Genomic DNA, 57,671 nt, shown 5'->3' with positions numbered 1-57,671 from the left:
GCCGATGACGGTTGAGAAAATGCCGTTTGTACCGCAGCGTTACTACCGCGGCTGATTGACGGTTGGAAATGCGACTGGCTTGAAATGTAAAAAGGAGCGCAATGCGCTCCTTTTTATCTGCATAAGACTGAACATCTGACAGACCCGGGGGAAAGGGTACTCAGTTTCAGCTGTTCAGCATGTTATATGCAGAAGTGAACATCAGACTGAAACCGTCCTGAGAAATTTCCTGAGGTGTCATTTCTGCTGCTTCCAGACGGCGGTAACATTCATTCAGTGCCGCAATGACACGCTCTTGCTCTTGCTTATTCAGTAAATCTGCGTTCATCGTTTTCTCTCTTTATGCTTTTATTGTCGAGTATGCTCTGTACCGGTCATGTCGATACGAAGCACCGGGCAGAAATTGCTGTGATGATTTGTTCCTGGATTGGGCGACAAAGTTCGTTCCAGCTTTTCTGCAAAAGACTTGATGATTACAACTGAAATACAGGATAGTCAGCAAAATTGGTGTAATTGTCATGACAAGGTAAAACCTGTTTACCAGCCACTTCAAGGCGATAGGCAGCGAAAGCAGGGGATGCTTGCTGACAAAGTACTGTTTCGGACACAGTCCGTATGGCGGGAGATGCAGTCAAACGTCAGACACAACAAGTGAGCGCGTAAGGCGCTGTTTTTGCTCTGCGAGTCTGGCGTTTGCTGAGTATCAGTAGCGGTTGTTTAATTCGTTCAGCTTATTCATAAAACGTTGAATCTGTGACTCATTGTTGTTGTGAAACTCGGCTGTGGTCTGATTGATCACGGTGTCGGGATCTTCGTTGAGCGTGTGGAAGTGATAGGTATTATGAAAGTTCACATCCACACTGACGTTCCCGTCGGTGAGGCTGACACTGTAGCCATCATAACTTTCGCTACAGATGATATCTTCCAGCTGTTTGCCGTTTTCGACAGCTTTACCCTGAGTTTTTACTTTTTCATAGACATTCAGCAAGGTACGAATATCAACGCTGTTTTTCATGTTCGCCTCCGATCAGATAAACCTTTCTGTCTTAAATTTAGGAGTTGGTGAGGCGCTTGCAAGCTTAAGTGCTCACTGCTTAATCTGGATCAATTCCAACTGTAACAATTTCATTACAAATCATTGTTCAGCCGGATAAACACCCGGGATGACGAATTATGAAAAGGGGTAGTGACCTGTCGCTGGACGCGTGATAATTTGACAGTCATCGCAATAACTAAACGGAATTTATACTGATGTTTAAGCAGCTGACAGAAGCACAACTTGACCCCATTCTTTCCTTAACACAAATGTTCCGCGAAGATACCCGTTCCGACAAAATGGATCTGGGAATTGGCGTGTATAAAAACAGTGTGGGTGAGACACCGATTATGCAGGCGGTTTTGCAGGCTGAGCACAGACTGCTGGAAACCCAGAAGACGAAATCTTACGTCGGACTGGCCGGTGATGAAGTGTTCAACCAGTCGATGATGGATCTGCTGCTGCAGGGCACATCGGCACACAGTCGTGCAGCTGCAGTGCAGACGCCGGGTGCCAGTGGTGCACTGCGTATGCTGGCTGATCTGATGTATCTGGCTCAGCCGGATACCACCGTCTGGATTTCAAACCCAAGCTATGTCAATCACAAGCCTGTGATGGAAGCTGCGGGCCTGAAAGTTAAATTTTATCCATATTTCGATCCGGCAACCAAACAGGTGAACAGCGAAGCGATGCTCGCGGAGCTGGCGAAGGCGGGTCCGAAAGATGTTGTTCTGCTGCACGGCTGCTGTCATAACCCGACAGGTGCGGATATTTCTTTTGCAGACTGGCAGGCGATCACTGAACTGGCAAACAAAAATGGTTTCCTGCCTTTCGTCGATATTGCCTATCAGGGCTTTGGGGACGGGCTGGAGGAGGATGTTGCGGGCCTGCGTCATCTGGCAAACAATGTTGAAGAAATGATTATTGCGACTTCCTGTTCAAAGAACTTCGGTTTGTATCGTGAACGAACAGGTGCTGCGGTTGTGATCAGTGATTCCCTGAAAGAAGCACAAAAAGCCAAAGGCCGCATTCTGCAACTGGCTCGTTCTTCTTATACGATGCCGCCTGATCATGGTGCGGCACTGGTTGCGACGATTCTGAACGATGACGCGCTGGCCGCAAACTGGAAAGCCGAGCTGAATGAGATGAACCAGCGCATGCTGCGCCTTCGTGCCGGTCTGACTCAGGCTGTGCGCAATCAGGGTTCTGAGGCATTTGACTTCATCGAACAACACAAAGGGATGTTCTCGGTGACGGGTCTCAGCCCTGAGCAGATTATTCGTATGCGTGAAGAGTTCGGGATTTATGCAGTGGGTGATGGCCGTATTAATATTGCGGGCCTTCAGGAAGACAGACTGGATTATCTGGCCTCAGCGTTACTGGCTGTGAGCCGCTGAGTACACGTTCTTTTTTCCGAACGACCTTAACAGAAGAAGGAGCACTCAGGTGCTCCTTCTTGTTTAAGCCTGCATGTTATTGATCAGGAAAATCAAACTCCGCCTGAACAGGGTAGTGGTCAGACAGATCACTGTAGTAGCCATCATGCCAGTATTCACCCTCAGGTAGTGGCCATTTGCCCTTCAGATAATGCCAGTACCATTGTTCTCTGCTTTGAAGCTTCACGACTTTCATGGCCGCCGGAGCTGTGGGTTGCAGATGGTTTTTGTGCCACAAGACATAGTCCAGCGTATCGTTGTAATTCAGAGAATAACCGTCTCTGTATGCACCGGCTTTGGTGATCCAGTTGTACTTGGCAGAAAATGAGCCGACAGAGGGATCGGGGAAATACACCTTGCTTTGTGTGGTAGAGAGCATGTCCTGAATCTGATCCTGACGGCTCCATTCGACATTCAGGTCACCGGCAATCACGACAGGTTCTGATGCCGGAATATTTTCCGCATCGATGAAGTTTTGCATCTCCGCCAGCTGCGCCATGCGAACCGGATGTTCTTTATCCGGGTTATCGGTGCTGGATTGTAAATGCGTCCCTAACACGTGGAAATGCTGGCCGTTTTTCTCGATTTCAATATAGGCAAAGCCTTTATTGGCGTAGTAGTCCCAGGTGCTTTTGTCACTGGCCTGATAGACGTGGGCTTTCTGACTCAGAATCGGGTAGCGGGACAAAATGGCGACACCACCGCGAACGACCACAATCGAGTTGGAACAGTTGCCGGTCAGTGCATCCCATCCTCTGCCGCTGCAGTCCAGACCGACAACCGGCGTCTGATAAGGGTAGAGCGAAGCGAGTTCATTGAGCATGACTTCTGAATCTGCATTGAGGGCTTCATTGATGATCAGCACATCCGGTCTATTGTCCATGGCCGCAATGGCGTCCGGAATCCGTTGGGCACGGTTGGCCTGATCCCAGTCACCAAATGGCAGGAGCAGGGTGTTGTAGTTCATGACATTCAGTGTTTCTGCATGTGTGAATGCGGACAGCAATAAACACACTGCTCCGAAGGTTTTTTTCATCGCAAGTTTCCTTTTTGAATTTTTTAAAGAGATTCATTCTCGCGATAAATGATAGAAGCCATATTGTTAAGCCGGTGTTACTGATGGATGAAATCAGTCTCTAACTAACAGAAAAATAAACAAAAATGAGAATAAACTCGAAGAAGTAAAATTTTTTGTTACCGAAGCGTTAACAATCAATATGCGTCAGACAGGCACAAAATGGGTGGAAAAGAAGCAGAAAAGAAACAGAAAAAATAAAGATGCGGAGCGGGAAATGACATAAGGCAGCCTGCGTGAATGTTCATCCGCAGGCCAGGAAATCAGCAGATCCACAGTTGTTCAGCTTGTTCTGAAGCCTGCGCAATCAGCCAGGCTGTCATGGCAGATGCCAGCGCGTCCTGATTGGTCAGAGGGAAAGCACAGACATCGCTGATTAAAGTGACGTCCGGACAGTCCGGGTGAGAAAAAATCATGCCGCAGGCCGCTGGTTTACCCTGATAAAAACCGACATATAAGCGAGCCGGGCTGTTGTCATCCAGCATGATTTGGGTCAGGAATTCAACCATGGCTTCAGATTCCTGATCTGCCCACTGACTGGCCGAAACCATCGCGTAACGAATAGTCAGCGGGTGGCAGTCAACCGGATAGAAACTGAGCAGTTCAGTCTGAGCAAGCGACGGTGCGTCCTGAATCTGAGTGGCATTTCGTTCAGCCTGAGCGGCTTCATAGATGGCAAGACCTTGCTGGCTGAGCGGAGTAGGGAATTCCGCATCAAGGATATGACTAGCCATCCAGGCGTTTTTCAGCGTAATTAATTGTGTGACTTGAGGCTGCATATTTATGGCTTCATCTGGACTCAGCCCCCAACCATACAGGAAAGCCGCTGAAGAAGGTATTCCAAATTGCTGAAATGCGTTCAATTCATCGCCGTTAATGTTGTCATGAGGCTGCTGAAAGCGCCGTGTCATCAGTGTTTATCAAAGTAATCTTTGTTTCGGATGTATTTGTGCATGTAATGGTAGGTAATGGGCCGCAACAGCCAGCTGAGCAGTGATTTATACAGCCTGACCGGGGTAGAAATGTTGTCGTAAATCTTTTCATTATGAAGCCAGAGCATTTTGCCAACGTGCCAGTGCAGACAGGGAATTGGCGGCAGAAAGGTCACAATATCCAGATCGCAGCAGATCCGGTAGGTGCAGTGGTGATAACTGTATGCACGTTTGAAGCTCCAGAATCCGGCGGCGGGCTGGCCAAAGGTTACCACGCGTTTCATCGCATCAGGATGCTCAAGACCCAGCCGTTCCGCGGTCAGTACAGCCATCGCGCCTCCGGATGAGTGACCGGTCAACGACACGCGTTTCCCTTCAAGGATTAACGGCAACAGCGTGGCCCGGATTTGCTGATAAATAGATTCCCCCTGAAAATGCCGGGTATCCGCAGCCTGCAGGTAGTCTATGGCTTGTGTTGTCGACATGACCAGATTCGGGTGGCTGTATGGATTGTCTTCAATCTTGCTGTTCTGCTCCAGCAGATAATGGTACCCCCAGTGAACATGATATGGCTTTCTCCGGCCCGGTAATTTCTTCGGAAAGCAGGCAAAATTGAGTAACCAGTCCCACAGGTTCTGGGAGCCTTTGAAAACCACGATGACTTCTTTTTTCTCCTCACTCCAGAGGATACGGATGATGGTGCGTCCCCAGCGATCGGTGATGTCCCGGCGGCCTTCAATGTCGAAACCGTATTGAGTGTGATCAAAGTCAGACGGGTAGGCCAGCCGGCAAAGAATGGCATAGCGCTCATACTGATAGCGTTTAAGTTTCTTCATACAGACCGGAAAGAGGCCCCTGTTAATGCTTTGTCCTCCCTTCAGGGTATCGGGGCAATATCGCAAATTCATGACAGTCTGTCTTTTCACGCGCTGTGAGTTCACTGTGATGCATATGTCCGGCATGTAAAAACACCTGTAAATTCATGTGATAAAGCGTTGTGATGCTTGTTTTTTGTTCAAGATACTGTCATTTTGAGGTGGTAAACTATGCGCATCTGGCATTGTGTGACAGGCGTGCTATGTTGTTTTTGGCATACTCCCCTTTGTGGGGCTCACAAGGACAATTGCGATTGAGAAGCCAATCTTAGGAGAATGACTGATGGAAAACGGTTTGCAAAAGGCTTTGGAACAACAGTGGTCTTCGCCGGTCTTTGACCCGAAAGCTTATTTAAATCCTGTGGGAACCTGGATGCAGGTACACCGGATCTGGGAATCGATAGCGGCGAAACATTATAAAGAAGCGACGCAGGACAGTTACGAAACGACGCTCAAGAAGATAGAAGAAGCCGATAAAGTCCTGAATCAAAAAATACAGCAGACCAAAGAACAAGGACTGGTTTTTCCTTTCGACATGATGCAACTGGCGAGCGACAACCTGGTGGCCGGCTGGAATGCTGTGACCGGGCAACATGATGACAACAGTCTGAGTGAGCAGTATGTCGAGCTGGAAGATGCCTTAGCGAAGAAAGCCGTCGAGTGCGAGAAAGCACTGAAGGCGAAGCAAACGGCGCAGCGTAATCTCCGTAAAACCAAGACCGAACTGGATGCCAGCGATGAAAAAGTGAAGGCATTAAATGAAGAACTCCGTTCAGCCAAAACCGCGCTGGAAACTGAGAAGAAAGCAGTGCAACTGCAACAGGCCGGATGGCAGGCAGAGAAGAAAGAGCTGATTGCTCAGAATGAACTGCTGAAAAAGCAATTGGCTGAATTACAGAAGAAACAGACTGCAGCCTCGAAAATTTCTGATGCGTCCTGATTGAAGGATGTTCAGATGTGACGAAAAGCGCCGAAAGGCGCTTTTCGTGTTTATACGCATAAAAAAGCAACCGAACAGGCACTCAGGAGCAGAAATCGGGGGAAAACTCCATCCTGTCCGGTTGCAGAATGAAACCGGCAACACTTGGCTAAGTCTCTCATTCTAAGCAGAAATGTACTGCGTCAGCCCAATTGTGCTGGTTTCATGACATGATAATTTAGACTAAAATAGGGAAACAAAAAATTGAACAATTCCTATTTAAAGGTTCCTCTTTTTTATGAGTGGTCAGCGCCTCAAAACCCAGTTCCAGCGTCTTTATACCCATTTTTCCGGACAGGACAGTGATACCAATCTTCAGGACATTTCTGAGGTGCTTTTCTGTACCCGCAGGAATGTGCGTATGGTCATCAATAAGATGGTGGAAAAAGGCTGGATAGACTGGGAACCGGCGATAGGGCGGGGCAAGCAGTCACGGCTGGTGTTTCACAGCACAGATACTGAGTTGCAATACAACCATGCCCGAAAACTGGTTGCAGACGGCAAGCTGGAACCCGCACTGGAAGCTTTGGGTCATGATGCCAACCGGCTGGCGCAACTGATTCAGGAACAGCTGGGCCTGACCACTCAGAAAGGCCGCCAGATTGTGCGTGTACCGTATTACCGTGCATTTACCAACCTGAATCCGCTCCGGCCGCTGCGGCGTTCAGAGCAGCATCTGGTGCGGCAGATTTTCAACGGTCTGACACGCATAAATGAGGAAAAAGAGGAAGTCGAAGGGGATCTGGCGCATCACTGGGAAGCTTTCTCCCCGCGTCACTGGCGTTTTTATCTGCGTCCGGCGGTTCGTTTTCATGATGGCAGTCTGCTGGAAAGCAAAGATGTGCTGGTGAGTCTTGAAAGGCTGAAGTCGCATCGGCTGTTTCGTCATCTGGAAAACATCAGCTCACCGTTTCCGAATACCATCGATATCCGCCTCAGTCATGATGACAGGCGATTGCCGGATCTGCTGGCAAATATCATGGCCGTGATTCAGCCGGCTGAGTTGGATACGGCCAAAGAAGCAGAGCTGTTTCCGATCGGGACCGGCGCTTACAAGGTGGTGCAGAACGATAAACAGCGGCTGACGCTGGAAGCGTTTGATCAGTATTTCGGATTCCGAGCGCTGATCGATGTGGTTGAGATTTGGATCCTGACTGGCGTCACAGCCTGTTATCTGCAGCCGAGTACGGACCGGGTTGCCACGCAAATCAAGGAAGTCTCAGAACGTCTGACTTTAGATGAGGGGTGTAACTACCTGCTGCTGAACCGGGTGACCGGTCTTGCCAGTGATCCGCAATGGCAAGCCTATTTCCAGAATCGTCTGGGTCCGGTTCAGCTGCTGTCCCGCATGAATCCGGCTGAAATCGGAGAGATGCGTCTGATTAATGCTTATGGCCTGTTGCCGGGCTGGACGGACACGAATTCGGTTTCAGCCCATGTTGATGTGCCCGCAAAACGGATGGTCACGCTGGCGTTTGCCCAGGATCATCCGGTTTATCATGAAGTTGCCCGGGCGATTGAACGTATTCTTGCAGAAGATGGGATTCGGCTGAAAGTCATGGAAATCAGCAATACGGATGTGCTGACAGGCAAATACGCAGATAAGATTGATATCTGGCTCAATGGCATGAGCATGAGTAACCACAGAGATGATGCGTTTCTTGCCTGGTTCTACAGTTTTGACCACATTGCGCGGGTCATGCCTGAAGCAGAATTTGAAGCGCTGGATCAGCAGGTGATGCATTGGCGGGCATTCGCGGAGCAAAGCTGTCCCAGTCATGATATCGGTTCGGTGCTGGTACGCAGCGGGCAGATTATTCCGCTCTTTCATGCCTGGCTTGGGGTTTACAGTGCGGGGCCGGTACAGGGGATGGAACCCAATTCTATGGGGTGGTTTGATTTTAAATCGGTCTGGTTAAAGCCAGGGCTGGAATCTTAAACCCTGGCTGAGAGATAGGATTACTGCGTGCTTTCGGGGGCGTCTTTGTCGTCGCGGTGATCCCATTCCTGATCATTGAACCAACGGCCAATCGGGCGCCAGACAGTGTCTATCATCGACTTATACCAAGGCGCCTTTTCAGATGCTTCCGCCGCCAGAATAGGCTGAACCGTGATCAGTGAGTCAGACAGATACCATTCAACTTTTCCAACCTGTTGTCCTTTAGCCACCGGTGCTTCCAGGTTGGAATTATAAAACACTTTGTGGTCGAGACTTTTTCGCTGGCGGCGGGGAACGGTGATTACCCCGCCATCGCCTAGTTCCACCTGAACATTGGATGGAGAGCCGTACCAGACTTTGGCTTTTTTCAGCGTATTTTTGTCGAAGTTGGGGGCGAGATCCTGATAGAAGCGGAAACCCCAGGTCAGCAATTTTTTGCTTTCGTTGCGCCGTGCATTGACATCTTTTGTACCGAGTACCACGGCGATTAACCGGAAGCCGTCCTGTGATGCGGATGATACCAGGCTGTATCCCGCTTCTTTGGTATAACCAGTTTTGACACCATCGGCATTGAGGCTGGTATCCCAGAGTAAGGGGTTCCGGTTGCCTTGTTTTATTTTGTTGAATGTAAAAGATTTTTCCTTAAATAATCCATACATCTCCGGTAAATCATGAATGAAAGCGCGGGTCAGCAGCGCCATGTCATAAGCCGTGGTTGCCTGCTCGTCACTGTCCAGTCCGTGTGGGGTTGTGAAGTAAGTTCTTTGCATCCCGAGTCTTTCTGCTTCGCGATTCATCATTTCAATAAATGCAGCGGTATGTCCGGCCACATGCTCGGCCAGCGCGACTGTTGCGTCATTCCCGGATGAAATGATCACGCCGTGGTTTAAATCATCCACGGTGACTTCATCGCCAACATTGAGGAACATTTTGGAGGAACCGGGAAATTTTTGTCCCCAGGCGTTTTCACTGATGACGACTTTATCGTCACCGTGAATATGACCGGCTTTTAACTCTTTACCGACCACATAGCTGGTCATGATCTTCACAAGGCTGGCAGGCGCATGCGCTTGATTCTGATTGCTGCCTGCGATCACCTGACCGGATTGGTAACTCATTAAAACCCATGCATCTGCTGCGATTTCTGGCGGGCTTGGCATGAGCGTGTCTTCAGCCGAGGCAGGGGTAATCAGGGAAAAGTACAGACTGATAGTCCAGTACAACAAAACAGGTCTAAGCAGTGTTTTCATCATAATCCAGTATCCCAGTTCAGATGAGGCCAGGTTACTTTCAGCTTAGTAAAAACTCTGTTCATGAGGATAATTTTTACCCTGAACCTCGTCTTCCTGTGACTAAGTGCATTGTCAATTGCCTGTTTTCATTTTTGTTTCATCCCGGACTGCTAATTTGACTTAGTTATCAAAAAGATGACATCGAATGCGTAAATTTGTTCAAAAACCGGGAGTTGTGTGCAATTTTATCCCTCCCTTTTCAATTAACAATAATTTAACATCGATACAGGGATGACTTATGAAACAAGCGATATTGCCGCTGATTGGTCTGATCACGCTGAGTGTACACAGTGCGGCATTTGCACAGGTTAGCAATGGTGATTTTGAACTCTGGTCCAACGGGAGTCCGGACAGCTGGACAACGACAGACTCAGGGATCCAGGTTACTGAAACCAGCAGTCAGCTTCATTCAGGAAACCTCGCCGCTGCGATTACGGTCAATACCGGCACGCAAAGTGAGACCGATTTTCGGCAGGCTGTCAGTGTGACCAGCGGCGAAAGTTATGACTTCAGTGTGTGGGTTTATCATACGGAAGGTGGCGTTTCCGCCCGGCTGTATGTGGATGGGTATCAGGGATATTCCATACCGTCTAAAACGGGTGCGTGGCAACAACTCAGCTATCGTTACACGGCAACCAGCACAGGCAGCATAGAGGTTGGGTTACGTTTCTACGACCAGTCCGGATTTGATGGATCTGAAGTGGTCTATGTGGATCAGTTTGAGCCGACGGTGAGCAGTGCGCCATCCGAGGGTGGTGATTCGGGTAGCGGTAATAGCGGGGAGGGTGACCCGGACGGGAACGACTCCGGAGATGGGCTGAGTGATCTGTCCAGCTATTATCAAACCGCAGCGGGTCTGACCGGATATTCACTGAAAACTGCGCTTTATCAGATTATCCGGAATCACAGTGCGCAAAGTTACAGTGATCTGTGGTCTTTCTATACGGCTTATGATCTGGATAAAACCTACGAAAAAGACGGCACCATTCTGGATATTTATTCGGAAAATCCTTCCGGGGCCGATGCCTATCATTTTGTACCCGGTAATCATCAGTGCGGCACCTATCGCGGCGAGGGTGAATGTTATAACCGGGAACATGCTTTTCCGCGGAGCTGGTTTGGCGGGGCGATCGCGCCGATGAATACGGATGTTCACCATATCTTCCCGACAGACGGGTACGTGAACTCGAAACGCAGCAGCTACCCTTATGGTGAAGTCGGCAATGCGACTTTTACTTCAGCAAACGGGTCGAAGCTGGGTGTGGCTGCATCCGGTCAGGGGTATTCAGGGACAGTGTTTGAGCCCGTTGATGCCTTTAAAGGTGATGTCGCCCGGGCCTATTTTTATATGGCGACCCGCTATCAGAATGTCATTTCCGGTTGGGAAACGGACAGTTCCTATGGTGATGCGGTACTGGATGGCAGTTCTGATCAGGTTTTTGAAGGCTGGTTTCTGGCCCTGTTACTGAAATGGCATCAGGAGGATCCGGTGAGTCAGGAAGAGCGGGATCGCAACGAATCAGCCTATCTTTTCCAGGGGAACCGTAATCCTTTCGTAGATTACCCTGCATTTGTGACTGAAATCTGGGGAAAATAATGCATATCTCTCAGGGGCCGGAATGGCCCCTTTTTTTGTACTTTTCTGTGCCCGGATGCCTGTCACCGTCGGCGTGCTGCATTCGTCAAATCTGATATCCCGATGGTTCCGGTGCCGGAAAGTCCGGGTGATGGATGGTGAGACATTTCAGATTTTTTCAGGAATTTCATCGCATTATTGCTGAGGTGAGCCACACTGTATGTAAACAATACAGTGCGTTGTATGTTGAGCTTGTTGTCTCAGGGAGTCGAGAATGCGTGTGAAACTGCCTTTTTTTGTCTTCATTTTCTTTGTAATGATTTTGCCATTCACAGCGGAAGCCGGCACAGGTGAGTCCGGGCTGGATTTAACACAGACAACCATAGGTTATCTGGCTGTTCTCATCTTCGTCGTTGCTTATGGCTTAGTCATGGCGGAGGAATATCTTCAGCTTCGCAAGTCAAAGCCTATGTTGCTGGCAGCCGGTGTGATCTGGATTCTGGTCGGCTGGGCCTACAAACAAAATGACATGATAGAAGTGGCGCATGTGGCGCTGGATCATAACCTGCTGGAATATGCAGAACTGATGCTCTTTCTGCTGGTGGCCATGACCTATATTAACGCGATGGATGAGCGGCGATTGTTTGATGGTCTGCAGGCCTGGATGGTGAGCAAGGGCTTTCACTTCAAGTCTTTGTTCTGGATGACCGGGTTGCTGGCTTTTTTCATTTCGCCGGTTGCAGATAACCTGACCACAGCTTTACTGATGTGTGCGGTTGTCATGAAAGTCGGGGGCGACAACACACGTTTTATCAACCTTGCCTGCATTAATATTGTGGTCGCAGCGAACGCCGGTGGCGCTTTCAGTCCTTTCGGGGATATTACAACGCTGATGGTCTGGCAGGCCGGATTGGTCCGATTCTCCCAGTTTTTCGAACTGTTCATCCCAGCACTGGTGAACTTCATGGTTCCGGCTTTGATCATGTCGTTCTTTGTGCCGGGCACCAAACCTGAGACGACCAGTGAGTTTGTTGAACTGAAACGCGGGGCAAAACGGATTGTTTTACTCTTCCTGCTGACAATACTGACGGCAGTCGTCTTTCATACCTATCTGCACTATCCGCCCGTGATGGGAATGATGATGGGGATGGCATATTTGTCTTTGTTCGCTTATTTCCTGCAAAAGACGCTGCCTCGTTCGCTGGAGAAAAAACGGGCGAAAGCCATTGCGAATAATGATCATGCAGCGTTGGACCGTTTAGGTTCTGTGGTGCCCTTTGATGTCTTCCGTCGTATCTCGATGGCAGAGTGGGACACATTGCTGTTTTTCTATGGTGTGGTTATGTGCGTGGGCGGGTTAAGTCTGCTGGGGTATCTCAGCGTTGCATCGCATGTGCTGTATACCCAGTGGGATCCGGTCTGGGCCAATATCATGGTGGGTGTGATGTCTGCCATTGTCGATAATATCCCGGTGATGTTTGCTGTACTGACCATGAATCCGGATATGGCCGTCGGAAACTGGCTGCTGGTGACACTGACTGCCGGTGTCGGCGGGAGTCTGCTCTCGATTGGTTCAGCGGCGGGCGTTGCGCTGATGGGCGCAGCACACGGGAAATACACCTTTTTCGGACACTTGAAGTGGGCACCAGCGGTTGCATTGGGTTACATCTTAAGTATTGCCGTTCATCTGGCGATGAATGCTGCTGAGTTCGGATAAACAAGACTATCAAGACAACTAAGACAACCAATACAACCAGAATAAGCAAGATAAACAAAAAACAGGGCTGATGTGATGTCAGCCCTGTTGGGTTGAGGATCTTTTGAAGTTTCGAAGAAAACCTCAGCTGCTTTTACAGGTTGCCGTAATATCCAGTTCCGGGTTTTTGGCTGTGGTTTCTACGCCGTAAAAACCAATCAGGGTATGGAAGAAATTGTCCTGAGAAAAATGTCTGGACGTTGCCAGTTTAGACAGACAGATCTTATCAATACCTTTTGCTTGTGCATATTGGTCCGGAATCCACATCAGCCAGGGAACGGTTGTTTGCTCTCTTGGCGCGATGGTGTACGGCGTACCGTGCAAATACAAGCCATTTTCACCCAGCGATTCTCCATGGTCAGAAATATACATCAGGGCGACATTGTATTTGTCCTGATAATGCTTCAGCTTTTGAATGAGCTTTGACAGGAAGAAATCAGTATACGCAATGGTGTTGTCGTACGTGTTCCGAATTTCTGCATCTGAACATTTTTCAATATCTTTGCTGTTACAGGCCGGAGTGAAACGTGCCATTGACTCCGGATACCGTTGAAAATAGGTTGGACCATGGCTTCCAATGGTATGAATCGTGATCAGCTTGTTTCCCTGAAGTGCAGTAATTTCTTTATCGAAATGGGTGAGCAGTGCTTCATCGTGGCAGGTTTCACCATTACAGAATGAACTCTCCTCAGTCGGATCAAGACTGATTTTTTCGAAATTCTTGGCAACACCTTTATCACCGCCATCATTATCTTTCCAGAGCAATGTGACACCTGCGCGGCCAATGATATCCATGACGTTATCCTGATTATTGGCTTTGCTTTTTTTGTAGTCGGAACGATTCATGTTGGAAAACATGCAAGGCACTGAAACTGCTGTCGCTGTGCCGCATGAAGAGACCTGTTGAAACGAAATCAGGCCCATATCTGCGGTATAGGGATTTGTATCACGCTTATAACCGTTGTAACTGAAGTTCATTCCGCGGGCCGTTTCACCCAGTACCACAACAACCAGGGTGTCTTTCTTGTTTTTCGCAGGCAGCAGCTTGGCATCTTCACCCAGCGGGCGATATGGTTCCGGGGTCGTAAAATAGTTCCGGTTAATGTACTTAAAGGTATTGTAGGCGTGCGCAGGGTTAATCATTTTATTCAGATACGAATTATTCCTGCCGACTGCGGCGTAATCTTTATAAAAAAACATGGCAATCAAGCCGAGGCCAATGAAGGCTGCCAGCATTAAAACGACTCGTTTCAGGATTTCTTTGAAAATACTTTTCGAGTAAATGATATGTGTCATTAAAACAAGGGTGGCAGGGACAAAACCGAAGAAGATCAGGTAAAACAAAGAGCTGCCATTCAGATAAGAACTGGCTTCACTGGTGTTGGTCTCAAAGACATTTTCGATCATGCCATAGTCAAACATGACCCTGAATTTCATTTCGGCATAGAAAGCTAATGATGAGGTGATTAATAATATAATACTGACAGGTTTAAATATAAAAGGCTGGCACAGCATGGAAAAAATAATGACAAAACTAAAAAAAAGCAGGCAGGGTGAACTGATGATGAAAGGTGTCAGATGATAGCCGGTCACCTGATAAATCTTTGAAATTACAGGCATGTTCAAGATGAAGGCATAATACACTGACATGAGCAGGATAAACCCGTTCATCGTCAGTGTAATTCTTGTTTTGAAAACATTTTTTATTATGTTTGGCATGAATAATTTATTGTGATGCGGACAATGAATGCACTATGACGATTAATTCTTAAGAGATGCTTAAGAATTGTATATGGACTTGTCACATTTCGGTAATAAAAGCTTTCAGTTTTGATCAATACAATTTCTTAAGCGTTTCTTAAGACACAGCATGAATACTGCAGAAATGATTTCGATGAATCCTCAACAGGAGCGAACATGGTTACACAACAGCAGTCCGATATTCTCTGGGATCGCTTTGTCCGATTTATTCATTGGTCCGTCGCAGCACTCTTCTTCACCAATTATGTGTTCACGAAGGAAGGGGGAGCAACCCATGAGTGGGTTGGTTATGTCATGGTGTTGCTGATTCTGTTGCGTTTACTGTGGGGAACCCGGGTGACAGGGGCAGCAAGGTTGAGCAGTTTTGTGCCTTCAGTCAGTAAGGCCCGGGAACATATCAGTACGCTGTGGGAAACCGGAAAAGATGACCATCACGGGCATAACCCTTTAGGTGCCTTCATGGTTTGGTTCTTATGGGGTGCACTGGTGCTTTGTACTTTGAGTGGCTGGGCAGCTCACGAAAAGCTGTTTAATGCAAAGAAACTGTTTAAAGAAGTTCATGAATTTCTGGTCAATCTGACGTTGTTTGCAGTGATCTTCCATGTCTTTGCTGTTGTCATGATGAGCAAGCTGACGGGCAATCAGTATGTGAAAGGGATGCTGACCGGCCGGCGGGGTCAAAAATAAGACGGAACCTGCCGCAATGGAAATCCTTGCGGCAGGTTTCATTTTATAACGCGGCTTTTAATGCCGAAATGAAGTCGTCAATATCATCCCGGCTCACATCGAGATGGGTGACCAGACGCATCGGGTGGCCGGTACTGATCAGGATGCCTTGGTTTTTCAGGGTTTCAGCCAGTGCGGTTTGATTGATATGGCTGTCCACCTTGGCAAATAAAATGTTGGTTTCGACGAATTCAGGTTTGGTGCTGAACCCGGGGACGGTATTGAGCTGTGCTGCAAGATAGCGGGAGTTCTCATGGTCTTCCCGTAACCGGGTTGCATTTTCCTGAATCGCGATTTTAGCAGCAGCTGCCAGAATACCCGCCTGACGCATGCCACCGCCCAGCATTTTTCGCCAGCGTATCGCTTTTTTGATCAGGGCTTGATCACCAAGCAGCAGTGAACCGACGGGTGCGCCGAGTCCTTTGGACAGGCAGATGGTGAAAGAGTCGAAATACTTCACGATTTCAGTGATATCGACGTCCAGCGCTGCGGCAGCATTGTAGACCCGGGCACCATCAAGATGAAGCGCCAGATTGTGCTGGTCTACGAAAGCACGGGCTTCAGCCAGATAGGACAGGGGAAGTACTTTACCGTTGATTGTATTTTCCAGGCTCAGGAGCCGGGTACGGGCAAAGTGGAGATCGTCCGGCTTGATCGCTGCTTCAAGTTTGCTGAACGGAATGGTTCCGTCCGGATCATTTTCGACAGGCTGTGGCTGGATCGAACCCAGAACAGCCGCACCGCCACCTTCGAATCTGTAGTTGTGTGCTTGCTGTCCGCAAAGATATTCGTCGCCGCGCTCACAGTGACACAGGAGTGCCAGCAGGTTGGCTTGTGTGCCTGAACTGCAAAACAAAGCCGCTTCAAACCCGTGTCGTTCGGCTGCCCATTGTTCCAAATCGTTGATGCTTGGATCGTCACCATAAACATCATCACCGACAGGGGCATTTGCCATGGCCTGGCGCATGGCATCAGATGGACGGGTGACGGTATCAGAACGAAAATCAATGTAGGGTTTGGATGTGTCGGTATGGCTGGTGGTCATCATGTTTTTCCAGATCGTTGCACCATTCAAGGTGCGTTTTTCGAGGTTGTTCACTATATATACCACGAAAAATAAACGATGCATGCGAAATCAGGTAATTGACTGATATTGAATTGATTTTCAGGTAATTTGAACTAGTGTTGTGCATATACATGTGAATATTGAGTCAGATAAATACTCATAAGATTTCATATTTAAATCTTCAGAAGTGAGCAGGAACCTTGTCAATGCGTATGGATACGGAACACCAGGGCAATAACTTCCCACCTTACTTTTATCTGGCGGCTTCGATTATTGTCGCCATCCTCATGATAGGCGTCAGCCTGTATTTTCGTCCGCTATTACCCATTGATGAAACCCGGTATGCGTCTGTCGCCTGGGAAATGTGGCATGGCGGCGACTGGCTGGTGCCTCATAAAAATGGTTTACCTTATGCGCATAAACCCCCGGTGTTATTTTGGCTGATCAATCTCAGCTGGATGCTCTTTGGCGTGAACGACTTTGCGACCCGCATGATTGTTCCCTTAGTGGCCTGCGGTAACTTCTTCCTGATTTATCAATTGGGAAAACGACTGTATGGTAAGCACTCACAGGCTGCTGAACTTTCGCCTCTGGTATTGCTGAGTTTCGCAACGCTTGCGTTGTATCTGCCTATGTCCTTTTTCGATATGTTGCTGACTGTCTTTCTGTTAAGCGCTGTGATTTGTCTGCTGAAGTCTGCACAGGAAAACAAGATCAAGTGGGGAGCGGTCGCGGGCTTCTGGGCAGGCATCGGGGTGCTGGTGAAAGGCCCGGTGATCTTGGCTTATTTATTTCCCTTATTCGTTTCCTATCCCTATTGGCGGCAGGATGGCTGGCTGTCGAATCGAAAATGGCTGGTTGGTTGTTTGCTCAGTATCATCATGACAGCTGTGGTCGCTCTGCTTTGGGCAATTCCGGCAGCCATGCAAGGCGGTGAAGAATATGCTCAGGCCATTTTCTGGGGACAGACTGCGGGCAGAGTCTCCGAGTCTTTTGCACATGCCCGGCCATTTTACTGGTATGTATTGTTTCTGCCGGTACTGACATTGCCCTGGTTGTTTTTTCTGGGCTGCTGGCGTAGCCGGATTTTCAGCCAGTTGAGTCAGGCAGATAAATTTTGCTTAAGCTGGCTGGTGCTGACGGTGCTTTTATTCAGTTGTTTCAGTGGTAAGCAACCTCATTATCTGTTGCCGGTTTTCCCTGCAATGGCGGTCTTCCTGGCTGCAAAGCTGAATCTGAAATTGTTCGGCAAAGAGCCTTTGCTGGCTTTGCTGTTGCTGATATTAGCGATTGCGATGTTCAGCGGCCCATGGTGGATTGGCGCGGCATTTAAAGCGGCTCAAAATCCGGAAGTTCATCCGCTCTGGGGACTGGTGCCGCTATTTTTGGCCGTGGTCGCCATCAAACCTGCAGTCTTTCAGAAATTCAGATTGCCCGTTCTCTTACTTGCGATTCCGGTCAGTGTTTATGCGCTGCTGCCGTTTGTATCGCCGGTTTTATTTCAGCTTTATGATCTCAGTGAACTGGCACAACAACTGAATAAAAAACAAACCGAGGGGCATGTGGTTGCCATCTCCGGAAATTATCATGGGCAGTACCAGTATCTGGGTCGTTTAGAAGAACCACTGGTGGTCATTGGCGATAAAAATACAGAAGAGTATCTGTGGTTAGCCCAGCATCCCAATGCCTGGGCTGTGATTGCAACCAGAAATGTCGACACTTACATCGAGCAGCATGCTGTACAGATATGGCCTTATCGAGGCAGAAAAAACGTATTGATTTCAGCGGCAGACTTATTTCAATGGCCCGACTGGAAACTGTATACGCCTGTTATCGATCAAAAGCTGACGGAAAAGAAGGTCGCCGTTAATTCTGATCTCGAATAAGGAAAGAGCACCCTGGAAAAATACAGCGCATAAAAAAATCCGGGTATACACCCGGATTTTTCAACTCAGACAGATTCAGCGATTTTGATTCACGGAATCAAAACCTGAGAGTCAGTCCTGATCGTACTGATCACCAAACACGTCCCGATAAGAACGACGTGACGAGTCAATATTCGGCTCTTTCACGATCCATTCCGGCATGTACAGCGTCTCTATTTGCGGTTCCAATCCCCAGCGGTGATAAGCAAGTGCCGCCAGACCAGTAATGGTCATCGCAAACCAATAGCCTGAATCGTAGGCTTCATCCTCACTTCCGAAATACGTTTTGTGATCTTCCAGTGCAGCCTGAAGCTTTTCTGGATATGCTGTTTCCCGGTTCGGACTGTACATGGCATGTATGAGCGGAATCAGGGGCAAGAATTTGTAATTCACTGCTTCCTGCCTTGCTTCATGGCCGACACATTCAGGCTTGAACACTTTTTCTGCTGCATCGACCAGCAAAGCATTGATATCTGCGTCAGGGTACAGAATGCCTTTCAGCAGGTTGAGCATGGCTTTATCAAACGCCCGGTTTGAAGGGCCATTTTGCCTTGCATCCAGATCAATGTGCGCTTCATTTAGTTCACACAATTCATAGGCGCCCGAATAATCCTGAAGAATCAAACAGCAGGCAAACACCAATACCCAGTCATCCAGATTCAGGCGGTGATCCGTTGGCTTACCGACACCTTCGTATTCATACTGGTTGATGCTGAAGGGGACAAAGTCTCCTTGATTAAATACCAGTCGGTAATAGGCCAGACCAACATCACGGTATGTCTTCAGGCACCATATAATCTGATCTTTAGGGGCACCTTTTACTAAGAGCATTCCAAGTGTGTTCAAACATGGCTCTAATCTTAAACTCAAGATATTTTGATATGCATCTGATGCAGAACCTTCAAGAGTTTCTGGGGGCATCTCTCTGGCTATTAATGGGGTTAGCCAATTATTGAGGCGCTCTTGCATTTGTCCATCATTTGCTTCTTCTTCCAATATATGATGGTTAAGCGAGTTGACCTTATTCAAAAGCATTTTCCTTATAATCCACAGTAGTGCCGTTGGCTTTTAGTGAGCCATCTGAATTCAGTTTTGTCGTGATTTTGATGAAGGAAGCATTTGGCTCATTGCTATTCATATGCTGCTCAATCTTTTTAAGTGTTTCGTTGTGCAATGCCAGTTCATCCGGGTCGACGGTATTAGAATGTCGGTTTGCGTCCTTGTTCCATTTTTTCATCGCCTTAATGGTATCAATTGTGTGCTCTCTGTGCCCCTGAACAAAACAGTCACTGCCAATAACACGACAGTTGTCGGATGGGTTTGAGCCCCCTTTATACTCCGCAAATATGAGCTTTTCGCTGCCATCATCATGCTCAATCAGATAGATGTCGTCAAACTGGTCATTCGCCTTCTTACTGCCAGGGTAGGAAGCCTGAAGTTTACTCACGCGCTTCACACCGTTGTGACCTTCAACGAACAGCTGATTCTGGATCACGGCTTCACCCGTAAGTTTGCCAATCGTGTGACTCAGATTGTTCATTTCAATGCTGGCATCAACAAAGGCTTCCTGCTGGGCCGGCGTTTCCTGAGACTTGTTTGCCTCTTTGGTCGCTTTTGCCTTTTGGCGCAGTTCACCGAGCTGAGAAACTGACATTTCTTTGGGTTGCCCGTCGATGCTATAGGTTGCTTTCAGTTCACCATCACAGTTCGGGAAACGACAGGCATCCACCGCGTTGAGCGGTTTGCTTGTATCAACACCATTGATGATGTCGTTTTTGAAGGTTGGTGGTACTTTGGTTGTATTGCCACTTTCAGGCTTATGCCAGCCTCTGCCGTTTTCATACTCCCAACCATTTCGGACGAAGTATTCGAATTTACTTGGCGAAATCGTGACTTTTCCGACTGAATCAATATGCGCCTGGTAAAGGTCTTTGATATCCGTATCTGTCAGTTGTTCGATGGGCTTATTCGGTTTTTTGTCTCCTCCTGAATGATTTGGATCGCCACCTGAACCAAAGCCAGAGCGAGGCGCATCGTGACTCAGCTTATCCATCAGGTGCTTATCGTTTTTCACCATCCTGAGCAGGTCAGCTAATTGCTCCACGCCAGCGGACATATCCATGTCACTATACTGGCCATTCAACAGCTCGAGAATTTCGAGAGTTGTCATTGCGGCAATTGTTTTTTTCCATCCCATGATGTGTTTGGCTTTATCAAGCACACCCTCTTCAATTGAATTGACGGCATTTTCATACGCAATTCGTTTGAGCTCTTCAGTGGCTTTTTTTCTGTCTTCAGGGTTATCAGATTTCAGTAAGCCATAAACATCAGTTGCTGACTTCAATAAATCGGGTAATTCCATGATAGCCAGATAAGCACTGGCAGCGATTGCAGCTGTATAAAGGGTGTCAGCAAGTAACCAGAGCAGAAACGCAGCATTATTTTCTGCAGCATTTCCGGCAGCTTTCATGCCTGCTTCGACATCACCCTGAGCTGCGAAAATCATGAGACCACTCACCAGCCTGGAAATATCAGCCCCCATTTTTTGGAGTCGAGCAATTTCCTGATCAAATTCAGCTTTGGAGATTTGGCCGTTTTCTTTCTGCATTTGGGTCAGGACTTTTGCAGCGAATGCTTCGGTGCTGCCCTGAATGTTGTCGATCTGTTCCTTGTAGCCAATATCTTCTTTATATTTTTCAGCAATATATTCACCAATGACACCGCCAGCGGCGCCGCTCATGCAACCAGAAAGGATGCCTTTACGGTTTGAGCCATTGATACTGTTTGTCATGGAGCCTAAGCCACAGCCCAACGCAGCATGTGCGATATATTTCGCACCGGCAGAGATCGGGTCGACTCCGGATTCAATGATATCGCCTTGTTCATTCAGACGAATGCCACGGCTTGCGGCACCAATCTGGTTGGCCAGACTCTTACCCAAGACATTGACTGTTGAACTGGCCAGTGCGTGGATGAACGTCTCATCAATATCTTTTAAGCTGCGTAATCCGTCTCCGTTAGCCAGACTTTCTAGCTGAGAGGCAACAATCGTATGGAAGACCTGCTGGGTTGCTTGCTCTGCGATAGAGCCTGCCATCCCATTCCCCAGAGCATCAGAAGCTGCACTGCTGGCATCATTAAACAGAGAGGTATCTAACTTTTCCAGAACACCAGCAGTGACTGCAGAAAGCGCAACTGACCTGACTGTTTCAGAACTGGCCATCTGGTCGAGGGTGGACTTGATGTTGAACCCATTTGCAAGCAGTGACGCAGATGCCTGGAAAGCTAGGCTGTTGACTGCAGCGGCCATGACCGTATTGGTGACGCCCATGAGACCTGCAACACCGGCACCTCCGGTTGCTACAGCAATTGCGACAGCCAGAATCGCCATGGCCGCAGGGGTCAAACCACTTTGGTCGTAGTCCCATTCATCCAGGATGAGTTTCACTTCCTGCCAGTTCACATCTGGTGAGTCTTTGACTTGCTTCAGCCATTCCATACCATCCGTGACTGCCAATTGATCGATGTAGCTGTCTAAATCGACGAATTGCTGGTCTGGTAAAGTGGGGAACTCAACTTTGATACCGTGTCTGGCATCCAGCATGAGACCACCCTGGGTTCTGAACAGGTTGTAATATGCGATTTGTTTTTTAAAGCCATGTCCCTGAAATCTGAAACTGAGCGATCCTTCATAGGATTCCTCATAACTGTAAACATGATTGGCAAGCTCTAAATCAAAATCGATATTGTCAGCAATGATTTTGGTGACGCCCTGGCTGTCGACCTCAACTGCACGTAAAGTCACTGGGCCAATTTGTGTGTTTAACGTAATGTCATTTCCGGCACGGAGCAGTGTACGAACAACTTCTGCACGTTGTTCGCTTTCTGCTGTTTTCTCTTTGGTTCCGAAAACACCCCCAGTTTTACTTTGAAATGATTTGCTCCAGCTGTATTCATTTTGTGCAGCAGTTAAGTAAATCCCTTCACCCGCCAGCAGCTCCAGCATGCCTTCACTTTCGATGATTGCACCTTGCGTGATGATCTTTTCATTGGCAATGATTGAAATAATATCGACTGCTGAAAGTTTGGTTTGTAAGTTCACTAACGACTGACTGGAGTCTGTCCACCTCTTGCCCGACTGTGCATGTTGCTGGCGAACCTCCTGCGTTAGGAGTTGAACGCTGCCACCTGTATTGATGTGAAGTGTCCCTTGTGAGTCAAATTGTCCGCCTTTACTGATCACATCAGCTGCAGTTGTTAAGTTGAGTGAATTTAATCCGGTAATTTTGGCGAGGTTACCCGCTAATTCAGAATATCCGTATTCGTATTCGTGACGGAAGACTAAAGTTTCATTTCTAATTGCATTCGCAATCAGCTTTGTATCACGGCCTTGAATGGTGCCGGAGTAGTTTTCAATGTTATTCCCTGCCTGGATTTTCAGGTTTCCCTGGGATTTGACATTGCCTTGGTTGTTAATGAAATCCTGTTTGGTTTGAATGAAGAGGTTTCGTCTGGCGATAACATCACCACCGTTAACTGTAAAGCTTCCGGCATTGACCATACCATTACCAACACTAAAGGTTGTTTTACTTACTTTATTCGTTGCAATGGTTGTTTTTGATAAATAAACGAAAGGAATGACGACTTTTTTCCCGGTTGGCAATGTTCTGAATTCAGGCCAGATGACATCGCTGGAAATACTATTGATTTGAGCTGAAGTCAGGTTTTGGCCAAATTTGTAGCCTTTTTCTTTTATCAGTATCAGAGCATTGTCATAGAGTGACTTGATCATGTCATTGTAATTGTCATAATCACCTTCACCAACGATATAACTTCGGTTCAGAATTTGGTTGAGCTGCAGGCGGATGATGTCTCTCTCAACATAAGGTGTGCCGATAAATAAAGGCTTTGGAGGTGCGGCAGGAATTATTGTTGTGATCTCACCTACACCGATGGGTACCCATTTCATATCACTAAATTTTTTCGGATATTTTGATGCAGCCAGTTGGTAGAAATAACCGAAGCCATCAAATATATCTGATAAAGGTGACATGAATACTTCTTCATAAAGATGACCCGAGACCCGGCTGGTTAACTGATACCGTGCTGATGAATCCAGCGCTGACTGGAGCTTATTCACATCTCTGGTCAGCTGAATGTTTGCATAAGCTGGAAAAGCCAGTTGCATCGGAATCACCCAGGTTAAAACAGATGCAGTTGCTTTTCTCCAGACCGGTGATTTTTCAGCCTGCATCAGTGTGGAATGGTTTTTTTTGTTCATTTTTATGATCATCCCTGATTATTTTCCGAAAGTGATATTGCCAGTTGTGACTTTACCATTTGCGACATTAATATTAGCTTTGTTGATTTCAAAGAGAGCTGGGAACTGGCCTTTGGTTTCATCTTTGATGAGTTTTTCAGAGGTTGTTGTCCATCGTTCTGTTTTTCGTTTGATACAAGCACCTAATACACGTCTTGAACAATAACGGCGCGAGTGGTGAGTCACTGTAGTTCTGATGATTTTTTCATTTAGTGCTAATCCGAGAGATTTTATTTCATTCAGCTTTCCATTCATTTCACCCCAAATTTCAACGTTACTGGCTTCGTTGTAAAATTTGTTTCCGTTAAAGGTAACATTCCCTGCAACCAGCATACGAGCGACAGGGGACAGTGTTGATACATATTGTGTGTAGACTTTCTCTTTGGTGTTTTTATTTTTGTAGATGGCGTCAATATATTCTTTGCATGGTTTGATATATATTTCTTCGACTCTTTTCACCACATGTATAGCTTGATCAATCGGAAGATTGGAGTTTGAGCCTAAGAAATATCTATAAAACTCATCTAATCTTTGATAGTCCACATGATGATGTTTTTTTAAATCTGCTTCAAGCGCTTTACATTTGCGCACAGTTTCAGCAGGGAAAGTTTTAGATTGATAGTATTCGTGACTTTTTCCTTCAATGTAATAACGTTGGTTATTTATTGATGGAGAGTCAATTGACATGTTTCCATTTAATACTTCGACAACGCCAGAACCATTTTTAAAAGAATTTTTAGCTTGAATGACTAGAGCGTTTTCAGCTGAAATTGATACTGGCGTTGAATCTGTGATCTCCATTTTAATTTCAGGGTTTTTATATTCTTTACGTTGCTTGATATATGGATTCGAATTAATGATTTCTGGAGCGCTTAATGAAAGGTTAAAACCATAAATACTTGATTTTCTTTCTTCTAATGTCCAGTCTTTTTTTATGCTTTTAGTTGTGCATCGATTGATGAAATTTTTGATTAACCCAACACCAGTACCAATTTGAATCGTACTGCTTTTACTCTGTGCACTGTGACCAAAAGTCTCAACACCTACACATTGCCAGGGATCTAGAATGCCATTGATGATGGAGTTGTTACTGCTTAATGCGACATTGCTTCCAACAAATATACCTTGATGGTTGTTCTTTATATAGCTGATGCCATTGACATAGAGCGAATCACGGGCAAATAATTCTCCGCCTAAATTGCTCACCATGTTTGCAGCAACTTTTATATTATCTGCAAAAATTAGTCCTTTCATTATGAGTGAGTTCTCAGCAGAAATTTCAATGTCTCCTGCTTTAATACTGTAATCTTTGTATTCCTCTTTTGGAATGATAGATATATTACTTGCTTCCAGGATCACATTTGATTTCGTCAGCAGTTTATTTTCACTCAGTATTAATGAGCCGAATGACTTAATATGAATGTTCCCACCAGGGAAAACTGTTTTGTCTTGATAGGTATTGACGAGTGAAACGTCTCCTAAGGTTGAAATGTTACTCTTCAATGTAATGTTTGCATTTAAACTGGTTGTCTGAATCAAGACATTTCCGGCTTTAATATCCCCCAGCATTGTCAGAGCAGTACCAGTCTGACTGGCATTTGCGATGTTGATATCACCCTTTTCATATGACAGTTCAGTATTCCCAGTAACTAACTGAAGATTGCCTTGCGATGCAAGCAAATTTCCGCCCTCAGGTGCCACTTCATAATTTCCTGTGGTGTTTTTATTCGCTCTAGTGAAAGTATTAATATCACCCTGGACGTTGATTCTTTGGGCTAATAAATCAACAAAGACAGCATCTTGTGTTCTCAGACCCGAACCAATGATGTCCAGAGCACCTTTCTGTGTTTTGATCTTTGTCAGATTACCTTGGCTGAAAGAAGGAGAGCCTGTCGTCAGCACAACGCGTTTGGTATTTTTGAATTCGCAGGAATCGCAGATAAGTCCGGAAGGACTGGCAATGATGATATCGCTCGGTTGCCCAAGAACTTCAACTTCACCAATGGATAAAGGTGTGGCAGAGGTGTTGTGGATGATCGTAACTTTCGTTGGTTGGTTTTTGACACCTTTATTCAGAATCGGGTTGTTTACTAATAACAGATGCTTGACGGTTTTACCGTCACTGCTGACTTGGACGTTGGCTGTTCCTTCAGGACTGAGCTTTTCCATGAAAACAAGTGTTTCTTCTTTCTGAGGGTCTGAATGTTTTGATGAAATGATTTTGGTATTGGTTGAAGTCAGTGATGCAAACGTAAAAGAGGGCAATAAAAAAATTGAAGTGAGCATCAAGGTTGATGGCCAGAATTTTCGGTATCTTCGTGTCATGATATTTGTATAACCTGAATTGATAAATGCTTATTTAGTATGTGTTGATTAAAGGTTAACCATCTGAAATTAAAACATTACTCCCAGTTTTTGTGAAAATGAGTGAATATTACTCGCTGGAAAACTGATGTGCAAGATGATTCATTTCAAAGGAGATGGAAGTGTTGTTTTTGATTCGTGATTTGTATGTTCAATTGGTTTGAACTGCTCATGGTCATTTTCAGAGAGCTTTTGGGAGTGGCTGGAGAATTGAAAGGGGAAGCTTCAGGTTGATATTGTCGATTGCTTTGTCTGAAAAACAACCAGACGGATTATTTGCTGAAAATAGTAGGGAAATTAAACAGCCTGAAGCGAACACGCCAGGCTGTTGTTATGTACGGTGGTATTTCACCAGGGGTAGGGACGCTGCGTGACAAATTTACGCATGCTTTCTGGTGCATCGCATTGGGGCTCTGCCGTGGTGGCATCAAAAAGGATCCAGTGCCTCCGGTGGGCTTCTCCCATGTCCTGGCCTTTGCTGAGGGTAAAACAGCGGACACTGGCTGAATCGGGAATAAGAATGTATCGGTTCGGGCTGTCATGTAACCAGGCCCAAGCCCTTTCTTCCTGTTCCTGCATGGGAGCCAGATAACTGAAATGAGTGACGGTCACGGGAGAGAATAGGATATGCTGCTCCTTAAAGTTCACTAAACCGAGCTCAGCATCAGTACCAATTGTATGTGCGATGTTAGCCATCAGCGCTTTCGGGGTACGATTTGGGTCAAGCAAATGATATCCCCAGCTGGCAAAAATCAGCCAGGTTACGGCCAGAAGTCCCCCCAGGGTCAGATATGCATTTTTGTTGCGTCTGAACCAGAGTGTCCCCAACCAGATCAATCCGCAGGTGAAAAGCATCAGGCCCGCTTGCAGAGTTTGCTCTTCAAGTTCACGGACTGCTTTTTCAATTTGGGCAATTCCTGCAATCCCGCCGGCAAACATAACAACGCCGATTAATGTCATCAATCCAACCATCAGCCAGTGCAGCCAACGTTTGTGATCCAGCAGATTGACTGCCGGACTCAGTGCGAGTGCAAACATTGGCAGTGCGGGGAGCACATAAACGCCTCGTTTACCGGGACTGAGACTGAAGAAAAGGACCACGAGCACAACCCAGCTGAGGATGACCCAGATAACCGGATACTGTTTCCAGCTTTCACGAAGTGATTTCCAGAATGCGATGACCATAAATGGTAACGGAAACCAGAACACGGGGATTACGGATGAAATGAAATAGTGCCAGGGCTGCACATGACCAAGTGAGTTTGCATAGCGTTCTGCGGTTTGTTTGAACAGGATGTTATCGCGGTAGGCCTGGAACTGAGGATCGTCATTGCCACTGGTGATGAGCAGCAATGGAATCAGCCAGGCAAGAATAACGGCCAGCATGAACAGTGGTCCGAACCAGGCCTTTTTCTGAAAAGCCGGCGGTAGTTCTTTTCGTTGCGGAAAAGCGTAGAGCGCAATAGGAATGAGCATTAACGCGGGTAAAAAGCCAACGCCTTTGGTGATGACGCCCAGTCCCATCATGGCCCAGGCGAGATAATATAAGCGCCAGTTAGGGGCCAGAAAAAAGTGGCGGATCAGGCAATAGCACGACACAGTAATCCAGCAGGCGACCATGGCATCAATCTGGGCATTTTTGGCCTGAATGAAAAACTGAGGCGCCAGCATGAGCAGAAACAACGCCGTACGGGCAGTTTTGTTCCCCCACAGGCGACGTGCTAAATCCCAGACCAGAGTAAGCGTCAGCAGCCCACAGAGCGCATTCGGCAGCAAAAAAGCCAGTTTCAGATTACCGGTCAGCCAGTAAAACAGGGCAATGCTCCACATGAAAACCGGGGGTTTATCCGGATACAGTTCTCCACCCCGCATCGGGAAAAACCAGTGTCCGGTCGCCACCATTTCTCTGGCGACTTCGGCAAAACGGGGTTCGTCCGCTGGCCAGGGAGAGCGCCAGCCAATGCCCCAGAAAAGCAGAAGGATGGCGATTGCAAACAGCAGGATAGTCAGACTATCCCACGATTTATCTTGTTCTGTTGTCGTAATGTTTTGAGCCGGATTTGATAGCATTCGTCGCATCCTTGGTCGTTTTTTCCCGGTGGAAATAGAGATAAATGCCCAGCGCACTGGAAATGGCAAACAGCAAAATGCTGACTGTCATTTGGTTATGGTCGGAGAGTCGTACCCCTGAGCCAGCCATAGCGAATACCGCTGTCTGCGGTAAGAAGCCGATAACAGAACCCAACACAAATGCACTGATCCGAAGGTTACAGGCACCTGAAAACAGATTCGTAAATAAGTTACTGCCGACGGGGAGCAGTCGAATCACCATGATCTTTAACGTGGCATTACGTTGCAGTGACTTCTCAAAGACTTGCAGATACTTGGAGAAACGTCGCTCCAGCATGGGGTGGAGGACTGAACGCGCCATATAGAAGCAGCACAGTGAACCGATTAAGCTGACCATCAGGGCTGCGATGACACCCACAGGTCCGCCCAGCAGAAAGCCAAACAGAAAAGCAATTGCCTGACGGGGGCCGCCGATGCCAATGAACAGGGTCGCAGAAAGATAGAGTGACAGCCATTTCAGGAGGCCTGCATGGTCCAGCCATTGCGCGATGACGTGGTGATCACTCAGCGGCGGAATCCAGTCATTGCGAATGATGAGATAGAGCAACAACAGGCCACAGAGGGTGATCACTGCTTTGACATACAATTTATTCATTTGCGCCTGACTGACTGATTTTTTCGATAAGCGGATTTCTGGCACGTCGGCTGAGCCAGACCACGCCCAGCATATCGACCAGTCCAACCCACGCACGGTTGAGCGCATTGTACTTGGATGTACCGCCCCAACGGCCACGATGATTGACTGGGACAACAGCTACTTCACCGCCCAGACGACGGATCAGTGCCGGAAGAAAACGGTGCATGTGGTCAAAGTATGGTAAGGCCAGATAGGTTTCTCTGGGGATGAGTTTCAGGCCGCATCCGGTGTCTTTCACGCCATCTTTCAGCACCGCCTGACGAATGGCGTTGGCGAAACGGGACTGAAAGCGTTTCCATTCAGTATCTTGCCGATTATGTCGGTATCCGGCGATACAGAAATGAGATTGCTGTTGTTGTGCTGCAGCTTCCAGCAAAGCGGGGATATCAGCGGGATCGTTTTGCCCGTCGCCATCCATGGTGACGATCCATTTGCCCTGTGCCTGATTCACAGCGGACAATAATGCAGTACTTTGACCGACAGAACGCTGATGCTTCACGATAGTGAGCAGGATATCCGAATGAGATTTTCCCCAATCTTCACAGGTTGAATAGGTATTGTCTGAACTGCCGTCATCAACGACAACAATCTCAAAATGGCAGAGACCGGTTAACGAGGCGACGACTTCATCCAAAAGTTTCGGCAGGTTCATTGCTTCATCTTTGGCGGGTATTACTGCAGAAATAAACGGGTAGGGCACAGCATTTTACTCCATGTAATGCATAAAACAGCGTTCCATACTTGGCTATCAGCATGATTCACAACAAGTCGGGTCAAGCACCAGCATATCAGCGGTGTTTGAATGTTTTATTATCCTTCTCGGGAATGAATTATTTATATCTATAGCAGACAAATCAAACGGATGGCTGAGAGGTACGTCGGTTTTTTGGTGTTTGAATGATGCAACGTAATATTTGGTGTTTTATGAAATAAGAATAATTCTTTTTACAAGTCTTTATATTTACTAGGTGAATCAATCAGGCAGCTTATTTACTGCCTGATTGTGATATGAATTGAATGTCTGTTATTCGGCGTATAACAGCTGATCGCTTTCAATAAATGATTTGAATAAGGGTAATTCAGTCATCTGTTTCAGGTAGGATGCCAGGTTTGGCCATTTTGTCGCATCGACTTCTATCTTTGAATAGCTCAGATTGATGAAATGAGTCGTGGTTGCAATGTCTGCGATCGTCAATTCATTGCCGTGCAGGAACTTTTTCTTCCCGTGTAACTGGTTATCCAAATAGTCAAAAATACCCGGAATCGATTGAGACATAATGTTGCTGATTTTCTCTTCATCTGGCATTTGCTGTAAGACTAAAGGCTTCAGTACGCGCTCAAAGAAAATCGGGCCAAGTGCAGAAACCACCTCGGTATCCGCATATTTTTCCAGCCATTTGACCCTCGCACGTTCGACCAAATCACTGGGGCAGAGAGGGTTCTCCGGATACCGCTGTTCGAGGTAATCACAAATGACAGCAGAATCAGCAAGCAGGACTTTGTCATCTTCAAAAGCGGGAATCTTGCCCAGCGGACTGACCCGCTCAAAGTCTTTTGGCGGATCCATCGGGTTCACCTGAGGATTTGAGTAGGGAACTCCTTTTACTTGCAAAACCAGAAGCACCTTTCTGACGAAAGGAGAAAATTGCACTCCATAGACAGTGGTCATAGCCAGCTCCTTCATTCTTTATCAGGTCAATTTTTATTGCGACCGACAGAGGTTCAGACACGAAAAATAAATCGATTCATTGAACGTTTGTGTGTCTGGTTTTATATCCACTGTAGTCGAGCCTTTTAGTGACATGAGCAAAGAAACAGGCGTTGTGTCACAAAAGCTGAGATTAAAACGGCTTGCAGTGTTTTCTGCTGGCTTGCGATTCATTTATCTCTGTGATGTCTGATGCAAGTTGTAACCGACATGCAAAGATCAGGTCCGTCTATGTGGTTGTCGTCTGCCTTTTTGGGGATGGATGCCAGAGAAGATTTACCCGTCTGTCTCAGGATTGAATCATGTGTTTTGTGAAAGACAGACTTCACTGATATGAAGAATTGATGACAACGGATCATCAGTAAGTCGTGTATGTATGGTGTGCAATCTGATTGATTGCTGGTGTGGCAGCTGAGATTTGCCTGAAGCCAAAGTATTGAGTACCCATGTGATGACCTAGAATAACTTGACAGTTTCAGCCGATTATCGTTTTTGATAAGGTTTGAATATTTTCTGGAATGCTGCAGAAAAACCTTATTTTTCCTGATGTTAGCCAATGCTTGCGACGGGAAGAATTTACTCGCGCTTCAGAATCTTTGACTACACTATTAGTTGCGAGTCAACAGAGTGGAGGAAAGGAGGATGTTAGCTGAACACCGGCAATACCTGATGCCAGGCGGTAAGGGTTATCATTTGGATGTCAGAGTTATCCCGACTGGCTTTCTAGAAGTAGAAATCATGGAAGAACATGATAAGTTTGAGGCAGAGTTCGAGGAACTTTCCTTTTTATCGAACGGCAAAAGAACTGAGTTAGTTTGCCGCAATCATGCCGGTGGTGAATGTGTACGCTGGCAAGTTGATATGACCAGTGATGATGCCCGGGAACTGGCCAAATTAATCGAACTTGCAGAAGATGAATTTGAGTTGCTAATGCGTGATCTGTGACGGATTATCAGCATCAAAATCAGAAATGCAAACCCTGCTTCGGCAGGGTTTTTATTTGTGTCGCATCCTGGAAGTGTTTCAATCTGAAGCGCAATCGGTTAGGCAATCGTTTGATTGTCCATTTCTATCAACTCTCTGTTTCTGTCAGGCTCTGACTTGTGGGTTGTTCACGTTAGGGTGAACGTCTAGAATTCCCTCCACATGATGCGAAAAAGGCATCAAGAAAATCTACGCCCTACCGTATAAAAGAAGAACACAATGAAATTAGAAGCTATTGATTTTACCGCACCCGACGCACAGGAACGTTTTGTTGAATCTCTGCGCGAGACCGGTTTCGGTGTCCTGAAAAATCACCCGCTGCAACAGGAACTGGTCAGTTCAATTTACGAAAACTGGCAACGTTTTTTTGATTCTGAAGAAAAGTATGACTACCGCTTCAACGTTGAAACACAGGATGGATTGTTCCCGTCTGAAGTTTCTGAAACGGCAAAAGGTCACACTCAGAAAGATATCAAAGAGTTTTTCCACTATTACCCTTGGGGTCAGTGTCCTGAAGAACTGAAAGCAGAGCTGCAGAATTATTATGACCAGGCTAATGCGCTGGCTTCTACGCTGTTATCCTGGGTTGAAAAACACTCGCCTGCTGAAGTTTCTGCCCTGTATTCGCAGTCGCTGTCGAGCATGATTGAAAACAGTGACAGTACGTTGCTGCGTGTGCTGCATTATCCGCCGCTGAAAGGGGATGAAGAGTTGGGTGCAGTTCGTGCCGGTGCGCATGAAGATATCAACCTGCTTACCGTACTCCCATCAGCAAATGAGCCGGGTTTACAGGTACAAGCGAAAAACGGTGATTGGCTGGATGTTCCATGTGAGTTCGGCAACCTGATTATTAATATCGGCGATATGCTTCAGGAAGCTTCCGGGGGTTACTTCCCGTCAACCACACACCGTGTGATTAACCCGGAAGGCACAGATAAAACGAAATCACGTATTTCTCTGCCTTTGTTCCTGCATCCGAAACCTGAGGTTGTTCTTTCTGAAAAGTACACCGCTCATAGTTATCTGATGGAGCGCCTGAAAGAACTGGGCCTGATCTGATTTTGACGATAAAAAACGCCAGCTTTTCGAGCTGGCGTTTTTTATTGGAATTCATATAGCGACGGGAAGTGCTGCGCCTCAGGAATGACATATATGGGATTGCATGGTGCTGTTATGCGGCTGTGGTACTGAAACATTGGGTGGATGTCGTGCGAATGAAATCGGTCTATGACATGGATACGGACATGGATACGCGGGTAAAATAGGCGGTCATCACTGCATAACGGTGCAAAGTTTGCTGACTGTGCAGTCTTTTCAAAGGATGCAGCATGCAGGTATCGCCTTCAGACAGACCAAACTGACTTTCAAGCTGTTCGCCCAGAGTCTGCTCACTGGGAATCAGTTTGATGCCGTCCTGAAGATACCCCTGAATATTGGCCGGCATTTGTCCCAACCACCAGGAAGCGAGCTGTTTGCTGGCTTTGCTGCGGTCAAACCAGTGGTCAGCAAGCAGCAACAGTTGATTATTCTCATTGTGATTCAAGTGGCTGAGCGTCAGTTCGATCGCCTGGAAGAGTGCAGAGCGTCGTGCCGTGTTCGCACTCTGTAAACGATGTGCGATGACCCACAGGGTGTTTTCGGGCGTCTGTATCCGAAAAATAGGCGGCATCATCACGTCGTCGTTTTGCAGTTGTTCAAGGCTGGCTTCAATGCCTTCGTTTTTGAGTGTTGCCAGAATACGGCGGCACATGAGCCGTCCTAAATGGCGATCACGCATGCCACGGTTGTGGACCGTGGGATAGTGTTGTGTACAAAGCTGTAAGCAGTCAGTCTGGAATTGCTCGATACTGACGCTGATAAACTTGTTGATCAAAAACGTAAACCTTATGCAGGGCTGGATCAAAGACGGCCTTCATTGTGTCACTATCATATTGCCAGACTGGGTGGCAGAAAAGTGTTATGTGGCTGAATAACCTGAAGCTGTATCAAATTTATGCATCTGACCAGCCATTTTCGCGCTTTGCCCCTGATAAGAGCAGTATATCCGTGTGATGTTCATACAAACACCGATGAAGAAAAAGCGGGAGATGACTTCATCTTCCCGCTTTCTTAGCGTTTTGCCTGCCATTGCTGATTCGGTGATCAGGTTTCAGTTGATGTCTGAGTGAAAAATCTGGGGAGCCAGCGTCTGAACGTTTTCTGGCGGAAGCTCAGTAAAATCAAAGCTCCAACCAGATAAAGAGCTGGCTCTGTAATATTGGATTTTACCGACCAGTAATAATGAATCGGAGCCAGCAGGACCGCCAGATACACCCAGTAATGTAGTTGTTGCCAGCGTTTACCCAAACGCCTTTGCATGCCCTGGGTTGAAGTGATCGCCAGAGCAAACAGGATCAGCCAGCAGACTGCTCCGATTGTCAGATAAGGTCGCTCCGCAATTTCACTGGCCAGAAGGGACCAGTTCAGATTCAGGTCAAGCAGGACGTAAACCAGTAAATGCAAGAGCGCCCAGAAAAAGCTGTAGAGGCCCAAAACCCGGCGAACTTTCACCAGTGCCCCCTGTTTCCACCATTTTGCAATCGGTGAGATCAGCAGTGTGATGAATAGTGTGTTCAATGCAGCCTTGCCGGTAAAGTGACTCAATCCCTGTACCGGATCGGCGCCCAGTTGTTCGCTGAGCGCCCTGAAGATCAATAAGGCGAGAAAACTCAGCGAAACCAAATGAATCACGGTCTTGATGGCGGTGATATGGCCGGGTTTGAGCCTGATGCTTTTGAGGCTGAATGTAGGTTTTTGCATTAATAAAATTTCCTCAGATCCATCCCTTTGTACAGACTGGCGACTTCACTCGCGTAACCGTTGAACATTTGAGTGAGCTGACGACGGGTGCTGAACAGATTCCCTTCGCCGATGAATCGTTCACTGGCCTGACTCCACCGGGGGTGATCCACCTTCGGATTCACATTGGCATAGAAGCCATACTCATTCGGAGCTATCTGATTCCAGGTTGTGGGTGGCTGTTTGTCGGTCAGCGTAATTTTGACAATCGATTTAATACTCTTAAAGCCGTATTTCCAGGGCACAACCAGGCGCAGCGGCGCGCCATTTTGCGGTGCCAGCGTTTTGCCATACAGACCAACCGCGATCAGGGTCAGCGGGTGCATGGCTTCATCCAGACGTAAACCTTCGACATAAGGGTAGTTGATACCACCCCCGATCCTTCTGGACGCCTGTCCCGGCATACGTTTCGGATCATAGAGTGTCTGAAAGGCCACGTATTTTGCGTTGCTGGTCGGCTGGGCCTGTCTGAGTAATGATGCCAGCGGAAAGCCAATCCAGGGAACGTTCATCGACCAGGCTTCCACACAACGTAACCGATAGATTCGCTCTTCAATCGGATAGCGTTTGAAAATATCATCGTAATCCAGCGTAACAGGGCGGGAGACCATGCCGCCGATCTCAACTTGCCATGGGTCAGTGATAAAGTTGGCCGCCCGCTCAGCAGGATCGGATTTATCAGTGCCGAATTCATAAAAATTATTGTATTTCAGGATTTTGTCTTCAGGTGTTAAAGACAAATTCGGGTGAAACTGCGCCGATTGACGGGCTTGTAATGCCCGGCGACGATCCGGGATTTTGTCATCACTGCTGAAAACATCGAACAGACCGGCCTGCGCCTGAGTGGCCAGAGGCAGCGTCGCAAGTGTAATGCCCAGTTTTTTCAGAATGTCACGTCGTTGTTGGTAGACAGATTCTGGTGTGACATCACTTTCCCTGATAGCCCATGACGGCTTGGACTTGATAATCATTGGATTTCCTTTGACAGCAGTTAAAGACAGGTGTGTTAGACATGACCCGGACGTCGCGGATAAATTTCATGAGTTTGGAAAAAAGCAGACCTTTGATCAGGTCTGCTCGTGCGGGAAGTGGCCGGTTTTGACCAGCAGAAGGCATCCTTCCTGCGTTGCCGGGTGGTGATAACTGCCTGGTGGTGTTCGAAGCCAGTAGCCTTGCCGGTATTCACCCCATTCGTCCTGAAAACTGCCGGCCAGAATGAAAAGTTCCAGGCCGCTTTCGTAAATCTGTTTCGGCAGGCTGGCACCGGCCTGCCATTGAATCATGATGGTTTTATCTGAACCGAAACCATGCAGGGGCAGAACGGATTGTCCGGTGTAATGGCCGGGCTGCCATCGTGCATTATGTGTATCGATTCTCAGCGTTTCCTGATCACCCTCGGGAAACATGTTCAGTTTGACATAGAGCATGCAGCCACTTTGGCTGGCCGGCGCATGACGGGTTCGGGCAGGGTTTCGCAGATAAGTCCCTGCAGGATAGGTGCCGAATTCATCTTCGAAGATGCCGTTGACGACGAATATTTCTTCACCGTTCGGATGGTAATGGGATGAAAAGTGTGTGTCGGGTTCATAGCGGACAATGCTGGTGACTTGCCCTGCTTCTGCTGCCTCCCGCTCCAGCGGGATACGCCAGACACCGGAGGCCGGCGAAGGTGTCCAGTCCTGTGCCAGGGTATTGATGACCACACGCTGATTTCTGTCCATATTGATGGGTTGGAAGGGGGCGTCTGATCGCGGTTCCATGGTGATTTCTCCGGATTGTCTGTGTTTCCCCTAAAGTGTAGTCAAGCACTGGCCAGGCTGAGGCAGTCTCTTGGATTGACTGTTTTTGGCGCACACAGAATGCAAGCATGTGATACGGAGCAGCAAATCGCAGAGTTTTACGATTGACCTGAGCGGGAACACTGGTATTCTGGCGCACAGTTGTACGCTGAATGACTGAGAATGACATGGCACATCCCAAACCGCCGATTATCTGGCTGAATGTAATGATCTTTACCGTCACGTTTGCAATTGCTGCGGTCGGTGCTCCCTTATACGCATATTTCGTTGGTTTTGACTGGCAACAGGGGCTGATGCTGCTTGCTGCATTCAGTTACTGTGGCATGTCTATCACTGCCGGTTATCACAGACTCTGGTCACACAAAGCTTATGAAGCGAATGCTGTGGTGCGTTTTATTTATGCGATTGGCGGCGCTTTTGCGTTGCAGAACAGTATCCTGCACTGGTCGTCTGATCATCGGATTCACCACAAGCATGTTGATAACAACGATGTTGACCCGTATTCCGCGAAACTGGGTTTCTTTTACAGCCATATCGGATGGATGCTGCGGGAATATCAGGCACACCGGTATACGGATTACAAGAACTGCCGTGATCTGCAAAAAGATAAGATTGTCATGTGGCAGCACAAATATTATGTACCGCTAGCAATCGCGACGAACTTTGGTATTCCGCTGCTTTTCGGTTTACTGCATGGTGATGTCTGGGGAGCACTGCTTCTTGTGGGAGTTGTGCGTCTGGTATTGAGTCACCATACAACCTTTTTTATCAATTCACTGGCCCATATCTGGGGTGCACAGCCTTATACAGATAAAAACACCGCCCGGGATAATGGTTTCCTGGCCTTCCTGACCTTTGGTGAGGGATATCATAATTACCACCATATCTTCGAGAATGACTACCGGAACGGTATTCGCTGGTGGCAGTTTGATCCGACCAAATGGCTGATCCGCACTTTAGCGTGGCTGGGCATGGCGCGAAACCTGCGGACCTGCCCGGAGGATAAAATAGAAAAAGCCAAAGCGACCATGATGCTGAAACGGATGCAGACGCGTTTGAATGAACGTTCAGACAGTCTGGCTGTGCTGCAGAAAGTTGAATCTGAATACGAAATATTAATGCAGAAGATTTCTGACTACTACGCTACGAAAAAGCAGGTGCTGGAAGCGAAAAAACAGACATTGCGAGCGCAGTATGAAAGTCTGGAGATTGTTCAGCAATATCAGGAGATGAAAGCCCGGCTGGAACAGCAGCGACGCTCCTGGAAATCACTGACGGCACAGTATGCCTGAGCCAGTCTGAAAACTTTAATCGTTGTACAGTAAAGCGGGCATTGCCCGCTTTTTTTGTTATCTGCTTCCTCTATTTCATAAAAATATTCTTTATTAGCGCCACTTTTTTGACGTGAATCTGACTCGATGGATACCGGACAGAAGTACACTGGCATTAAATTTGTAATCTTGCGATTGAGTGATGGTCATCTCAGTTTGTGTCATAAATGAGAAAAGTCGTGTCACTGACTGAGTAAAGATCAAACTTTGCCATAATAATTAAGAGTCTGTTTCCAGCTTTTTGGGTGAAAAATCAAGTGAATCGTGACTGATCCCCTAACAGACACCATCGATTTGGAGGCGCATCCGTGTATCGTACATTGCTTTGTACTTTGATTGGCTTAGCTTCAATGGGAGCAAATGCTATTGAATACCCACTGCCAGCCAACGGCAGCAAGCTGGTTGGTTCCGTGGAGTATTATCAGGTCCCTGAAAATGAAAAAGAGAGTATCGCTGATATCGCGAACTACTTTGATGTTGGCTTCCTGGCCGTAATGGAAGCGAACAAAGGTGTGGATCCGTTTTTGCCGGAACCTGGCACGATGCTGACGATTCCGACCCAGCTCATTTTGCCGGATGTTCCCCATGAAGGGATCGTGATTAACCTGGCTGAGCTGCGTCTTTACTATTTCCCGCCGAACAAAGACTCCGTCTATGTATTCCCTATTGGTATCGGCCGGATTGGGCGTGAAACACCGGTGATGACGACGTCGATCAGTCAGAAGATTGTTGGCCCGACCTGGACACCAACGGCGAATATCCGCAAAGAGTACAGAGAAGAACGCGGTATTGAATTACCTGCGGTCATCCCGGCTGGTCCGGATAACCCGCTGGGTGAGTATGCGATGCGTCTGGCACACAGCCGGGGTGAGTATCTGATTCACGGAACCAATAAAGATTTTGGGATTGGCATGCGGGTGAGTTCAGGCTGTATCCGTATGAATCCCTGGGATATTGAATGGCTTTTCCCCCGGGTGAATCAGGGGACAAAGGTCAGGGTGATCAATCAGCCTTTGAAAGAAACCCGTGAGCCAGACGGCAGTTTGTATGTTGAAGTGCATCAGCCTCTGTCTAAGAGCGAAGCTGAAGCCGGAACTGCGAAGGTTGTGAACCCGCCGCGTTCACTGGTCAATGCAGTGGAGAGTGATCATCAGGCTGTTTCAAAGCTGTCGCAGGCTTTGGAATCGCAGGAAGGCATCCCGGTCGCATTGGACTGAATCTGATGATGAAAGGATGACGAAAAAAGGCCGCAATTGCGGCCTTCTTTTTTAACAGGCATAAAAAAAGAGTGGAGCGCAGGCCCCACTCTTTTTGTCGGTTGACTTACTTACGATACGAGCTAGCCATATTGTCGATACGTTGGTTAGCACGCATTGCTTCCTGATAAGCAGCATCAGCAGATGCACGAGCGTCATTGACTGCGCCGGCCATCTGATCTTGCTGACTTTGCAGAGCGCCTACTTGGTCAGAAAGCATATCTACTTTGTTGGTTAGTTGTTGCATTTGGTCTACTTCATCTGAGCTGGAACAGCCAATCAAAGTTGCACTCAGAATGATACCAGTAAGGATAGATAATGAACGGTTCATTTTTCTTTCTTCTCCTTTGTTTTGCCACTACAGACCGAGTGTAAAATTTTTCAGTCGGCAGAGTTAGTATGGCATATGTTATTCAAATTGCTCATCCAAGAAGCTTTTTTCCCAAAAAAAATTCTCTCAAAGACGAGAAAAAGCCCGTGGGCGACAGCAAGAATGCGGCTTTTCGCTTTCTGAGTCAATGCAACCTATGTGAATGATATGTCAAATCTTATTGGTTAATTCTCAAATAAGAGACGTTCATTCTTCGCGATGGCGTCTACGAGAATATTCGGATTTAAAGTGTGCGGGACTTTTTCCATCAGGGTGCCGTCTGGTTTCAGCAGGTAAAAATAAGAGCTGTGGTCGACAGAATATTCCAGCGCCGAGTCTTCCTGAGCTGTTTTCATATAGAGCACGCCATATTTCTTCGCCAATAATTGTGTTTGCGACTGAGTTCCCGTCATCCCGGTAATATCTTTATGGAAATATTGCGCGTATTGAGCGCTTTTTTCCGGTGTGTCTCTTTCCGGGTCTAATGTAATAAATACCGGCCAGACTTTATTGAGTTGTTCCTGTGACACGGCTTTTAGCGCAGCGCCCAGGATAGCAAGAGAAGTCGGGCAGACATCCGGGCAGTGCGTATAACCAAAATAGACAACGCGCAGACGATCATCATCGGTGTTGAACAGGTTGATCGTGTCTTTGCCGCTTTCCAGCTGGCCGCTGGATTGCTCCGCTGCAGCGACATTGGCATCGTGGTTATCGACAAAGTAACGGGTAGCGAGGCCGGCAATCAGAGCAACGGCCAGGATTATCCATTGATATTTCACTGTGTCATCCTCAGGGAAACGTATAGCGGTGAAAAGGAACCAGAATCCGGGGTGATACTCCCTTGCCAGGTCATGGCATTTTCGGTGCAGAAAGGAAGCAGGAGTTCACCTGAAAAGCTGTTATCCGGCTGGCGCGTTAATTGTAACTGATACTGACCCATCATCATTTCACGGCCTTCAAGCGTCAGCCGTAAGGCTTTCGTTTCTGCAGGCAGTTGCGGCCACTGAACTGTGATTGTGGTGGGCTGTAAGGGGCGGACGATATCATCACTCATCTGAATGACGGCATCCTGCTGCTGACAGTGTTGCTGACTCAGCTGGCAGGCAAGGGCGCTGTCGAATTCTGACGATTGAGTTACCAGCCCAGGCAGCCACTCAATTGCGGCAAATCCCAGTCCGAAGGCCAGGATCAGTTTGAATGGCACAGACCATGTTTTGAATTGGAGCGTGTGGGACATTTATCCCCCAAAGTCATCAGGTGTAAACAAAAAACGCCTGTATGGTAGCACGCTTTCCTCCTCTGTCGCAGCCTGATAAAAGTCAGGCCACCCGAAGGTGGCCTGTGATGAAGGATTTCTTATGCGAGAAGTTATTCCTCAGCAAATTTTTCCAGTCCCCAGACCAGCAAAATACCCAGTACCATCGCAGCAATGGCGTATCCCAGCAGAGCCGGATGGCCGGTGATTTGCTCAAAGCTGAATGGTGACAGGTTGTGCTCGATCAGCGGCACCTGCTCACCACTTGAGTTGGTCCGCCAGGTCAGAGTTTCTTTCCACGGCCAGACTTTGTTCAGTGTGCCCAGCATCAGGCCGGTCAGGAAAGTCAGGGTGAGGTCACGGTAATTGCGGAGTAACCACGACAGCAGGTGTGAGAAGCACAGCAGACCAATCACACAGCCAGTAGCAAACAGACCCAGAGTCCCCAGTTGTAACGATTTTGCAGCGGCCAGTATCGGCGCGTACATACCCAGCAGCAGCAGAATAAAGCTGCCGGAAATGCCGGGCAGAATCATGGCACAGATCGCGATTGAACCAGCGAGTACAACATTCATGCTGGTGGGTGACATATCGATCGGGTGAAGCACGGTAATGCCATAGGCGAAAGCAGCACCCAGCAGCAGACTCAGCAGGCGGGTTGGGCCCCAGTCCTGCACCTGTTTAAACATGTGCACGGCTGAAATCAGGATCAGACCAAAGAAAAACGACCACAACGGAATCGGGTGGGTGTGCAGCATCCAGGTAATCACGCGCGCCAGCGTCAGGATGCTGGTGAGAATACCGGTCAGTAAGACGACCAGAAAACCGGCATTAATGTGGTTCAGTACCGCTTTCAGGCCCTGTTGCCGCGCCAGGCGGATCAGGCTTGGATTAATACGACGAATGCTTTCAAGCAGGGTGTCATAAATACCCGTGATAAAAGCGATCGTACCACCGGAGACGCCGGGAACGACGTCTGCCGCGCCCATCGCTAATCCTTTTAAAAAAGTAAACACGTTGCTCATGAGGACTCAGAATTAATTTTTATGAAAGTGGAGGCATTATACCGCCTTCGTGTCAAAACGGTATGAGCACTTTGTTGAAACAAAGTCTGTTCCGTGGGACACAAGGTGAAATCATTGTCATTTATTGCAGAATCGATCGTTTTTTGCCGGCTTTTTGCTTAACTCTAAGTATGAGTCTGTACGGCCCATGCTGCAGTAGAGGTAAGCAAGATGAAATGGAACAGTGTGATGACAGCGACGCTGGTTGTTTCCGGAGTGTTCGTCGCGGGCGCCCAGTCTGAAAGCCGTTTGATGTCTTATGAAGAATATATGGAGCGGTGTACTGAGACCTATGGTTCAGACAGAGTCACGACCAGTGTGTGTGAAAACCAGTATCTGACTATGTATGCCAAAGAAGAAGAGGTGATGGCTCAGGCAGATACTCAATTGCCGGCAGAAACCTCTTCAGAAGATATCCCGGCATCTCAACCTTCTGTTGATACCCTTGATGAACAGCCGGAATAACCGGCTGTTCGCATTAATCATTCTAAGACAGTTTTGCTGCTGACTCGTTCAGTGGCAAAGTGATGGTGACGATAACACCCTGGCCGTCGGTTCGGTTCCGGATGGCGATCTGTCCTGCGTGATATTCAGCGATCAATCTGGCAATGAAGAGTCCGAGTCCCAGATGGGGCTTGGATTGGTGCTGCTGGCTGCGTACTGAAACCATTGAATGCAGTAACTGATCCGTCATATCTTGCGGCAGGAGCGGGCCTTGATTGCTGACCGTCAGAACAGCAAGATGATTCTTTTGTGACAGTGTCACCTCGATGGGGTGGCCTACCGGAGAGAATTCTGTGGCGTTGGCGATCAGTTTGTCCAGTAACTGTGCCAGAAAGTCCGGCGCTCCCTCAATGAAGACGGGGGATTCCAGAATTTGAACGCGGAACTGATGCTGCCGGAATGCCAGCTGATAACCCTGCATGCAGCCACTGACGAGTTCATTGAAAGCAAATCTTTCCATGTCAGCGCCCTGAAGGCTCTGTTCTATCCGGGTTGCCTCCGTCATGCTGGACAAAATGGTACCCAACCGACGGATACCGTCCTGTGCTCGGTCGATATAACGTTTTTCGTCTTCTCCATGTTGCTGTGACATCGCCAGGTTATCCAGTGAAGAGCGGACAACGGCCACCGGTGTGCGCAGCTCATGCGACAGCCGTGACGACAGGTTTTCGAGGTAGTGATTGTACTGTCCTAGACGGCTGACCATATTTGCCAGGCTGCGCGATAAATCTCCGATTTCATCCCGGGAAGAGGAAGAGACAATTGCATCCCGGATACGCCCCTGAGCATCGATGGATTGTTCCGCCTGATCACGCAAACGGCGGATCCGGCTGGACAGACTGGACGCAAAGAGAAACAGGATCATAGCGGCAATCAGAATAATGGCTAACAGGACATTGAACAGCTTCTCCAGCGCTCTGTTTTTCAGGGTTTGTACGCCCTGTGTCGATTCTTCAACAACCACTGCGCCCATCACTGTGTCATTCAGCCAAATCGGATAGGCTGCTGACAGAATCATGGCTTTTCCGTCTGAGGACGGGCGCCAGTGCGCGTACCCGCGGCCATGAAGTGCCTGATCGACGTGAACCCCTTGAATCATGGCTGGATTGGCAGGCTGATCATCAAAAGGCACGGGATCTGAGAGGGGAAAGGTGTAATAGAGCGGGCGCAGGAGATACTGTTCCAGCCAAGAGCCCAGACCATGTTCCTCTTCGTCATAGCGAATTGAGGTAGCCCAGACCCCGTTTGAATGCTGAATATCACCGGACTGCGCCAGTACAAGCTGGTGGCGATCCAGAACCCAGATCCGGGAACTGCTGTGTCCCATGCCCTTGACGATCTGTTCAATGTCCGGTGATGGCAGCAGGACCGTACCTAAAGTATCAGCAGACTTTGTGTTTGCGGTTGCGATAATGCTTTCAACGTCTCGTTTGGTGGCATGGTCAACATTATGGATGGCGACAGCCATCTGCTGTCCCAACAGATCCGCCGGAAGTGCGATTTCGAGTGTGTAGCCTGTATCGGAAGGCTGCCAGCTGGCTGTGACGTTTGTTACGGGTAAGAAGGATTCCTGCGTGTCCGGATTGTCACTTATCAGCCAGACAGAGGTCAGTCCGCTGGCATCCAGTGCAATGAGATAGCGTTCAAATTTGCCCTCGGGCGTTGTCAATGCCAGTGTCAGGTGATCATTTCTGTCAACACGATTGCTGCCTGTCCGCCGAAGAACGAGATGCGGGTCGTTCACTTTCAGGGCGGCATAGATCTGTTGCTGATGACGGGCGGTTATCAGGTAAAAATCAGTGTACCCCTTCGGATAGACCTGCTGGCTGAACAGCACATAAGGATGACTGTAATAGTGCATTTTTTCGCCCATGTCTGAAGGCCAGTCATCCAGATGACCGTCCACTTGAATGGCAGCGGGCAGATCATAGACGTACAGATCCCGTCCCTGCTGAACCCGGGGCAGAAAATTGGCTTGCTGGCTGAACAGTGCCGGACGTTCGTTCAGTGCAGTTGCAATGGCTCTGGCAGTGCCAATCAGCGTCTGTTCCTGCCCCTGACGCAGCAGTTTTTCCATTTCCAGCACAAACCGGTAGCCGAACCAGGGTAAGGTCAGTAACAGGCTGGCGATGATAATGATCTTGAGCCGCAGTCCTGCTGTCAGGCGTGTGATCAGGCTCCCCATCTGTACCCCATGCCGTAGACAGTGTGAATCTGGTCGAAGCTGGGATCACATTGCATAAACTTTTTCCGGATCCGTTTGATGTGCGACGTTATTGTGCTGTCATCGACAACCACTCTGGCATCATCCATCAGATCCTGGCGGCTTCTGACATGTCCGGGACGCTTCGCCAGTGCGTAGACCATCCAGAATTCGGTCACCGTCAGATCCACGGGCTCGGAACGCCAGAAAATTTGCATCTTGTTTTGATCGATAGTCAGTTCTTCACGATACAAAAGTGTGTCTTCTGGAGTCGGTGTAGCCAGAAGTTCACTCCGGCGGAAAAGTGCTGCAATCCGGGCCATCAGATGGGGCAGGCTGATATCTTTGGTCAGGTAATCGTCGGCGCCCATACGAAGTCCGCAGACTGTATCAAAGTCGCTGTCTCTGGCCGTCAGAAATATAATTGGCAGCGTCGGGGAGAGCGCGCGTAATGACTGGCACAGTGCAAATCCCCCGTCGATTTCATGACCTAAGCCAATATCAATAATGGCCAGATCCGGTAGTTTCACATCAAATGCAGCCTGAGCTTGTTGCCGGTCGGCATATCCATGAACGTTGTAGCCGTGCTTTTTCAGCACATCCATGTAATTTTCGCGAATCGCGGTTTCGTCTTCAACAATCGCTATGTGTTTCATTGGTGACATCAATTATGCAGTTGGATATTGCAGACTATACCGCAACTTCCGGGCTAAAAAAGTCCAAATCCGGCCCGAATTGCAAATGCCATTTTCTTGCCACAATTCATCAGCACATTGCCTTTTTTCCTCCCTTCGACTGCCCGAACTCTTTGGTTTAATTCACTCATCGACAGACGAGCACAGCCTGATGGCTCTCGGAGACTGTTTCAAATAATCAGAAAGATGAGGAATGACGATGAAAAATTTGATGAAGAAAACCACGATGACTCTGCTGGTTGCAACGGCACTGGCGGCAACCACGACTCAGGCTCAGGCTGAATCCGCGCGGTCTTTCAATGAACCTGTCGTTCAGGAGCAATGGATTGGCATGGGTTCAGGGGCCGCAGTGGGCGGGATGGTCGGCGGCCCCCTCGGCGCAGTGATCGGGGCAATGGTGGGCGGGATTCTGGGTACAGCCGTTGGTCAGGATGGTTATATTGAGACGCAAAATGTTCGGCTGAATGAACAGGAAGAGGCAATCCAATCGCTGAATGCCCGAAATGCTGAGCTGGAGCCCGTGCTCGACAGTTATGACATGCTGAAACAGGAAATGGCAAATCTGAGAGCCACGCAGTTACAACGTGAACTGGCATTGGCAATGAACGTTCATTTCCGTACCGGTTCCTCGGAGATTGAGCCACATTTTCAGTCCCAGCTGGATGAAATTGCAGAATTGATGAAGCAGTCACCTGAAATGAACTGGGAATTGTCGGGTTACGCCGACCGGCGTGGCACAACTGCGCGAAACCTGACGCTGTCTGAAGCACGTGCAAATGCCGTGAGAGATTACCTTGAATCACGGGGCGTGAACCCACTGCAGATCGTCACAATTGCTTATGGTGAAGAAGAGCCGTTGCAGGCAGACGAAAATGGTGAGTCTGACTTTTTTGATCGTCGTGTCACGCTGCGCAGTCAGCAGGGCCCGGTACAGACAGCTCAATCGAATTAAGAGAGGTTCATGATGGATTCGGCAGCCCGTTTTACACTCAGCAGTAGTTTGATTCCGATTGCAATTCTGGTGCTTTTTACAATGCAACTCGTATTCAAGGGAGAAGATACGGCAGCTTCGGCGAACTATCTGATGCAAATACAAGGAATGAACGATGATGCTTGGCAATTCATGGATAGTGAAGACGCCCCCCGGCCTTCTGCTTCAGCCTTTGCTTCAATCGCTGGTGAATGGGGCCGGACTGGCCCCTGATCAGTTACTCAAGTGGCTCCTGAAACTGACCGTTCTACACTTTAGTCTGATTTATTGCTGAAAGGTCAGGAGTAAGGCGGGGAGCGGACTGCAGTACTTCTCTCAGTCGGTCCTGTACGACTTCGACCAGAAGGTCAGGCTGGAACTTGGAAATAAACCGGTTGCAGCCGACTTTCTCTACCATTGCCTGGTTAAAGCTCCCGCTGAGTGAGGTATTGAGCGCTATAAATAGGTTGCTCATCCGTGCATCCTGACGGATTTCATGGGTCAGGCGATAACCATCCATTTCCGGCATTTCGGCATCAGTGAACATCATCAGAATTTCCTGATTGACCACTTTGCCTTCATCACACCAGCCTTTGAGTATATCCAGCGCTTCTCTGCCGTTTGTGGCTTCAATCACGTCCAGACTAAGCTGAGACAGCGTATCGCGAATTTGTGACCGGGCGGTTGATGAATCGTCCACGATCAACACTTTCCGTCCGGATAGTTCGCCGACCAGGTTTTCGTCCAGCACATGCTCAGAAATATCAGTGTTGTAATCCACAATTTGTGCCAGAACTTTCTCTACATCAACAATGCTGACCAGTCTTTCAGCACCGTCTCGCTTCACACGAGTGATAGCGGTGAGGTAATTGTTTTTGCCAACATGACTTGGGGGAGGCTGAATATCCTGCCAGGTCAGGTTGGCAATGTTGAGGACCTGACCGACAAGAAAGCCCTGAACACTGCGGTTGTATTCTGTAATGATGAGATTCGTTTCATCACTTTCCTGAGTCGCACGAACGCCGATAGCACTACGTAGGTCAATAATCGGGATGGATTGACCGCGAATATTCGCGACACCACAGACGTTGGAATGGCTGCCAGGCAGTGAATGTAAATGAGGCTGCTTGACGACCTCGCGCACTTTAAACACGTTTATTGCAAAAAGTTGTGCGGAGTGGAGCCGGAAGATGAGCAGTTCCAGGCGGTTTTCTCCGACAAGTTGTGTTCGTAGATCGACAGCGTCGAGAATCGTCGTCATCTTGTATCCGAAAAGTTGAGTATTTATACCAAAATTCAGGGGATTATAGAGGTTTGGCTTCAGTTGTCATAGATCAGGGTAAAAAGCTAAGAGCAATATCCCAGTTTCATAACATGCTAAAAAACTGATGTAACGGCAGAGAGGGGGAGTGTTGCATGGGTTTGTCCGTGTATCCTTCACAGAATTGCGATTTTTACTGATGAAACTGTGAATTCAGGATTTAATCCTGACTATTGTTGTGACCACACAGTAACGTATTGGTGTACTGCATAACAATGACTCGATTCTTAAATATTATATTTCATTTTTGTTGTTTCAAGAGATATTCCACTAGCGTAATAAAAGTTAACGTTTTTTTAACTTTTCTGGGGATCTCCTTATCTGACGGATATTTACTGTGTTTCAAAATGTAAATGACTGAATTTGAAATATTTTGATAACATTTCGAACATGCTTCATGGCTATAAAATCATCAGGAAAACTGGAACAATACACGGAAATTTACAGGCTGGTCTGAATACGCGCCTGCGGTATCAATTTCGATGTGTTTCAATGAGGTGGTCATGAAGTTTCTGTTCATTTTTCTGGTCTCTGTAGTGGCGGCTGTGTTGTCAGGTGAACATTTTCATTCATTTATGGCGGGATTTGGTGTGGCATCGCTGGCTGTTGGTGTTGCATACTGGCTCGCGTTCCGGTCCACTCGCTATCCGCAACTGGCTTTCATGCTGTTACTTTCAGGATTAATGGCGAAGATGGGGGTGACCGTCTTGGGTGTGATGTGGGGACTGGAAAATCAGATCATCAATTCTCCGCTGGTGTTCGCCTTGTCTTACCTGTTCTTTTCAGTTGTTGCAACCTACAGCTATTTCAAATTGCGGGAATTCCAGCTCAGCCGGATTGAAACCGCTAAACTGGCTAACGCGTAACAGAAATCTCCGGCAATATGCTGCAAAAAGGGTCGCTAATGCGACCCTTTTGACTTTCAGGAATTGATTGGGTGGCTCATGCCGGGAATGAATGGAATTGACCCATCTGAATCGCTGACCTGACCTCTAAGTCATCACTCAGCAGGGCCAGATTGGCTTTATAACCTGCTTGAACACGACCATATTGTGTCTCCAGTCCCAGAGCTTTGGCAGGGTAAAGACTGGCCATCCGCAGTGCTTCTTCTTTTGACAGTCCAACATGTTGAATCAGGTTTCTGATGCCTTCAATCATCGTGATGGCAGCGCCTGCAATTGTGCCGTCAGCGTAGTGGCATTTACCGTCAGTGACATATGCTTTTTCGCCAGGCATATCGTATTCTTTCATTGTCGTGCCTGCAGGAGCGACAGCATCCGTGACCATAAATAATTTCTCACCCAGGAGCTGGTGGGCGATACGCACCGAGGCATAATTCACATGAATCCCATCAACAATGATGCCGGCATGGAGTTTCTGATCGAAAATATATCCAACCGCGCCAGGTTCACGTGAGTCCAGCGGGCTCATGGCATTAAAGAGGTGGGTCGCCATGGTAATGCCCTGTTTGGCGGCATAATCCGTGTACTGACCATTGGTATGACCCATTGAAACGATGATTCCGGCGCGGGTCAGAATATCTATGACACCCTGGTTACAGGCTTCCGGAGCAAGCGTAACCACTTTGATGCGTTCGGCATGAGCCGCCAGAAAACGGGCAGTCTCTTCATCTAAATCACGGATGCAATCTTCCTGATGCGCACCTTTCTTCTCTTTACTGATGAAGGGGCCTTCTAAATGTAATCCCAGGATGCCTTCCTCTTCAGGTTGCCGGATGCTTTCAATGAGCCGGATGACCTGATTGAATCGATCGGTTTTGCTGGTAATAAAGGTCGGAAGATATTGGGTGGTACCGTGTTGGAGGTTTGTGGCATTCATGGTGTCCAGCGTGGATTTCGTAATATCCGTATTGAGCAGGACGCCTCCGCAGCCATTTAACTGAATATCAATAAAACCCGCGGTTGCCAGCAATCCGGTTCCATCGATGCATTGTTCAGGAAGCGACTGGCTTTGATTTGCCTCAGACATTGGGATGACGCTGGCGATCCTGTCGCCGTCAATCAGTATGGCTTGATCATTTTCAATCGTGTTGCCATTAAACACGTTGATATGGGTTATTGCATACATGGCCGGATTCCTAAATGCGCGATAGGAGATGTTACATTGGCTATCTTATTTTGTGTGTAAAAATAAGATAGCACGCAGTGAATCCGGGATCAATTTTCTGTGACGCTGTTGCTGAGGCAAAACACAGTTATTTGATTAAGTTTAAGATTTTTTTGAAGCTTTCGCCCTCAGCGACCCGTTGCAGCTCGAACAGCACCATCTCGGTACAAGATAAAGCAACACCGGCCTGCTGCATACGATTCAATGCGACAGTTTTGTTGTTTGCGATACGGGAAGAAACAGCATCTGCAATGACTTCAACATGGAACCCTTTTTCCAGTAAATCCATGGCGGTCTGGTAAACACAGATATGTGCTTCAATACCGACCAGAATGACGTTTTCACAGCCGGTTGACTGAAGTGCATCCATGAATTCTGCAGAGTGGCAGCCGCTGAAGCAGTTCTTCGCGATGGGGGTGTGGTCCGCAAGGTAATCGGCAACCTGAGGGATCGTCGGACCGAGTTTGTCCGGTAATTGTTCCAGCCAGATAATGGGCAGATTCAGTGCAGTGGCGCCTTGAGTGATCACGGACAGGTTGTGGAAGAGGGTCTGTGTGTCGTCCATCAGGGTGGCCAGTTTTCCCTGAACATCTACGATGACGAGTGCGGTTTTGTTGCGATCTAACATAGGGACATCCTTTTCAGTTTAACGAAAAAAATCTTTCATAAGAGAAGTTTAGTTGTTATCGCGCAGCTTTTATCTGACCATTGACCTTGGTCTTCTCTGACTGGAAAGTCAAGGGGGAGTACACGATGCCGGATGATTGCACTAGAATGGAAACTATCAGCAGGCCTTGCGAAAAGCCTTGTAACTGCTTTCAACTTTACTTTCTGGAGAAATGGCGAAACAATGTGTCGATTCGAAAACGCATTTGATTCAACAAAAGTTGAAATTATTCAAGAATTTAAAAGATAAACAGCCTTAAGTATGACTGAAAAAAAATCGAACCCACTTACCGACCTCATCTTTAACGTCATTGTGCCATCTGTCATTCTGATGAAACTCAGTGGTCAGGAGCAACTTGGTCCGGTCAATGCGTTGCTGCTTGCACTGGCATTTCCTGTGATTCTGGGCAGCTATGAATTGCTCAAGCATAAGAAATTTAACTTTATCTCTCTGTTGGGTTTTATCAGCGTGCTTCTGACCGGCGGCATCGGTCTGCTGGAGCTGGATACGCAGTGGCTTGCAATCAAAGAAGCGCTGATACCCGGCTTGATTGGTGTGGTGGTATTTGGTTCAACATTTACCAAGTATCCCATTGTGACCAAAATGATTTTCAATGACGCCGTCCTGAACCTTGAGCTGATTAAGGAGAAACTCAATCAGTCCGGGAAGCAGTCTGAATTCAATAAGTGTCTGACTCAGTCGAACTACTTGTTTGCCAGCACTTTTGCTTTCTCAGCGGTGATGAATTACGTGCTGGCGACGAGCATTGTGACCAGTCCGGCAGGTTCTGAAGCTTTCAATGAAGAGCTGGGCGAAATGACGTTGCTGAGCTATCCCATGATTGCGATCCCGTCGATGCTGATGATGTTTGGTATTTTCTATTATGTCTGGCGCTCAATTCGTCGTATGACAAATCTGGAAGCAAACCAAATCTTTAAGGTTCAGTAATTGTAAACTGATGAGGGCTTGCCAGTGGCAAGCCCTTTTTCGATCCAGGCAGTCAGAGCGTTTCAGCCGGACGCGATCTCAGAAAGCGTGCAAACCTCGGGATACGATTTTGGGTGAATCCGTTATACCTGAAGGTCACAATACTGCCGATTTCGGGCGGGGAAGCGCGCTCTGCATCGCTGAAGCCTGAGCCAATTTTAAAGAGCGGGTGATTGTCCATCTTCACCCAGATTGCTCCGGTCAGTCCCTGATATTTTCCTTTTCCCGGTTCGTAACCAACGACGATCGCTTCTGCATCTTCGAATCGCTTCAGTTTCAGCAAACCATCTGCTTTGCCCGCGATATAACGTTGTTTGCCCCGATGCAGCATCAGACCTTCGCCTCCATGGCTTTCGACTTCATTCAGCCAGTGCTCCAGAGTCTGGATTGAATCCAGCTTTCGCTGATGAACCGCTTTGATCTGTTGCTGGTGTAATGAGTCAATCAGGGGCGTGATATGCGCCAACCGTTCATCGAAAGTACCCGGCTGGTTCGGGGCATCAAATACCATGAACTGAATCTTCCGCCACTGAGTTTCATTGGGGACGCTATCCAGAACGGTTTGCATGGTCAGATGAAACTGGTTCCTGCCTGCCCATAATTCACCTTCTAACGCTTCTTTGGGAAAGTCTTTCGTAAACCAGTCAGGCGCATGAATCTGATGACCCGATCGTGTCTGCAGCTGGCTGCCAGTCCAGAAGGCACGTACGCCATCCAGTTTTTCACTGACCCAATAGTCGGTGATGACGCTTCCTGCCGGGAGCACGACAGTATCATCCTGCCAGTCAATGGAATGTGCCCGCATGGTTGTTACAGTTTCCTTGGCGAGGGTCTGCGGGCTGAGCGCAAGCATGATCATGATGGCAAGTGCAGAATACTTCATCATTTCGTTCCTTTCATAATGGAAAAGGTACACGATAATTGAGTGCCGGACGGAGGAGAGTATCGGGTGCTTTCAGAAAGCGTAAGAATGCGGCTTATATGTAAATTCCTGTGTCAGATTCACCGCGGCAGTCATCAGCTTTGCGAAAGAAACCATGATAAAAACCGGGTTCATCCGCCCGGAATACGGGGTGCTGTCCGAAAAATAACGTGAGAGACTGACGGGTGAGCAAACAGCCTTTATTATTGAAAGTACTCTGACATCTCAGGAAATGAGTATGTTAGGCTAATGAACAGTTTGTGATTGCCTGCCTGTGTCTGTCAAACGGGTAAGTGAATAGGAGTATGGGATGGAGTTGATGTCAAACTGGAAAGTGACTCTGGTCGCTGGTTTTATTGCCGGCGCTGCACTGGCATCGGCAATTGGGCATTTTCAGCAACAACCCCAGGCTGTTGAACTGAAATCACTGCGTGAAAAAAACGCTGAGCAAATTGAGCAAATTCAAAGCCTGAGCGGGCGGTTAGATACGCTTGAGACCCTCGAAACAGAAAAAGCCATTGCATTTAAAAAACTGCAAGAGACGCTGGCCGAAAAAGAGCAGGCACTGGAAACGCTTCAGAAAGATTACGAGAAACAACTTGCCTCACTGAAGCAGCAAAAAAAACAGTTGTCTGTCAGTAAAGAAAAGCTGGATACCAAAGTTGAAACGCTGACTGAAGCCACCAAAAAACAGCAGACCGTTTTGTCGAACTCAAAGGCGTTGTATCAGCAGCAGCTTGAGCTGCAGAAACAGCTCAGTCAGGCCGATGCAGAGCTGAAGCAGGCACGACGTGTGGCAGATGAATTTAAAAAGCCTTGTGAAGAATTCAAAACAGGTCAAAGCTGGAATTGGGTGTCTCAGGCGGACTGCGATCGGTATGAAGAGAAACTTGCCAAAGTGACTGAAGCAGAAGTGGAAAAAACTGCGCTTCAAAATGAGTTGGATGTGCTGAACGCAAAAATTGATGTCGCACTGCCAAAAGAAAATTAAGCTTGAACCAGGGAAGGGGAAGTGTGATGGCTTTAACGGTGTGTCAGGATGGCGTGGTGAATGTGCAGGATCTGCTGGCAGATATTCCTGAAAACTTACCTGAAGAACTGTTTCAGAACTTATTGGTCTCATCACATTTGCGAGTTGAGCGGATTGTCTCGCGGGGTCACCAGACACCGGAAGGTGATTGGTACGATCAGGATGAAAACGAGTGGGTTCTGCTCATACAAGGTGAAGCCGAGCTGGTTTTTGATGACTCCAGGCCACCGGTCCACTTAAAAACCGGTCAAAGTGTTTTTTTGCCGGCTCATTGCCGCCACAGGGTGAACTGGACAGCGGAAGGCGAACACACAATTTGGCTTGCCATCTTTTTCCCGGCTGAAAATGAAATCTGAATGAGTCTAAAACGGCACCTTGAGGGTGCCGTTTCCATTTGGATATCAGCCCAGAACCGTTCCGACTGGCCGGGCAAGAGCAACCGGAAACTGGCGTTCTTTTGCCAGAGCTTCTGCTTTCGCAACAATATCTGAGGCTTTCAATTGCATTGTGACAGGAAAGCGGCCTTCCCAGTCATGATGCAGGCCACTTTGCTGCTCGGTGATCAGGTTTTCATTCACCAGTTGTTGCAAAATTCGTTCGGCGGCAGTGAGTGCAGAAGATGCTTTGACGATCTCTGTACGGGCATACCGTTGCCCGGCAAATGACACGTCAGCTGCTCGCAGCGACGGGTCTTGTCCCGGAATTTGCTGCGCACCAAACAACGGCGGACCACCGACCTGAGCGTCAAGATAGGCTGGAATAAATTTTGCGACATGCGCAATGGCCCGTCGGGTACGCTGTTCAATATCTTGCGGCTGCCAGCCGTTTCTCAGCATGTTTTTAAACCGTGTGTCGAGGACAGGTTGAGCACTCTGATCCGTGCTGCTGACGAGTCCGTCCTTGAACAGGGTAATATCCTGCGTCATACCATGAAGCTGAAAATATCCATCCGGGTAAGGAGTCAGTTGCGCCATGCCATCAGGTGTCCCTCGCTGACCGTGGAAAATAACCTCCGGCCAGTCGGTTGTATTGTCCGCCCAGTGGGTGACGTAGGCTGCTTTAAATTCGACCAGTCGCTGTCGTTTGTGCCGGGCCATATCATCAAGGATGCCGGTACGATAACCGCAGGCATTGATCAGATAATCGACCGTTGTTGTCTGGCTGACACAATCATCGCAATCCGGATCCATTGTCTGATAGGTGATTTTCCATTGAAGCGATTCCGTATCCTGCTGAATATCAGTCACACTGGCTTGTGTGAGTATTCGGCTGCTTGGGAGTGCTTCCAGCCCGAGTGAGACAGTTGCAGCCAGACGGAATACACTGACGCCGTATTCCTGAACCAGAACAAACGGGAACTTGAACTCATCCAGATTCAGGTGCTTGGCGACAGGAATCATCCAGTCATCAGCGCAGGACGCATTGGTGGGTAAATCCTGTTTGGCCAGGTGTTCCATGTCGTCACGATAGTAAAGACGGAAATAATTATCCGGATGGCCAAGAACGGCATTGGTTGCATCTTGCTGAACCAGTGCACGGTAATGGTTTTGCAGCTGTGTCAGTCTTGGCAGCAATTGCTCTGGGTGGCCTGGGTCCTGTTTCGGAACTGCGACGACAGTTGGACGGATATTGGCACTGTGCTGATACACACGCAGGGTATCAATCGACTGCTCAAGCAGTTGAAGACACTGATGATCGGAAATTTCACGATACAGGTTACCACCTGCATGAAGATGGCAGATTGGCGGGCCATTTACTAAACTTCGGCCTTCTTCAAAAAGGGTTACCCTGAATCCTTGTTCGGCAAGCTGGAGCGCAATGGTAGAGCCAGCCATTCCTCCGCCAATAACCCCGATTTTTAAGTGGTTATTGGGTTGTTTCTTGCCTGTTTCAGTCATAATCAATGGTATTTCAACATATCAGTTATCAAATGTTATAGGTTGCATTCTACTTGCCTCAAGTCATGTTTTAAACACTGATGTTTCTGTAAAAAGTCTGTTTGTCTATTTTTTATTGTCAGCCTCAATTTACATTGTAAATTATGAGGATTATTTTTTTGGCGCTTATGCGCCAGCAACTCAAATTTATCGGAATGTCAATTTTTTGAAGCGGGGGAACAGGTCTTTTCTCAGGGCTGTGTGAACTTTTCTTTATCTATGCGTGCAGTGTCTTATTTTTATCTTAGAAAAGATAATTCCGTGGCATAACTTGTTCATTCTCTTGCATAAAGACTTTTCTCTGTCTAACCCTAAGAGGTGGTGGTGAACAGAGAACAAGGAAAATGTGATGATGAAAATGATTAAATTCGTTCCGTTGGCAATATTTCTATCCGGCTCAGTTTATGCGGCTACAGATAATCCGTGGTATTTCGGAGCTCGGGTTGGTGGCACACACTTCGATAGTTTTGATGGTGCTCTTGACGGCCAGAAAGATAATTTTGGACAAGATGACTGGGGGGGCGGTGTTTTCCTCGGTTACCAGTTTTCGCCCGTGGTCGGTTTTGAAGGAGGATACACCTATTTAGGCGAAGCGGATTACGATCTGGGCAGTGGCGGATTTGAAGCCTATGGTTTAGATCTGGTTGCAAAACTGTCCTGGCCCGTCACTGACGTGATTGATATTTACGCCAAAGCCGGTGGTTTTTACTTCAACGCTGATAATAGTGTCAATGATAAAGATGACGATGGATTATCGGCAACCGGGGGCCTGGGGGCTGAGTTTTATATTAACCCGAGCATGTCAACCCGGCTTGAATACCAGTATTACAATCAGGTTGGCCGAAATGACCCGGGTAAGGCAGATATCCACTTTTATGGTGTCAGCCTTGTATACCACTGGGGCGGGGCAGCTCCGGTACAGGCAGAGACCATGGCACCTGCCCCAGAGCCTGCGGCTTTACCACCATCAATGATACAGCCTCTGCGTGTTGCTTTGCCCTTTGACTTTGACAGCAGCAAGCTGACGCAGGCTGATTTTGACCGCTTAAAACCCATCGCAGATCGCTTGGTGGAATATCCGGACAGTAAATTGCAGGTCATTGGCCATACTGACGCATCCGGTACGCCTGCGTATAACCAGAAATTGTCTGAGGAAAGGGCAGCCGCGGTTGCGGGCTATCTGGCAGGCTACTTCAGCATCGGTATGGACCGGATCGAAATTAAAGGTTTTGGTGAGCGGGATGCGATTGCTCCGAATAATACCGAAGAAGGACGTGCGAAGAACCGTCGTGTTGAGGCCTACATGCCGGGTATGACGATGGAAAATGGTCAGTAAATCATTTTTCAGTGATAGTTTATCCAGGGCCTCCGTTTGGAGGCCCTTTTTTATCTTCATTATTTTTCTCTGTTTGCGAGCGCGGCTGCGGGATTAATTTAAGATTCATTCTCATTTGCATCAAAACAGGAAAGTGAATTCCAGGACAAGATAATTTGCAGGCATTCCTTTGCAGAATCCTTCAACTTATCGGGTGATATCGCCTGATATGCACTGAACCCACCTTTTCATTGAGGATAAAGCATGAACAAAGGAGTCTTCATTTGGGCTGCAATTGCGGCTCTGCTATTTTCTGTGACTGGATATGCTGATGAAACTGAAAACCGGATTTTACAATTTAATGTTGATCCGCGAATTGTTGGCGGTACTGATGCGGTGACCGAAGACTGGCAGTTCTTTACCCAACTGACGGCACGACATGGAAACCGTCCCTATTGTGGCGCAAGTTATCTGGGAAATGGTTATGTTCTGACCGCTGCCCATTGTGTCGACAGTCATCGGGCATCTGATTTGTCAGTCAAAATCGGCGCACATCAGTTTGATGGCACTGACGGTATCCGGGCTAACGTAAGTCAGATTTACATCCATCTACAGTATGTCAGACAAACGCTTAGTTTTGATATGGCCTTACTGAAGCTGGACAGAGTTGTGATTGCTCCTGTGGTTGAAATTGCGGCGGGCAATCTAAATCAATACGCCGCTTTGGGAGATAAATTGCGCGTTGCTGGCGTTGGCCGCTTGACCGAAAATGGGACAAGCCCGTCGATCTTGCAGGAAGTGACGGTTCCTCTGGTAAGTGATGCCATTTGCCGGCAGGGTGGTCCGAGTTATCAAAGTGTCGGGATTGATAATTTCTGCGCCGGTTACCCGCAGGGTCAGAAAGATTCCTGTCAGGGAGACAGCGGCGGGCCAATTATTGTGAAACGTCAGGGACAAATCACACAGCTAGGCATCGTAAGCTGGGGGATTGGTTGCGCCCGTCCCGGCATGTATGGCGTGTACACAGATATTGCAGAACTCCGTCCCTGGGTTGATGACGTGATTTCGGGGACAGGACAGGCGGTATCTCTGACTTACCGGAAACAGACTGTTTTACCCGACTTTTCTGTCGGGGAGTTACGTCATCACGAATTTGTCTTCACCAATACCGGTGAAACGCAAATTACGATTGGTGACGTCTGGGCAAAAGCAACCGGCACCGCTGATGTGGCGGTCATTGCAGCGGATACCTGTTCGGTCAGTGTTTTGAATCAGCATCAGGACTGTGGAGTCCGGGTTGAATTTGGCGGAACTGCGCCAGGCCAGGCAGGAGTGACATTGTCACTGGAGGTGGATCAGATTCAGGGCAAGGTTGAAGCCAGTGTTTCAGCGACGGTTCTGGATAACAGCAGCGGGGATCAGTATGAGTATGTCTACCCGGCCGGACTGGGGCAGTACCGGCCCGGAACTGTAGTCCTTGCAACGGATGGGCGTTGTTGATCAAATCAGCTTGAGGATCAACGATGCCATATATGACCAGCAGTTAGCTTCTGACGGGCATAC

General features: G+C 47.9%; 52 protein-coding genes (1 of these 52 running past the window's edge). 21 read left to right on the top strand and 31 right to left on the bottom strand.

What is annotated here, in order from left to right:
- Window positions 1–55: the 3' end of a glycine cleavage system aminomethyltransferase GcvT gene (gene gcvT / locus ACYP03_RS15640; protein WP_459780876.1), read on the top strand. The gene continues 1,064 nt to the left of window position 1, outside the view; only the last 55 of its 1,119 coding nucleotides appear in the window; its start codon lies beyond the left edge, outside the window; the stop codon is at window positions 53–55.
- 111 nt (window positions 56–166) lie between these two features.
- Here the strand turns inward: gcvT and ACYP03_RS15635 are convergent, their stop codons facing one another.
- Window positions 167–328, bottom strand: a complete 162-nt coding sequence (locus ACYP03_RS15635) for a hypothetical protein (protein ID WP_248142158.1) — start codon at window positions 326–328, stop codon at window positions 167–169.
- 375 nt (window positions 329–703) lie between these two features.
- A complete protein-coding gene (locus tag ACYP03_RS15630; RefSeq protein WP_248142159.1) occupies window positions 704–1,015 on the bottom strand; it encodes a DUF3081 family protein in 312 nt (103 codons plus the stop codon).
- Window positions 1,016–1,251: 236 nt separating this feature from the next.
- On the opposite strand from ACYP03_RS15630, the gene ACYP03_RS15625 reads away from it, so the two are divergent.
- The gene (locus ACYP03_RS15625) at window positions 1,252–2,433 is read left to right on the top strand and encodes an amino acid aminotransferase (RefSeq protein ID WP_459780875.1); all 1,182 of its coding nucleotides are present in this window, start codon (window positions 1,252–1,254) and stop codon (window positions 2,431–2,433) included.
- 76 nt (window positions 2,434–2,509) lie between these two features.
- Here the strand turns inward: ACYP03_RS15625 and ACYP03_RS15620 are convergent, their stop codons facing one another.
- The 3 genes from ACYP03_RS15620 to ACYP03_RS15610 form a co-directional block, all read right to left on the bottom strand.
- Window positions 2,510–3,508: a sphingomyelin phosphodiesterase gene (locus tag ACYP03_RS15620; RefSeq protein ID WP_248142161.1), complete on the bottom strand. Its 999-nt coding sequence runs from the start codon at window positions 3,506–3,508 to the stop codon at window positions 2,510–2,512.
- A 302-nt stretch (window positions 3,509–3,810) separates the two neighbouring features.
- Complete coding sequence (locus tag ACYP03_RS15615) at window positions 3,811–4,326, bottom strand: hypothetical protein (RefSeq protein WP_459780874.1); 516 nt, start codon at window positions 4,324–4,326, stop codon at window positions 3,811–3,813.
- A 131-nt stretch (window positions 4,327–4,457) separates the two neighbouring features.
- A complete protein-coding gene (locus tag ACYP03_RS15610) occupies window positions 4,458–5,315 on the bottom strand; it encodes a lipase family protein (RefSeq protein ID WP_459780871.1) in 858 nt (285 codons plus the stop codon).
- 322 nt (window positions 5,316–5,637) lie between these two features.
- Here ACYP03_RS15610 and ACYP03_RS15605 point away from each other — a divergent pair, with 322 nt between their 5' ends.
- The gene (locus ACYP03_RS15605; protein WP_459780869.1) at window positions 5,638–6,294 is read left to right on the top strand and encodes a hypothetical protein; all 657 of its coding nucleotides are present in this window, start codon (window positions 5,638–5,640) and stop codon (window positions 6,292–6,294) included.
- Between the two features lie 277 nt (window positions 6,295–6,571).
- Window positions 6,572–8,272, top strand: coding sequence for an HTH-type transcriptional regulator SgrR (gene sgrR / locus ACYP03_RS15600; protein ID WP_459780866.1), 1,701 nt, complete (start codon window positions 6,572–6,574; stop codon window positions 8,270–8,272).
- Between the two features lie 20 nt (window positions 8,273–8,292).
- Here the strand turns inward: sgrR and ACYP03_RS15595 are convergent, their stop codons facing one another.
- Window positions 8,293–9,522: a serine hydrolase gene (locus ACYP03_RS15595; RefSeq protein ID WP_459780864.1), complete on the bottom strand. Its 1,230-nt coding sequence runs from the start codon at window positions 9,520–9,522 to the stop codon at window positions 8,293–8,295.
- Between the two features lie 280 nt (window positions 9,523–9,802).
- On the opposite strand from ACYP03_RS15595, the gene ACYP03_RS15590 reads away from it, so the two are divergent.
- Window positions 9,803–11,161 carry an endonuclease gene (locus tag ACYP03_RS15590; RefSeq protein ID WP_459780862.1) on the top strand — a complete coding sequence of 453 codons (1,359 nt, stop codon included), beginning with the start codon at window positions 9,803–9,805 and terminating at the stop codon, window positions 11,159–11,161.
- A gap of 295 nt (window positions 11,162–11,456) precedes the next feature.
- Complete coding sequence (nhaD, locus tag ACYP03_RS15585; RefSeq protein WP_459781067.1) at window positions 11,457–12,857, top strand: sodium:proton antiporter NhaD; 1,401 nt, start codon at window positions 11,457–11,459, stop codon at window positions 12,855–12,857.
- Between the two features lie 123 nt (window positions 12,858–12,980).
- Here the strand turns inward: nhaD and ACYP03_RS15580 are convergent, their stop codons facing one another.
- A complete protein-coding gene (locus tag ACYP03_RS15580; RefSeq protein ID WP_248142168.1) occupies window positions 12,981–14,567 on the bottom strand; it encodes a phosphoethanolamine transferase in 1,587 nt (528 codons plus the stop codon).
- A gap of 246 nt (window positions 14,568–14,813) precedes the next feature.
- On the opposite strand from ACYP03_RS15580, the gene ACYP03_RS15575 reads away from it, so the two are divergent.
- Window positions 14,814–15,344 carry a cytochrome b/b6 domain-containing protein gene (locus tag ACYP03_RS15575; RefSeq protein ID WP_248142169.1) on the top strand — a complete coding sequence of 177 codons (531 nt, stop codon included), beginning with the start codon at window positions 14,814–14,816 and terminating at the stop codon, window positions 15,342–15,344.
- A gap of 43 nt (window positions 15,345–15,387) precedes the next feature.
- On the opposite strand, the gene ltaE is transcribed toward ACYP03_RS15575, so the two are convergent.
- Window positions 15,388–16,392 (bottom strand): low-specificity L-threonine aldolase, encoded by a 1,005-nt coding sequence (ltaE, locus tag ACYP03_RS15570; protein ID WP_459781065.1) that lies wholly within the window; start codon window positions 16,390–16,392, stop codon window positions 15,388–15,390.
- 263 nt (window positions 16,393–16,655) lie between these two features.
- Here ltaE and ACYP03_RS15565 point away from each other — a divergent pair, with 263 nt between their 5' ends.
- The gene (locus ACYP03_RS15565; RefSeq protein ID WP_459780859.1) at window positions 16,656–18,335 is read left to right on the top strand and encodes an ArnT family glycosyltransferase; all 1,680 of its coding nucleotides are present in this window, start codon (window positions 16,656–16,658) and stop codon (window positions 18,333–18,335) included.
- Between the two features lie 111 nt (window positions 18,336–18,446).
- On the opposite strand, the gene ACYP03_RS15560 is transcribed toward ACYP03_RS15565, so the two are convergent.
- The 7 genes from ACYP03_RS15560 to ACYP03_RS15530 all read right to left on the bottom strand — a co-directional run bounded on the left by ACYP03_RS15560 (window position 18,447) and on the right by ACYP03_RS15530 (window position 30,494).
- Entirely contained in the window at window positions 18,447–19,403 is a 957-nt protein-coding gene (locus ACYP03_RS15560) for an Imm49 family immunity protein (protein ID WP_459780857.1), read from the bottom strand.
- The gene (locus ACYP03_RS15555; RefSeq protein ID WP_459780854.1) at window positions 19,396–23,655 is read right to left on the bottom strand and encodes a DUF637 domain-containing protein; all 4,260 of its coding nucleotides are present in this window, start codon (window positions 23,653–23,655) and stop codon (window positions 19,396–19,398) included. Before ACYP03_RS15555 ends, ACYP03_RS15560 begins: the two co-directional genes overlap by 8 nt.
- 18 nt (window positions 23,656–23,673) lie before the next feature.
- Window positions 23,674–26,019, bottom strand: a complete 2,346-nt coding sequence (locus ACYP03_RS15550) for a two-partner secretion domain-containing protein (protein WP_459780852.1) — start codon at window positions 26,017–26,019, stop codon at window positions 23,674–23,676.
- Window positions 26,020–26,406: 387 nt separating this feature from the next.
- Window positions 26,407–28,128, bottom strand: a complete 1,722-nt coding sequence (locus ACYP03_RS15545) for an ArnT family glycosyltransferase (protein ID WP_459780850.1) — start codon at window positions 28,126–28,128, stop codon at window positions 26,407–26,409.
- Window positions 28,082–28,783, bottom strand: coding sequence for a TVP38/TMEM64 family protein (locus ACYP03_RS15540; protein ID WP_330960135.1), 702 nt, complete (start codon window positions 28,781–28,783; stop codon window positions 28,082–28,084). The genes ACYP03_RS15545 and ACYP03_RS15540 overlap by 47 nt, the downstream gene beginning before the upstream one ends.
- Window positions 28,776–29,525, bottom strand: a complete 750-nt coding sequence (locus ACYP03_RS15535; protein ID WP_459780848.1) for a glycosyltransferase family 2 protein — start codon at window positions 29,523–29,525, stop codon at window positions 28,776–28,778. Before ACYP03_RS15535 ends, ACYP03_RS15540 begins: the two co-directional genes overlap by 8 nt.
- Window positions 29,526–29,849: 324 nt before the next feature.
- Window positions 29,850–30,494 carry a glutathione S-transferase family protein gene (locus ACYP03_RS15530; RefSeq protein ID WP_459780846.1) on the bottom strand — a complete coding sequence of 215 codons (645 nt, stop codon included), beginning with the start codon at window positions 30,492–30,494 and terminating at the stop codon, window positions 29,850–29,852.
- 681 nt (window positions 30,495–31,175) lie between these two features.
- On the opposite strand from ACYP03_RS15530, the gene ACYP03_RS15525 reads away from it, so the two are divergent.
- Entirely contained in the window at window positions 31,176–31,478 is a 303-nt protein-coding gene (locus ACYP03_RS15525) for a hypothetical protein (RefSeq protein ID WP_248142178.1), read from the top strand.
- A gap of 258 nt (window positions 31,479–31,736) precedes the next feature.
- Window positions 31,737–32,576 carry an isopenicillin N synthase family dioxygenase gene (locus tag ACYP03_RS15520; protein WP_330960132.1) on the top strand — a complete coding sequence of 280 codons (840 nt, stop codon included), beginning with the start codon at window positions 31,737–31,739 and terminating at the stop codon, window positions 32,574–32,576.
- A gap of 166 nt (window positions 32,577–32,742) precedes the next feature.
- Here the strand turns inward: ACYP03_RS15520 and ACYP03_RS15515 are convergent, their stop codons facing one another.
- The 5 genes from ACYP03_RS15515 to ACYP03_RS15495 form a co-directional block, all read right to left on the bottom strand.
- Window positions 32,743–33,390, bottom strand: a complete 648-nt coding sequence (locus ACYP03_RS15515; RefSeq protein ID WP_459780843.1) for a hypothetical protein — start codon at window positions 33,388–33,390, stop codon at window positions 32,743–32,745.
- A gap of 84 nt (window positions 33,391–33,474) precedes the next feature.
- Complete coding sequence (locus ACYP03_RS15510; RefSeq protein WP_459780841.1) at window positions 33,475–33,645, bottom strand: hypothetical protein; 171 nt, start codon at window positions 33,643–33,645, stop codon at window positions 33,475–33,477.
- 14 nt (window positions 33,646–33,659) lie between these two features.
- Window positions 33,660–34,316 (bottom strand): protein-methionine-sulfoxide reductase heme-binding subunit MsrQ, encoded by a 657-nt coding sequence (msrQ, locus tag ACYP03_RS15505; RefSeq protein ID WP_459780839.1) that lies wholly within the window; start codon window positions 34,314–34,316, stop codon window positions 33,660–33,662.
- Window positions 34,316–35,326: a protein-methionine-sulfoxide reductase catalytic subunit MsrP gene (gene msrP / locus ACYP03_RS15500; protein WP_459780837.1), complete on the bottom strand. Its 1,011-nt coding sequence runs from the start codon at window positions 35,324–35,326 to the stop codon at window positions 34,316–34,318. Before msrP ends, msrQ begins: the two co-directional genes overlap by 1 nt.
- A gap of 96 nt (window positions 35,327–35,422) precedes the next feature.
- Window positions 35,423–36,115: a cupin domain-containing protein gene (locus ACYP03_RS15495; protein WP_330960129.1), complete on the bottom strand. Its 693-nt coding sequence runs from the start codon at window positions 36,113–36,115 to the stop codon at window positions 35,423–35,425.
- A gap of 206 nt (window positions 36,116–36,321) precedes the next feature.
- On the opposite strand from ACYP03_RS15495, the gene ACYP03_RS15490 reads away from it, so the two are divergent.
- Together ACYP03_RS15490 and ACYP03_RS15485 are read left to right on the top strand one after the other, a co-directional pair.
- On the top strand, window positions 36,322–37,446 hold the full coding sequence (locus ACYP03_RS15490) for a fatty acid desaturase (protein ID WP_459780835.1): 1,125 nt from the start codon (window positions 36,322–36,324) through the stop codon (window positions 37,444–37,446).
- Window positions 37,447–37,793: 347 nt separating this feature from the next.
- Window positions 37,794–38,702 (top strand): L,D-transpeptidase family protein, encoded by a 909-nt coding sequence (locus ACYP03_RS15485; RefSeq protein ID WP_371929432.1) that lies wholly within the window; start codon window positions 37,794–37,796, stop codon window positions 38,700–38,702.
- A gap of 106 nt (window positions 38,703–38,808) precedes the next feature.
- Here the strand turns inward: ACYP03_RS15485 and ACYP03_RS15480 are convergent, their stop codons facing one another.
- From ACYP03_RS15480 to ACYP03_RS15465, 4 genes are all read right to left on the bottom strand, one after another.
- On the bottom strand, window positions 38,809–39,072 hold the full coding sequence (locus ACYP03_RS15480; RefSeq protein ID WP_027251090.1) for an Lpp/OprI family alanine-zipper lipoprotein: 264 nt from the start codon (window positions 39,070–39,072) through the stop codon (window positions 38,809–38,811).
- Window positions 39,073–39,296: 224 nt separating this feature from the next.
- Window positions 39,297–39,890 (bottom strand): SCO family protein, encoded by a 594-nt coding sequence (locus ACYP03_RS15475; RefSeq protein ID WP_248142185.1) that lies wholly within the window; start codon window positions 39,888–39,890, stop codon window positions 39,297–39,299.
- The gene (locus tag ACYP03_RS15470) at window positions 39,887–40,348 is read right to left on the bottom strand and encodes a hypothetical protein (protein WP_248142186.1); all 462 of its coding nucleotides are present in this window, start codon (window positions 40,346–40,348) and stop codon (window positions 39,887–39,889) included. The genes ACYP03_RS15475 and ACYP03_RS15470 overlap by 4 nt, the downstream gene beginning before the upstream one ends.
- A gap of 131 nt (window positions 40,349–40,479) precedes the next feature.
- Window positions 40,480–41,391, bottom strand: a complete 912-nt coding sequence (locus ACYP03_RS15465) for a polyprenyl-phosphate transporter (protein ID WP_330960127.1) — start codon at window positions 41,389–41,391, stop codon at window positions 40,480–40,482.
- 210 nt (window positions 41,392–41,601) lie between these two features.
- Between ACYP03_RS15465 and ACYP03_RS15460 the strand changes: the two genes are divergently transcribed.
- Window positions 41,602–41,895 carry a hypothetical protein gene (locus tag ACYP03_RS15460; protein ID WP_330960126.1) on the top strand — a complete coding sequence of 98 codons (294 nt, stop codon included), beginning with the start codon at window positions 41,602–41,604 and terminating at the stop codon, window positions 41,893–41,895.
- A gap of 22 nt (window positions 41,896–41,917) precedes the next feature.
- On the opposite strand, the gene pdsS is transcribed toward ACYP03_RS15460, so the two are convergent.
- Both pdsS and pdsR read right to left on the bottom strand, forming a co-directional pair.
- Window positions 41,918–44,119, bottom strand: coding sequence for a proteobacterial dedicated sortase system histidine kinase (gene pdsS, locus ACYP03_RS15455; protein WP_459780829.1), 2,202 nt, complete (start codon window positions 44,117–44,119; stop codon window positions 41,918–41,920).
- Entirely contained in the window at window positions 44,107–44,793 is a 687-nt protein-coding gene (gene pdsR / locus ACYP03_RS15450; protein ID WP_459780827.1) for a proteobacterial dedicated sortase system response regulator, read from the bottom strand. The genes pdsS and pdsR overlap by 13 nt, the downstream gene beginning before the upstream one ends.
- A 238-nt stretch (window positions 44,794–45,031) precedes the next feature.
- Here pdsR and pdsO point away from each other — a divergent pair, with 238 nt between their 5' ends.
- On the top strand, window positions 45,032–45,784 hold the full coding sequence (gene pdsO, locus ACYP03_RS15445) for a sortase-associated OmpA-like protein PdsO (protein WP_459780825.1): 753 nt from the start codon (window positions 45,032–45,034) through the stop codon (window positions 45,782–45,784).
- A 9-nt stretch (window positions 45,785–45,793) separates the two neighbouring features.
- Complete coding sequence (locus ACYP03_RS15440) at window positions 45,794–46,036, top strand: hypothetical protein (RefSeq protein ID WP_248142192.1); 243 nt, start codon at window positions 45,794–45,796, stop codon at window positions 46,034–46,036.
- A 34-nt stretch (window positions 46,037–46,070) separates the two neighbouring features.
- On the opposite strand, the gene ACYP03_RS15435 is transcribed toward ACYP03_RS15440, so the two are convergent.
- Window positions 46,071–47,063, bottom strand: coding sequence for a chemotaxis protein CheV (locus tag ACYP03_RS15435; RefSeq protein WP_459780822.1), 993 nt, complete (start codon window positions 47,061–47,063; stop codon window positions 46,071–46,073).
- Window positions 47,064–47,626: 563 nt separating this feature from the next.
- On the opposite strand from ACYP03_RS15435, the gene ACYP03_RS15430 reads away from it, so the two are divergent.
- Complete coding sequence (locus ACYP03_RS15430) at window positions 47,627–47,989, top strand: NADH:ubiquinone oxidoreductase (RefSeq protein ID WP_459780820.1); 363 nt, start codon at window positions 47,627–47,629, stop codon at window positions 47,987–47,989.
- A 76-nt stretch (window positions 47,990–48,065) separates the two neighbouring features.
- On the opposite strand, the gene nagA is transcribed toward ACYP03_RS15430, so the two are convergent.
- Together nagA and ACYP03_RS15420 are read right to left on the bottom strand one after the other, a co-directional pair.
- Window positions 48,066–49,211, bottom strand: coding sequence for an N-acetylglucosamine-6-phosphate deacetylase (gene nagA / locus ACYP03_RS15425; protein ID WP_459780818.1), 1,146 nt, complete (start codon window positions 49,209–49,211; stop codon window positions 48,066–48,068).
- A gap of 127 nt (window positions 49,212–49,338) precedes the next feature.
- Window positions 49,339–49,878: a hydrolase gene (locus tag ACYP03_RS15420; protein ID WP_459780815.1), complete on the bottom strand. Its 540-nt coding sequence runs from the start codon at window positions 49,876–49,878 to the stop codon at window positions 49,339–49,341.
- Between the two features lie 300 nt (window positions 49,879–50,178).
- Here ACYP03_RS15420 and ACYP03_RS15415 point away from each other — a divergent pair, with 300 nt between their 5' ends.
- Window positions 50,179–50,865 (top strand): VC0807 family protein, encoded by a 687-nt coding sequence (locus ACYP03_RS15415; RefSeq protein WP_248142197.1) that lies wholly within the window; start codon window positions 50,179–50,181, stop codon window positions 50,863–50,865.
- 52 nt (window positions 50,866–50,917) lie between these two features.
- Here the strand turns inward: ACYP03_RS15415 and ACYP03_RS15410 are convergent, their stop codons facing one another.
- Complete coding sequence (locus ACYP03_RS15410) at window positions 50,918–51,787, bottom strand: DNA ligase (protein ID WP_459780814.1); 870 nt, start codon at window positions 51,785–51,787, stop codon at window positions 50,918–50,920.
- Window positions 51,788–52,136: 349 nt separating this feature from the next.
- Between ACYP03_RS15410 and ACYP03_RS15405 the strand changes: the two genes are divergently transcribed.
- A complete protein-coding gene (locus tag ACYP03_RS15405) occupies window positions 52,137–52,817 on the top strand; it encodes a chromosome segregation ATPase (RefSeq protein WP_459780812.1) in 681 nt (226 codons plus the stop codon).
- 26 nt (window positions 52,818–52,843) lie between these two features.
- Window positions 52,844–53,212, top strand: coding sequence for a cupin domain-containing protein (locus tag ACYP03_RS15400; RefSeq protein ID WP_459780810.1), 369 nt, complete (start codon window positions 52,844–52,846; stop codon window positions 53,210–53,212).
- 45 nt (window positions 53,213–53,257) lie between these two features.
- On the opposite strand, the gene ACYP03_RS15395 is transcribed toward ACYP03_RS15400, so the two are convergent.
- On the bottom strand, window positions 53,258–54,754 hold the full coding sequence (locus tag ACYP03_RS15395) for an FAD-dependent oxidoreductase (protein WP_459781063.1): 1,497 nt from the start codon (window positions 54,752–54,754) through the stop codon (window positions 53,258–53,260).
- Between the two features lie 388 nt (window positions 54,755–55,142).
- Between ACYP03_RS15395 and ACYP03_RS15390 the strand changes: the two genes are divergently transcribed.
- Together ACYP03_RS15390 and ACYP03_RS15385 are read left to right on the top strand one after the other, a co-directional pair.
- Window positions 55,143–56,129, top strand: a complete 987-nt coding sequence (locus ACYP03_RS15390; RefSeq protein WP_248142202.1) for an OmpA family protein — start codon at window positions 55,143–55,145, stop codon at window positions 56,127–56,129.
- A 243-nt stretch (window positions 56,130–56,372) separates the two neighbouring features.
- The gene (locus tag ACYP03_RS15385; RefSeq protein WP_459780808.1) at window positions 56,373–57,608 is read left to right on the top strand and encodes a S1 family peptidase; all 1,236 of its coding nucleotides are present in this window, start codon (window positions 56,373–56,375) and stop codon (window positions 57,606–57,608) included.
- The last annotated feature ends 63 nt before the right edge of the window (window positions 57,609–57,671 follow it).

Source organism: Photobacterium sp. R1 (assembly GCF_054600795.1).
The sequence above is the reverse complement of the archived record's forward strand: the minus strand, read 5'-3'. Positions and strand labels throughout refer to the sequence as shown.

Coding starts and splice junctions, on each gene's coding strand:
- ACYP03_RS15635 (WP_248142158.1), bottom strand. CDS start 328: ATGAACGCAGATTTACTGAATAAGCAAGAGCAAGAGCGTGTCATTGCG.
- ACYP03_RS15630 (WP_248142159.1), bottom strand. CDS start 1,015: ATGAAAAACAGCGTTGATATTCGTACCTTGCTGAATGTCTATGAAAAA.
- ACYP03_RS15625 (WP_459780875.1), top strand. CDS start 1,252: ATGTTTAAGCAGCTGACAGAAGCACAACTTGACCCCATTCTTTCCTTA.
- ACYP03_RS15620 (WP_248142161.1), bottom strand. CDS start 3,508: ATGAAAAAAACCTTCGGAGCAGTGTGTTTATTGCTGTCCGCATTCACA.
- ACYP03_RS15615 (WP_459780874.1), bottom strand. CDS start 4,326: ATGCAGCCTCAAGTCACACAATTAATTACGCTGAAAAACGCCTGGATG.
- ACYP03_RS15610 (WP_459780871.1), bottom strand. CDS start 5,315: ATGAAGAAACTTAAACGCTATCAGTATGAGCGCTATGCCATTCTTTGC.
- ACYP03_RS15605 (WP_459780869.1), top strand. CDS start 5,638: ATGGAAAACGGTTTGCAAAAGGCTTTGGAACAACAGTGGTCTTCGCCG.
- sgrR (WP_459780866.1), top strand. CDS start 6,572: ATGAGTGGTCAGCGCCTCAAAACCCAGTTCCAGCGTCTTTATACCCAT.
- ACYP03_RS15595 (WP_459780864.1), bottom strand. CDS start 9,522: ATGAAAACACTGCTTAGACCTGTTTTGTTGTACTGGACTATCAGTCTG.
- ACYP03_RS15590 (WP_459780862.1), top strand. CDS start 9,803: ATGAAACAAGCGATATTGCCGCTGATTGGTCTGATCACGCTGAGTGTA.
- nhaD (WP_459781067.1), top strand. CDS start 11,457: ATGATTTTGCCATTCACAGCGGAAGCCGGCACAGGTGAGTCCGGGCTG.
- ACYP03_RS15580 (WP_248142168.1), bottom strand. CDS start 14,567: ATGAACGGGTTTATCCTGCTCATGTCAGTGTATTATGCCTTCATCTTG.
- ACYP03_RS15575 (WP_248142169.1), top strand. CDS start 14,814: ATGGTTACACAACAGCAGTCCGATATTCTCTGGGATCGCTTTGTCCGA.
- ACYP03_RS15565 (WP_459780859.1), top strand. CDS start 16,656: ATGCGTATGGATACGGAACACCAGGGCAATAACTTCCCACCTTACTTT.
- ACYP03_RS15555 (WP_459780854.1), bottom strand. CDS start 23,655: ATGAACAAAAAAAACCATTCCACACTGATGCAGGCTGAAAAATCACCG.
- ACYP03_RS15550 (WP_459780852.1), bottom strand. CDS start 26,019: ATGACACGAAGATACCGAAAATTCTGGCCATCAACCTTGATGCTCACT.
- ACYP03_RS15545 (WP_459780850.1), bottom strand. CDS start 28,128: ATGCTATCAAATCCGGCTCAAAACATTACGACAACAGAACAAGATAAA.
- ACYP03_RS15540 (WP_330960135.1), bottom strand. CDS start 28,783: ATGAATAAATTGTATGTCAAAGCAGTGATCACCCTCTGTGGCCTGTTG.
- ACYP03_RS15530 (WP_459780846.1), bottom strand. CDS start 30,494: ATGACCACTGTCTATGGAGTGCAATTTTCTCCTTTCGTCAGAAAGGTG.
- ACYP03_RS15525 (WP_248142178.1), top strand. CDS start 31,176: ATGTTAGCTGAACACCGGCAATACCTGATGCCAGGCGGTAAGGGTTAT.
- ACYP03_RS15520 (WP_330960132.1), top strand. CDS start 31,737: ATGAAATTAGAAGCTATTGATTTTACCGCACCCGACGCACAGGAACGT.
- ACYP03_RS15510 (WP_459780841.1), bottom strand. CDS start 33,645: ATGGCAGGCAAAACGCTAAGAAAGCGGGAAGATGAAGTCATCTCCCGC.
- msrQ (WP_459780839.1), bottom strand. CDS start 34,316: ATGCAAAAACCTACATTCAGCCTCAAAAGCATCAGGCTCAAACCCGGC.
- msrP (WP_459780837.1), bottom strand. CDS start 35,326: ATGATTATCAAGTCCAAGCCGTCATGGGCTATCAGGGAAAGTGATGTC.
- ACYP03_RS15495 (WP_330960129.1), bottom strand. CDS start 36,115: ATGGAACCGCGATCAGACGCCCCCTTCCAACCCATCAATATGGACAGA.
- ACYP03_RS15490 (WP_459780835.1), top strand. CDS start 36,322: ATGGCACATCCCAAACCGCCGATTATCTGGCTGAATGTAATGATCTTT.
- ACYP03_RS15480 (WP_027251090.1), bottom strand. CDS start 39,072: ATGAACCGTTCATTATCTATCCTTACTGGTATCATTCTGAGTGCAACT.
- ACYP03_RS15470 (WP_248142186.1), bottom strand. CDS start 40,348: ATGTCCCACACGCTCCAATTCAAAACATGGTCTGTGCCATTCAAACTG.
- ACYP03_RS15465 (WP_330960127.1), bottom strand. CDS start 41,391: ATGAGCAACGTGTTTACTTTTTTAAAAGGATTAGCGATGGGCGCGGCA.
- ACYP03_RS15460 (WP_330960126.1), top strand. CDS start 41,602: ATGAAATGGAACAGTGTGATGACAGCGACGCTGGTTGTTTCCGGAGTG.
- pdsS (WP_459780829.1), bottom strand. CDS start 44,119: ATGGGGAGCCTGATCACACGCCTGACAGCAGGACTGCGGCTCAAGATC.
- pdsR (WP_459780827.1), bottom strand. CDS start 44,793: ATGAAACACATAGCGATTGTTGAAGACGAAACCGCGATTCGCGAAAAT.
- pdsO (WP_459780825.1), top strand. CDS start 45,032: ATGAAAAATTTGATGAAGAAAACCACGATGACTCTGCTGGTTGCAACG.
- ACYP03_RS15440 (WP_248142192.1), top strand. CDS start 45,794: ATGATGGATTCGGCAGCCCGTTTTACACTCAGCAGTAGTTTGATTCCG.
- ACYP03_RS15435 (WP_459780822.1), bottom strand. CDS start 47,063: ATGACGACGATTCTCGACGCTGTCGATCTACGAACACAACTTGTCGGA.
- ACYP03_RS15430 (WP_459780820.1), top strand. CDS start 47,627: ATGAAGTTTCTGTTCATTTTTCTGGTCTCTGTAGTGGCGGCTGTGTTG.
- nagA (WP_459780818.1), bottom strand. CDS start 49,211: ATGTATGCAATAACCCATATCAACGTGTTTAATGGCAACACGATTGAA.
- ACYP03_RS15420 (WP_459780815.1), bottom strand. CDS start 49,878: ATGTTAGATCGCAACAAAACCGCACTCGTCATCGTAGATGTTCAGGGA.
- ACYP03_RS15415 (WP_248142197.1), top strand. CDS start 50,179: ATGACTGAAAAAAAATCGAACCCACTTACCGACCTCATCTTTAACGTC.
- ACYP03_RS15410 (WP_459780814.1), bottom strand. CDS start 51,787: ATGAAGTATTCTGCACTTGCCATCATGATCATGCTTGCGCTCAGCCCG.
- ACYP03_RS15405 (WP_459780812.1), top strand. CDS start 52,137: ATGGAGTTGATGTCAAACTGGAAAGTGACTCTGGTCGCTGGTTTTATT.
- ACYP03_RS15400 (WP_459780810.1), top strand. CDS start 52,844: ATGGCTTTAACGGTGTGTCAGGATGGCGTGGTGAATGTGCAGGATCTG.
- ACYP03_RS15395 (WP_459781063.1), bottom strand. CDS start 54,754: ATGACTGAAACAGGCAAGAAACAACCCAATAACCACTTAAAAATCGGG.
- ACYP03_RS15390 (WP_248142202.1), top strand. CDS start 55,143: ATGATGAAAATGATTAAATTCGTTCCGTTGGCAATATTTCTATCCGGC.
- ACYP03_RS15385 (WP_459780808.1), top strand. CDS start 56,373: ATGAACAAAGGAGTCTTCATTTGGGCTGCAATTGCGGCTCTGCTATTT.